The organism is Legionella quateirensis (genome assembly GCF_001467955.1).
In the GTDB taxonomy this organism is placed as follows: Bacteria; Pseudomonadota; Gammaproteobacteria; order Legionellales; family Legionellaceae; genus Legionella; species Legionella quateirensis.
In genome coordinates this window covers 245,924-303,594 of record NZ_LNYR01000006.1, presented here as the reverse complement: position 1 = coordinate 303,594, position 57,671 = coordinate 245,924, and the positions used below count along the sequence as shown (strand labels likewise).

The window sequence follows — 57,671 nt, the reverse complement described above, 5'->3', positions numbered from 1 at the left end:
ATATCATCCTGAGTCATTCTGTCACTGATATCTCGCATGATATGGTTTAAGTCATTTGTTCGTTTACCGTCTTTAAATGCCTGTAACTGCATCACTGTGTATGCTGCTTTCTGGCCAGAAAGGACTGGAAAACCAGCTTGGGCATTACCTGTGCCTTTGGGGCCATGGCAGGCAATACACGCCGTGATGTGTTTATTAAAATCACCGCCTCTATAAATTTGTTCGCCTCGCTGCAGGTATTTTTTAGGAGTAGCCCCTTCAGCAAGTGGCATTTTAGCATAGAATGATGCCAAGTCATTCATATCTTGTTCATTAAGATTGGCGATCATCGCAGTCATGGTAGGAGCGATACGCAGTGTTCCTGCTTTCATGTCTTTTAATTGTTTTACCAGATATTGTTTATGTTGACCTGCAAGATTAGGCCATTCTGGTGTAGGACTTATGCCTTGTTGACCGTGACAGGCAGCACACACTTGAGCTTTATTCTGCCCTGTTTGGGGATTTTCCTGTGCATATATAACTGCCGGGATGCACAAAATTAGAGTGAGTGCTAATTTTTTCATCGCTATCTCATAAAAAATTAATCATTTAATGGTACACTGCTTAGGTCAAAATCCCAAAATGAAATTATATCCTATGTTAGTAAATTTATATTCTAAAGCAGTATTTTTAAAAAGTGCAGCCCGAGTTGACCAATTACCTGAAGATATCGGTTATGAAGTCGCATTTGCAGGCCGATCAAATGCCGGTAAATCCAGTGCTTTAAATTGTTTAACCGGTATAAAAAGTCTTGCCAGAACCAGTAAAACACCAGGCCGTACACAATTAATCAATTTATTTTCATTGGATGAACAACGTCGACTGGTCGATTTGCCGGGTTATGGCTATGCGAAAGTAGCACTGCAAGTGAAGTTGGAGTGGCAAAAAAATCTGGCACACTATCTTGAGGTCAGAGAGAGTCTTAAAGGTTTGATTCTGTTAATGGATGTACGCCATCCCTTAAAGGATTTGGATCAAATGATGATAGACTGGGCTTTGAATCGCCAGCTTCCTGTACATATTTTATTGACTAAGTCTGATAAATTAAGTCGTAGCGATGTAAAAAATACAGTCCTTAAAGTGCGTAAGCATTATGATTTGGCTGATCATTTGATTTCTGTTCAATCCTTTTCATCTCTGAAAAAAGACGGTATTGATGAATTGGTTGCATTATTAAATTCCTGGTTTGCATTGGATTAGGCTTTGCTTCAATACACGTTGTTTTTATAGTGACTTGGATACAGTGTAAATTCAGGGCTTTTTTAACCATCTCCTTTCTTGTAAGCAATAATTCACCATTGAGTTGTCAGCATTGAGCATGGACTAATCATGATAATACCATTTTGGTTGGATAATGATTAGTTTGGTTTGTTTGCGAATCATCTGTATTGATTTGCAACTCTCATGGGTGTTATTATTTCACATGGTTCAAATGTAGTTCAATGAAGACATGAGTAGATTTAAACTTTTTAACAATTATTATACAGATCACTATAAGCCAAAATTTCAATTCATCATAAAAAGTAAACTGGGCAGGCAAAATGGCTCAGTATTATTTGATTTATTTCATAATCTATTCAGTATGCATCCCTTGGTAAAACTCAGAGGGCATTTATATAAAGTGAATGTATTGAATCAAATTAATAATAGTCCACTTGCTATGGAGCAACTTGTTGCGTTGTTTCATAAGACGAACAGGACCACATTGAGTTCAAAACTGGTGAGACTTGTATCGGCAAGCTCGTTAAAAATTGAACACTTAATTAAAATATGCAAGAGATTTCATGTTGATATTACAGACGATATTTGGGAATGGATCAATCATCAGCTGTTGAATGCTACTCCTGTATGGAGCTCTGCGTACACACATCCAATAAGAAAAGCATGGGTCCATTATCTATTTGAAAATCCAGATCGAAAACCAGAGATAGATCCGGAATTTGCCAGTATTACCATTTGTGGTATTAAACTGAATGAAACCTTACCCTATATCTTTAATACCTGTCATCCAATAGCGGTCTGGTTTAGTACCAAATCAACCGTTGCACTGCGAGAGAAGGAACAACAATGTTTGATCGATAGAAGCGATCATCCATCAACTGTGACCAATACATTGATTTATAGTTCTGCCTTATTGAATTCACAAGCCCTTAAAGAATTAAAAACATTTGCCTTAGAATATTCTATCATCTTGGTTGATATTGATCATTCTAAGTTAATTTTATCTCCGCTCTCAGCTAAGTTGCTTCAATTGGTCAGACTCGAATTACAAAACTTAGGTCACGGTGGTAATCCTGCCGCGGCTTCAGATCTGGTGCGTTGGATACCCGAATTGATGAGAGGTAAAGTTTATGCGGATATTGATCTTCCTTTGAACTATCGGAACATCGAAAAAGTACATGCTATTAAAAAAGCAGGTATTCCAGTAGTTGTAAATATGGGATCAATTGTAACACCTCCGAGTCAAAAATCAGGTACGGAGCGATGTGCGATAAATACAGACATTATTGCGTATAGCGATTGTAATGATACTGCAGTGTTTATGCGTAAAGTTGCTGTACAATTAATTAAAATATATGAGGATCCTTTTACTGCGTTAATTGAAGCTAAAGCTGAAATTTGTGAAACGGCGGCATTTAAGCAAATTCAAAAGCGAAAAGGAACTCTTTTTGACTTAAGAAAAGCAGTGGAACAATGTAAGACAATTGCAGACTTTTATAAATTTGTTGGCGAGATCTTGTTTGGCAAGATATTTCATCTATCAAAAGATCAGGTTGCTGAGTGTTATTTTTCAATTAAATATGCCAATATGAATCCCAAGTTCTTATTCAGGAATGAACGTGATCCTCAGTTGATAATAAAACAAGTATTACAAAAATACTTTAAATCACTGGTTGAGGAAATTTCTGGGCCGGGAGCTATTTATAAGGCTTTAGGTGGTGATGCGTTATTTACCAGCGGTGAATATCGTCCTGCACGAATGATTCCTTCAATACCGATTAGGGCTTTAGAAGGATACGCCTGTTCCAATGGGATGACTGATTTTATGTCAGATAACATACCACCATGGAGAACACTTGAAAATGATCTGAATCAAATGCAATTTAATTCTTCGGGATTATCCTGGGTTCCAGAATCCGTAAAATTATAAATGATGAATGGAAGCGAATGGATGATTGATTTTTATACAATAATCACACACCCATCCGCGAAATGGAATCTGCTAACACTTCAGGCACATTGTGAGCACTGAGTTCAGGAGTACAGTGCTGACGAGATTCCCGAAATTATTGAGCGGTTATTTAATTAAAATTTGTTCAGTTCAGAGAGGTCCTTCATCAGCTCTTCAACAATATGAGGGTTGGATAGAGTCGATAAGTCGCCTAATTCGGAAATGTCTTCCACCTCATGGCCGGCTATTTTTCGTAAAATCCTGCGCATTATTTTACCCGATCGGGTTTTGGGTAAATCAACAGCAAAATAGATTTCATCTGGCTTGGCTATAGCACTAATCTCATCTTTAACCTGCTCGATTAATGCCGCTTTTAATTGATCGTCGCCAACATGACCCTGTTTTAAAATGACAAATGCGAAAATCCCCTGTCCTTTTATGTCGTGTGGAATACCCACTACACCAGCCTCTGCTACACTGGGGTGGCTGACGAGGGCGCTCTCAATTTCTGCGGTACCGAGGCGATGCCCTGAAACGTTCAATACATCGTCAATACGGCCAGTAATCCAGTAATCGCCTTCTTTATCTCGTTTGGCACCATCACCGGTGATGTAATAGCCATTCATTAAATAGGTAGTACGATAACGTTGATGATCACCTGCTATAGTTCTGGCGATTGAAGGCCATGGATATTTTATAGCCAAGGATCCTTCTCCTGCTTCATGTATTTCAAGTCCTTGTTCATCTAATAATACCGGAACAATTCCTGGGACTGGGTGACTCGCTGCACCTGGTTTAATTATAGGATCATCCGATCTGGGACTAATCATGATGGCTCCTGTTTCAGTTTGCCACCAGGTATCAACAACCGGACATCTTCCTTGTCCTACTTTTTGATGATACCAATTCCATGCTTCTGGATTAATGGGTTCACCAACAGTTCCTAACAGGCGAAGGGACGCTCTGGAGCTTGTCTTTAACCATTCGTCACCGGCACGCATTAATGAACGAATTGCTGTAGGTGCTGTATAGAAGACACTCACCTGATATTTATCAATAATTTGCCAATTTCTTGCCGGGTTTGGCCAGGTAGGTATTCCTTCGTACATCAGCGTAGTGATACCGTTACATAAGGGACCATAAACCACATAGCTGTGACCAGTAATCCAGCCTACATCCGCAGTACACCAAAATACTTCGTTATTCTGGCAATTAAATATCAATTGATGTGTATATGCTGCCTGCAGCAGATATCCACCAGTGGTGTGAACTACCCCTTTAGGTTGTCCTGTACTCCCCGAGGTATATAATATAAATAGAGGGTCTTCTGCATTCATGGGTTCAGGTTCACATTGAGCAGTTACCTTCTGTTTGAGTTCATGCCACCAATGATTGGTCTTGGCATTAAATGCAACGGGGGAATTGTCTTTTTTAATGATCAAGGTTTGCAGGTTCAGATTCTCACTGGCTTCATCTGCCTGTTCCTTTAAATTGACAGTCTTCCCACCGCGTTTAAAGCTGTCAGCAGTGATTAAACATTTACACTCGGAAGCGATTAAACGTTGTCTTAGGGCATGAGGTGAAAAACCGGCAAAAACTACTGTATGGACTGCTCCAATTCGGGCACAGGCCAGCATGGCAATAGCTGCTTCGGGTATCATCGGTAAATAGATACCTACTTTATCTCCTTTTTGTACATTCAAATGTTTCAGTACATTACTCATTCGACACACTTCGTCATGTAATTGAGCAAAGGTCAGCGTTTTGTGTTCTTGTTCAATATCACCTTCCCAAATAATGGCCGGTTGATTTGCTTTTTGCGGTAAATGTCGATCAAGGCAATTGGCGCTGACATTTAACTGGCCGCCATTAAACCAGGTGACATCACCGTGTTTAAAGCCCCCCTCAAGAACAGTATCCCAGGGGCGAATCCAATCTAAGGTCTGACTTGCTATTTCAGACCAGAACTCAGTTAATGATTCCAGCGTGTTACTCAGTTTTGGATGTGATATATGTACAGGGTTCATTTTATACCTCGTCGCCTTTGGCAATCATTTTGATAATTGCCGAGAAATCGGACTCGCCGAGTCCTTGATCGATAAAGTGTTGATACAGTTTGGTTACCTGGGCTCCCAAGGGAGTTTTAACATGCGCTGACAGGGCAGTTTCCTGACTTAATTTTAAATCTTTTAACATCATTGCAGCAGCAAAACCGGGTTTGTACTCATTGTTAGCAGGAACATTATCTAATACTCCTGGAACAGGGACGTATTTGGTCATTGCCCAACATTGTCCCGATGAGTTACTTACTACTTCAAAGAGTTTTTCAGCAGTTAATCCCAGTTGTTCTGCCAGAATAAACGCTTCAGAAACAGCGACCATTGAAATACCAAGAATCATGTTATTGCATATTTTTGCGGCCTGACCACTACCAGAGCCACCAGTATGAATAATTTTTTGTCCCATATTGGCAAGAATAGGGCGGGCTGCATTAAACGCATCAAGATCACCGCCAACCATGAAGGTGAGCGTAGCGGCAGCTGCTCCAGCTACACCGCCGGATACTGGTGCGTCCACAGAGCGCATGTGGTGCTCTTTTGCCATCTGATGGAACTCGCGAGATGAGGACACATCGATGGTAGAGCAATCAATGAATAAAGTGCCTGATTTTACATTGCTGAATAAACCATCTATTCCTTTACATACACGTACCACTTGTTCCCCTGTTTGCAGCATGGTAATCAAGACATCCTGTTCGTTTGCTACTTCGTGCTGAGTGAGCGCAACCAAGCCACCAGCTTCAGCAAAATGAGTCCGGGCAGACTCTTGCAAGTCATACCCGGTGACCTTATGTCCTGCTTTGAGCAGATTAATAGCCATGGGCAAACCCATATGCCCCAATCCTATAAATCCTATTCTAGCCATATCTAACTCCATAATAATTAATAGTGTTCCGTTTAGGAGCTGTTAACAATTCTTCTTGAATAGCCTACTTCCCGCGCATAAAGAGCGCGGAACGTAGGCTCTAGAATCAATTGTCAACAGAGCCTGATTGGTCATGTTAATGAGTAGGCATAGCAAAAGCACTTCCCTTTAATTTGGTGACGGGCCATTTACTGGTTACTGTTTTACGTCGTGTATAGAAATGGATGCTTTCTTCTCCGTGCATGTTGGTATCTCCAAAGGAGGAACGTTTCCAACCTCCAAAGGGATGATTCGCAATAGGCACTGGAATGGGAATGTTCACTCCGATCATACCAACCTGTACCTTTTGGCTGTATTCACGGGCGGTAAATCCATCCCGAGTAAATATGGCAGTACCATTGCCGTATTGATGTCTGTTGACCAACGCCAGAGCTTCATCAAAATGATTAACCCTTACTATGGCGAGTACCGGTCCAAAAATTTCATTTTGATATACTGACATCTGTTCCTTCACGTGATCAAAAAGACAGGGGCCCATAAAGAAACCTTGAGGGTATTGCGGATGCTTAAATGAGCGGCCATCAATAATTAATTGAGCTCCTTCGCTGACTCCCTTGTCAATTGCTGCCAGAACATTATGACGGTGGGCGCTGCTGATTAATGGCCCCATGTCGGTGCCAGCAACATCTCCGGCATCTATGTTCATCGCACGAATTTGTGGCGCCATTTTGGCAATTAAAGCATCAGCGGTCTGATCGCCTACAACAACTGCTACAGATAATGCCATGCATCGTTCACCCGCAGAACCATATGCTGCACCTACAATCGCGCTGGCGGCTTGATCCAAATCAGCATCGGGCATGACGACACAATGATTTTTAGCACCACCAAAAGTATGAGCGCGTTTACCATAGGCTGTAGCGGTAGCATATATGGACTGCGCGACTGGTGTAGATGCTACAGCAGTAAATGCAGCTATATCAGGATGAGCCAATAAATGTTCGACAGTTACTTTATTGCCCTGCAAGCAATTGACAACTCCAGGAGGTAAGCCGGCGTCATTTAATAATTCCATTAAACGTATTGGGGCAGAGGGATCTTGTTCTGATGGTTTTAATATAAATGTATTGCCACAGGCAATGGCTGGAATCATCATCCAGATAGGAACCATCACTGGAAAGTTAAAGGGCGAAACGCCAGCGCATACACCCAGAGGTTGGCTGAAGGTATGGCAGTCTATATGACTGGCTACATCTGCAGAGAAATCACCTTTAAGCTGATTGACCAGTCCACAATGTAATTCAACCACTTCTATGCCACGTGCAACGGAACCTTTAGCATCGTCCAGAGTTTTACCATGCTCGCGGGTAACAATACGTGCCAGATCCATTTGATGCTTTTCTAATAAATCTCTGAATTTAAACAGGATACGTGCTCTTTTGATTGCAGGGGTCTGAGCCCACTCAACTCCCGCTTCTTTTGCCGTTGCTACTGCTTTATCGCAGACTGCTTTAGAGGCAAAATGAACTTGACCAATGGTCTCGCCCAAGGCCGGATTGAAAATAGGATGGGCTTCAGTATTGGTCTCATTGATCAGTTGACCACCTATAAAATGCGGTACGTTATATCCCATTGTTAAACTCCTTTTTTTTATTATGCGTATTGAGCGCCGTATGCCGGTGCTTAAATGAATCACATGGTTTATTGCTGGATTCGTTTAAACTGATGAGTGATTAAACAGACTGAAAATGTATCTGAGAGTCATCTGGTTTAAAGTGAACCGTTAACTTAACATTATAGTCTTGATTGTTTATTCAGTTATTGTTTTTAAGGTTACTTGATATTGGCGCCTGGTTTTATTGTTTTGTGAGCCGAGCGTTTCCACCACTTCATAATGCATTGGATTCCCTGCATTTTCCAGCGCATTTTGTACGGCATCATCAATACCTGACTCAGAAAACCCTACAAAATCTTCTATACTTTTCATAGACATCCCTTTATTATTTATCCAAAAAAAAATATAGTTTAGCATGAAGTAAAACTATTAAGGTACTCAACTTCCTGATATCTTATCTGAGAATATAATTTTAATGACGAAACATATGATTGTTTCATTGAATTATTTGTACAATAATGAAAACAAAAAGCAGTAAGGGAATAAGCTATGGGAAAAGGTATAATTCTACGTGTTTTGGAAGGTACTGTAATAACGCCTGAGTTATCTAGTACATTAGATACTCTCATACCCAATTATCAAATCGAATATTTTCAGGAAAAACCCAATTACAGGCGAAGTTATGAACGACGAATAAACAGTCTTCATGATGCCTTTTTGTTCATGCTGGATGCATATCCTCTGGATCCCAAATATACAACCTTGACAGCCGAAACATTAAAAGCTTATGCAAGCGAAGTTAAACAATCCTGCGATTTAACAAAAGACTCTGTTGAAGAGTTACAAAAGGAACTGGAACTCTATACTGCCAAATTGGTTGAAGTAATAGCAACTTCCTGGAGTTGGCCGAAAGGTACTGCGATTGAAGAGGGAATCGCCTGTTTGAATGAAGCAGAGCAGTATGTATTAATGAGTCGAGGACGTCCCGACCTGGCAACATTAATGCCCATGCAAATGGAGCATGGTACAGAGTATATTTTACAGTATGATGAATCTCTTCCTCCTTATTCCGACGAATTTTTAAAAGAATTAAATGATTTAAAATCAAGAAATTACCCAAAAACGCCGGTATGGTTTAAAAATACTGAAGAATTTCAAAAAGCTTATTTTACTCATCTGAAGTTAAGTCCCCTTGAACCTACGGTAATCATGCAGGATATCAATTCCTTTATTGCACGTTGGGATGAGATAAAGAAAGCATCGCTTAACATCGCTGCTGAATTAGAACAAATTTATAAAGATATTCAACCGTACCCTACCTGGTATAAAGATAAAACTGAAGATCCCAGGTCTATGGGGTTTAGTAAAGCTCAAAAGGAAATGATCAAAGTATTAGCAGCTGAGCCCGGTAAGTTTGATGCGAATTTAACTAAATTTAAAGAGTATATACTGGATAAAAAAGACAGTGTCGCATTCAAGAATTCTCTTGATAATATCGCCAATCTTCCTTTGTGGTATTGGTCGTTATCCAAGGTACAACAAAACTTTTTAGCTCACGTTCTCCAAAAAGCGGATCGGGTCGAAGATGTGGTGTCCTTTTTATCCAGTCGCCACAGGACATTACCTATTCCAGCAAACTATGCGGTACATAGTCTATTAAAAATTAATCCTCAAGTTGTCAATATAGATAATACTTTTGATGTAAAACATCTATATGGAAAACGCTTTAGATCCAGCCATATAGTAAGTCGTGATGTTTTGGATGCTCCCGAATCAGTTCAACAGCGACATAGCGATGCAAATTTTGCCAAGGTTATGGAGCATGCAAAACCGGGACAGCTGTGTTTATTGCAGACGTTAATCAGTCCAATTCACGCGGTGGACTATATTCCTTCAATGGTTTTGGAAAATCTGCCAGTTCCACCTGATCTGGAATTATTTAAATACGCGCGATCGACTGTTCAAAGAAGCGGAAAAGCGCCATCTATTTTACAACATAATCATCCTTTTAATTATGCGAAGTACTTCTATTATACTGCTTCAGATGATGCTGATAGTCTCCATTTATTAAAGACCGCGCAAACTTATGTGGCCAATACTCCCGGATTGCAGGAGCTTTTAGAGGAGTATAAACGAGTTCTTGAATCCCCGCTTGGTTCGGCGACCTTTTGGGATTATGTTGGAAGAGAGCTGTTTTTAACTTCATTAGAGCAGTTGATTACCTTGACCATAGACGGTCATAGCTACGGTTCCTGTGTAAGCGGAAAGGATAGAAAAGCCATCGAGTTAATGCATACTGACGCCATGATTTTATATAAAGAAAAATATGGAGTCTGGCCTAAATTCGGTATACCGAGCGATAAAATAGAGCGTATTAATTTTGTTAATATATTTGTAGATATCTATATGTCGCGACAGCAGCATGAGCATGCGGGACAAAACGCTCCTGGATCTGACGGTATAAAAACCCCGGATATGTATTTGCCAGCTGATATTATCGAGGCGATTAATGCTCGTTTAGGTACGAAAAAAGGTGTGAAATATGATGATGTGATGGCCACAGGCAACGAAGTTAAAAATATTAGTAAAAACCTGGAGTCATATTTTTTACCTGAGAACGTTTTGCTCTGTAAATTAACTGCCAGGCAATTAGGAGAGGATGCCTGTACCAAACTTTATGATGCATTAACCGCATTAATCAATCAAAAAAGTCTATTTCAAAAGCCTAATGAGTGGAGTTTGAGCTTGTTTAAAAATAAAAAAACTACTGATTCATTTACTGGGATCAGACAAATTCGCGGTGTGATGCAGGATAAAAATGCAGGTGACGATAATATATTACGATTGGAAAAAATATTTTTAGAAATATTAAAACGACCGGTATCGAATTCAACGCGAACAACAGAAGCTAACTCGATATATGATCGGAACAGAGATATAGTATTATCAATGTTTAACGTTGGTGATGTAGGCATTGAATCTCTCGCTGAGAAAGCAGTGGTTGAATGGACAGAATTATTTGAGGCTTCCAAACGTGCTAATAGTAGTGCTCTAGCCTATTAGCAGGTGATTAATAGCGGTACAAACACATTATTCAAAAGCTCTATGTAACGTGGCTTGGTTCTTAACGACTCTACTTTTTATACGTCATCCTCGCGAAAGCGGGGATCCATTAGGCAAACACAATCAGGTGCTAATTTGATGCATGGATTCCCGCCTGCGCGGGAATGACGCAAATTTAATCCAGAACAGATCGTCATTAACCAAGTGAGTAATTAAATGCTAGGATTCCTTAGCGCTTGGCTGCATTACTGCTTCTCAACCAAATGAAAAAAAACTTCTTTCTCTGCTAGCTGTGCGCGTTTTACAACAAATGCTCCAGGCCATAAATCAGGGTATTTAATCCCATTACTTTCTGGCAGGCAAGCAATACTCCTGGCATAAAACACCGACGGTCTATACTGTCATGAGTAATTGACAGTGTTTCTCCAAGGTTGCCGAAAATCACTTCCTGTCGGGCGAGTACCCCAGGCAGTCGTAACGAATGTATATTGATATCATGGTGAGAACCACCTCGAGCACCGGGAATTAATTCTTTTAATTCGAGCGTGTTTTTTTTATTTTTTCTTGCTGCTGCGATCAATTCCGCCGTTTTTAATGCCGTCCCTGATGGAGCATCCAGTTTTTGTTGATGATGGGTTTCTATTATCTCTACTTCAGATAAATATTCAGAAGCTTTGGCTGCAAACGTCATCATTAACACCGCGCCTATTGAAAAGTTGGGAACAATAATTCCCCCAAGATGTCGAGATTCACATTCTGCAGCTAACTCTTTGATTTGGTTTGCAAGTAATCCTGATGTACCAATAACTGGACAGGCACCATGTTGGATAATGGTCAGAGCATTATCATAGACACAATCTGCACGAGTTAAGTCAACGACAATTTGAGCATTAGTGCTGGTTATGGCTTGACCCAGATTATCTTGTTTTGTTAACTGGGCTACTAATTCAAAATCATTATGATTAGCTAGCGTTTCACAGGCAAGAGAGCCCATTTTACCATTCGCTCCATTAACAATAACACGAGTCAACATTATTTCTCCAATTGGTATGCTTGAAACATTAAAAATCTGTACTGGTTTATTCTTCTTGTTCGTCTTTGGACGCTAAGTTTGAAGGATGAACTGTACGCCAGGCCCAAATTGTTGCAAAGGGCCATCCAATGACAGTAGCCTGCATGATTAACGCGACTATAGCACCACCCGGATTATCACGAATCAGGAGGACTAGCCACGGAAAGAAAAGCGCTAGAATTGACATAATTATTCGTTTCATTATGAATCCACCATTTGTTAAATTATTAATTATAGGCTTATCTTAATGCATATTTCTAATCGGATACACATCAAGGAGTATTTAAGTCTTGATTTTAGTACCCTGAATTGCTCCATAGTACTTGCAAACACCCGTTAAACATTGTACATTGTGCGCTCATTTCTAAAGTGAATAACCGTATTATTCCATTTTCTAATTTCGGACATGAAAACCAACAATGCACGGTCAATAGACTTTATCCAATCAAATAACTTGAGTTATTTTCATCCTATAATACTTTCTACAACAAAGGTACCATAATGAGAAAACAGGAGCTGCATCCACGCACCGCTGTAATCAATAAATCCCAAAAAAATCAATCCAAACGAGCTCGATCTGAGGCTTTGATTTGGCTTGCTGCTAATTTTCCCAGTGCATTTGATAATTCTTTACGAATTCGTCCTTTGAAAACAGGTATAATGGATGATATTTTGCAGTATGCAGATAAAGCTGCAGAAGCTGGTATTTCTAAAAGTAAACTAAGAGAAGCGGTTGTGGTATTTACTCGTCGTCTTGACTACCTGGCTTGCCTGAAAGCTCGTGAAAAACGAATTGATTTGAATGGGAATACAGTCAGCGATGTTTCCGAAGAAGAGTCTGAGCATGCAGCAGCCAAAATAAAGAAACGAGTAGAAAAAAGCGTACGAAATGCGCGAAAAATTGTGGCAGCTAAATCATCTTCACAACCTGTCAGCGCAACGCATCAACAGACAAATGGATATAATAAACCAGTGAATCAGGTTGCAGCCGCCTCCAGCGAAGATTATCTGCCAACCTATCCAGTCAGATCCCCGGCTTACAGTACGCAACACGCCGCGACACAACCAGTCAGAACCGCTGCTGTAGTGGTGAAGCACAAAACCACGAGACAGTATGATCCTGATGCTGTGGCTCGTCTTAAAGAAAAACTGGGCTTATCCCGCAATGCAGAGGAAAAGAAGGAGACCGCCGAATAAATGAATATACGAACTTTATGGCTAAGTTTACTATTCGTTCAATCAACTTTCGCTGCGCCGCATTTTGTTCAATCAGCCCCGTTTTTTAATGGTACATATGATTTTAAAGGGGCTGAATTATGTGCTACTGCCAAACAAACCTTAGCTTATTTGAATAAAGGTTCGAGTTATGATCCGCAAGTGATTCATGGCGGTAAGACAGTCACCATTTCTTTGACTCGAGTAAAAGCGACACTGGAATTTATTTGCCGAAATCAGGAACAATTAAATGATCCTGCTTTTGTTAAGCAACATTTTGATTTTATCCGTTGGTATCCTGATAAAAACCATGCGAAACAATTGTCAACCAATAAGCCCTTGTTAAAAAATCTGCCTGAAGATCGCATCTTAATGACCAAATATTATGTTCATTTAGCTAAGGCCAGTCTAAATAAAACATCCAGAATGCCTTATGCTCTTTATGGCTTGCCGGCGGATGAACACGGTTTAACAATTGAAGAAGCAGAGTTGAAGCCTGGATTAATTCGCTTGAAGTATGGAAAACAGGCTATATTAGCCGGTGCACTTAAAAATCAGCCCGTGCCCGTTCTGGCTTATTTAAGTCGCGAGGATTTAGAGGCCGCTTTGTTACAAGGCACTGTAGTGGCTGATTTTGGTAATAATAAGAAGAAAATTTTTAATGTCCACAGAACCAACAACATTGCCTATGATCGAACTAAAGCGCCTTATCAACAGGAGCGTTATTGGTATTTTAAGCAGGTTGATGGAATCAAAGGTTATGGTAAAGACGCTGATCATAAAATTACGGTCAATCCCAAAGTAACCTTTGCCGCTGATTTGAAGCAATTTGGTCTGGGTAAAGTCTTATTGGTTCAGTATCGTGAACAATCAGGTCAGTTAATCTCAAGAGCAGGGATAATGGCAGATACAGGCGGCGCATTTGCAGATAATTTATATCAAGTTGATTATCTTGCAGGAAGTTATCCGGGTAAAGAAGCCTTTTATCACGAGACACACCATTTGCCAGATTACGTGGAAGCTTATATTATGATTTTAAAAGATGTGAAATCAAATTAAAGACCGGTAGTTAAAGAGAGTTAATATTGGTAACCAGGGATGATAGATATGACAAACGATAAAATAGTTCTTTCTGGATTAGTCGGATTAGTGGCCGCACTTTTGGTTGGAACAGGCGAGTTTCTACTGCACTACACTTCTGAAGGTTATGGTTCGGATATTCCTTACCAATTTATGATGCATATCTCCACGCAAAGATTGAGTTTTGGGCACTTCATTGCTGTATTATCAGCTCCGCTTTATTTAATTGGATTTTGGCATATGTATAAAATGCTGGAACCTGCTGGTGGTAAGCTCCCTGCAGCTATAGCGATTTTGGGCGGATATGGTTTTATTATGGGGATAGTCTGGATCGGTTCCCGGTCAATGATCGCGTCTATAGTGCAATTAAGTAGTGATGCAGCTAATGTAAATCTCCTCATCAATTCTTATCAGTTTTATGATGAAACGCTTTTGCAGATTATTCGTCTTACCACTTTGTTGCTGTCTTTAGGTTTCTTTTATCTGGTTCTAAAAGGAAAAACCAATTATCCAGTATGGATGAGTTTTTTGAATCCATTTTTTCTTTTAATAGCAGTTTTTTCCATCTACCTTCTGTTGCCAAGCATCGGTAAATTCATTATGCCTATAGCTATGAATGTGGCCTATGCTGTATTTTTTTCAATTTCTACCTGCATTGCCCTGAAATTAAAAAAAGTAGATGAATGATCCTATAGTGCCAAATGATTTAAATGCATCAATTAAAATTGATTGTTAATCAGTTAAAAGGGTACGCATCAATAGTTTAGACGTCCTGTGTTTTGTTCACCGGACGTCTAAATCGAGTTTTTAACACATCTTAATTAACTATCAGGGTTGTATTTATTTCAGGTTTATCAAATTGTTTATCCGTTCCATTCATGTAATGTATGGACAGAGATACAATTTTATCTATTTTGCCTAACCCAAATATGATTTGGTTTCCTTGATAGGCGCAAAGACCTTGGGTTGGTACAAAAAATCGAGTAAGAGTTTCGCCATTTTCCAGTTTTAATGTTAAAACAGCACCTAGGGCCTCAGGTTTATTCGGCATAATAACCTTTAAATAATTATTTTTACCGCCTTGATTAATAAATACTTTTAAAGGTCCATTCAGATTGGTATAGATTAAATCGGGATATCCATTACCAGTCAAATCAGTACTTAAGGGGGATATGCTGTAGAAAGGATTTTCTGCATTAGCCTGTTTTTCCACTGAAACATAGGTAAAGTCAGGAAGTTCTTTAAGTAAACGTCCTGGTAAACGAAAGAGTTTATGCAGAGGGAAGGAGATGTAGTTTTGTGCAATAACCAAATCTTGATATCCTTCATTTGTAAAATCCTGGAATAATACCCCCCAGCCAAATTCATAATTTGCAGTTTTTGTTTTCTTGGCGACATCTTCGAATTGGAAATTTCCTTTATTTTCCAAAAATATATTCTCACGTAACAACGTTTGGTCTTTGGTTAAATCGCCTCGAACAATAAGATTGGGTGGGGCAGATCCGAAATTCCACCAATAGAAGGGACCTATATTGCTAAAAAATAGATCGGGTCTGCCATCTTTGTTGTAGTCACCTACAGCAATTCCCATTGGATAGGAGTACACATCGGATGTTGGATTTGGCATGTTTTTAAATTTCAGGTCGCCCATATTTTTATAGGTTCTTACCTGGCCAGTATCATGAGCTACAACCAGATCCAGCTGATTATCATTATCCAAATCAACGAACATGCCCTGGAAGGTATTATGAATGTAATTCAGACCCGCTTCATCAGTGATGTCGGTAAACGTATTATCGCCATTATTTTTTAGAAGTAAGCTTTTGGCACCGTAATTTTTTTTGTTAAAAATTGATTGTCCTTCAACGTAGGGCGGTTTAACGTAGGTTGCTACAAAAAGATCAACTGTTCCTTTTTTTTGCAGGTCTGCTATAGCTATGGAGATAGGTGCATATCGTTCATCTATGGCCACATCCAGCTTTTTGATAGTAAACACGCCATTTTTATTTTCATAAAAATAGATGCCGCTGTCTCGTGTAACAAATAAATCAGGCTTTCCATCACCCGTAGCATCGACTGCAACAACACCATAAGTTGTATCTTGTTTTGGCTTGGTAATACCCGCTTCTTTCGTAACATCTATAAAAGCACCCTTACGATACACAAACAGTTTATCCTGCTGATTGTATCCACCTCCGACAAAAAGATACTGTTCCCCATTTCCCATTAAATCAAATAGTGCAGCTCCCATAAAGGGCAAAGAATTTTTGGAATCGAATTCATGAGTAAAATCTATATCTGCTGTTTTGAAATGAGGAATATCTGTTGGGACTTGTTGTTCTGGATAGGGATTGGTAGGCCAGGTGATTACTCTAATGATGACAGCGATAACCGCTACAACTATTACACCAAGTATTATTTGTTTAATCATTTTAAACTCGCGTGCTAGTCCGTTTATTAAAATATAGTATAAAAAATTATAAATTTCATGCTGAAACCATGAAACTTCATAGGGTGGTGAGCTATGTTAAAATGTCAAAACCTCTAATGTAACTGAAATAATATATTCATAAATCGATATGTATTAAAGTCCAGGAGCGGCTGAATCTGAAGCTTCCTCTGTCTTATCTTTCTCTTTCTCTTTTGATTGTTGATGATCATGTTTCATATGGAGTAATTTGTCTTTAATTGATTCCGCATGTTCCTTACATTCTGCTGGTCCAGGGTTTGCGTCTCTATCGAAATCCTTTTTCAAATCAGCTCTGGATGCAATATTATAAGATACATGGACCTCATTTTCTGATTTAAGAGATAAGGTCTCAGTAAAGTCCAGGACATTTTCTATGAATTGTGCTGCTTTCATGCGCCCATCTTCATCATTATTAAAGGCGCTGGAACGTTTTTCTCCAAAATTAGGATCGTAGTAAGTCAGTTTGAACTGCCCACCTTCCAGATGCGAGATTCTCATGCCTGTTGTATGGCCAGTATTTTCTTTTGGACACCTCATAAAGAACTGGATACGATCTTTTTGGGGGTTTTCTACTATATCTGTAACTATATTTTGAGCAATCTCTGATTTTGTTTTCTCAGTATAGGGTTTCCTTTTTTCATTAAATGCCTCGTTATGTCTTTCCTTTACTTCTGTATTTCTTTGCAGAAACGCGATCTGGCGTACCATGGGCATATCGCTGTAGTCCACACCACTATTTACCTCCTGGCGTAAATTGTTGTGGAATTTATCGGTAACCAACCAGGTACCCGTTAATCCCATACATTCGCCAGAGGGATCCAGTAAATTACTTTTTTTTGCAAAGGCTGTTTGAGAAAAATGAATGAAGTTAATTGATATAAAATTAAGAATACGGGTAAGTATGTTATAAGTTCCATGTTTTGATGTATCCAAAGCTTTTAAGTAATTACTTTGCGTTTCTTTATCTAACGAGAAGATAGTTTCACTCATAAAATCCTTATGAGCCTCGCTTAGTTTGACATAATCAAATGCACTCACATTTTTTAAAAACCCGGTTACTGCTTCGGGATTTTTCTTATTAAGTGAAATTAGCCCTTTAGCTATCTCCTGATATTGTTCTGCGCTCACTCCTAACCAGCCTGATTTATCCAATAGGGTTTCACTCATAAAATCGTTATGAGCCTCGCTTAGTTTGACATAATCAAATGCACTCACATTTTTTAAAAATTCGGTTACGGCTTCTGGATTTTTCTTCTTAAGTAAAATTAGTTCTTCAGCTATTAATTTATATTGTTTTTCATTGATACCTAACCAGGCTGATTTCTCCTGAAATTTGTAGAGCGGAGAGGATTTCTCAATTGTTTTTCCCATGATATGTTCTTTTGGTGGCTATTAATTTCAGTATAGTCAATCCAAAATTGTTTGCTCAAATTTTAATCTAAATAGGATTGTTAAATTAAGATAAATTGGTATGCACTCATTTTTTAATTGAATGTTCATCAGGAACTGTGAGTTTCATGATTGGCGAGAAAATTTTTCAGTCATTAATGGAGTTGTATAGCGAGATCCGATGATCTCGCATAAACACAACAGGGATTCAGAGATGATCCCACAAGGAGTTATCTTTAATTAACTAAAGCTTAAATTTCAACCGAAATTAGTTCCATACAATTAGTTCCACCAGGCGTTCCAATAGTTCTGCCTCGGGTTAGTAACACATAGCCATTTTTATCGATGAGTTGTGTTTTGACTAGCTCCTGAATAATTTGTTGATTCAAGTTTTGATGATCCAGATTATGATAATCAAGATAAATAGGATATACATTATTAACCAAACATAAGCGTCCCACGGTTCGCTTATTGGCAGATACGGCGATAATAGGGACGGTACTGTGTTGTCGGGATATCCATAGAGCGGTATCACCGGATTCTGTCAGAGTAATGATTGCCTGGATCGGAAAGTGATTAGCAGCGTGCATGGTTGCCATAGCAATGGCCTGATCAGCACGTTGATAGTGACATGACTCAGGATCTGCATGATAAAAAAAACTGGCGTGCTTTTCAGCGCTTAAGCAAATTTTATTGACCATGGTAATTACTTTTATGGGAAATTGTCCGCTTGCAGTCTCGGCAGAGAGCATGACAGCATCTGTTCCATCCAATATAGCGTTGGCTACATCTGATACTTCGGCGCGGGTAGGTTGAGGATTGGTTATCATTGATTCCATCATTTGAGTCGCAGTGATTACCACTTTATCCAAAAGACGGGTTTGCTCAATCATGTGTTTTTGAATGGCTGGAACTTCAGCTGCGCCAACTTCTACGCCCAGATCGCCTCTGGCTACCATAATGGCATCTGCTTCCTGAATAATGTCAGTTAAATGATCCAGGGCTTCAGTTCGTTCAATCTTGGCAATTATAGGCGTAATTTTAGCGCCAAATTCGGTCATTAATGCCCTTGCATTCCGAATATCCTGGGCATCTTTTACAAAGGATAAACTAATATAATCTACCTCTGCCTGAATTGCCGTGCGTAAATCGTTGACGTCCTTCTCTGTCAAGGTTCTTGCAGCGAGTCCGCCACCTTTTCTATTTAATCCTTTTAAATCGGTGAGGACGCCGCCTTCTATAACGTGGCAATGGATTTTTGAGCCAGCAATGTCGGTCACTTCCAATTCAATTAAGCCGTCATTGAGTAATAAATGATCGCCTGCATCCAGTTCATCTGCCAGATTGGGATAAGCAACTGAAACTCCATGCAGATCACCCAGTTCCCCTTTGGATTGACAATCCAGAATAAAACTCTGGCCATCAACCAAAGTAATGGACTTATCTTTGAAACGACCAATTCGAATTTTAGGGCCTTGTAAATCCGCCATAATGGCCACGGGATGATTCATTTCCTGGGCAATTTCTCGCACGAGAGCAATAAGCTGTATGGCTGAGGCATCAGCATGTGAAAAATTAATCCGAACCACATCAACCCCGGCACCAAGCATTGCACGCAAGGTGACGGGATCTTTACTGGCTGGACCAAGGGTCGCTACTATTTTAGTTCGTCGTAACATCTTTAGCCCGCTCCTGCAAAATGGCTACTGCTGGCAGAGTTTTCCCTTCCAGACACTCAAGAAATGCTCCACCTCCAGTGGAGATATAAGAAATTTGATTATTCAAATCATAGAGATCCACTGCGGCCAAAGTGTCGCCACCTCCCGCTATGGAAAACGCATCACTTTCTGCAATGGCAATGGCAAGAGCCCGGGTTCCATATGCAAACTGGGCAAACTCAAACACGCCAACCGGACCATTCCAGATGATGGTTTTTGCTTCATCAATAATATCGACATAATCACTGACCGTCATTGGGCCAATATCAAGTATCATGTCGTCTGTAGCCACATTAGCCAGTGTTTTATTAAAGGCAGGGCAGTTTTCACTGAATGTTTTGCCAACTACCACATCGGTAGGCAGAGGAATTTTGCATCCTTTTTCTTCAGCAAGTTTGAGAATCTGACGTGCTTCATCCAGCAGGTCTGGCTCATACAAAGAAACACCTATTTCAAACCCCTGTGCTTTCAGAAAAGTATTCGCTATGCCGCCACCGGGGATAAGATAATCCACCATACCTACCAATTGTTTCAATAAGCTCAGTTTGGAGGATACTTTTGCTCCTCCAACTATAGCCACAATGGGTTTTTGGGGGTTCTTGAGCACCAGTTGCAACGCTTCCAGCTCTCTTACTAATAGTGGGCCAGCAGCAGCCACTGGTGCGTATTTTGCTACACCGTAAGTAGACGCTTGGGCTCTATGTGCAGTTCCAAATGCATCCATGACAAACACATCGCAAAGATTCGCTAATTTTTTTGCCAGATGTTCATCATTGCTTTTTTCACCTGGATTAAACCGTACATTTTCACAAATGACTAATTCACCGGGTTTAATGTCAATACCGTTAAGGTAATCACTGACAAACCGCACAGGATAGTCGAGATTTTGTTCTAAATAATCAGCAACCGGCTGTAAAGAGAACCGTTTCTCATAACGACCTTCTTCTGGTCGGCCAAGGTGCGAGAGTACCATTACCGCTGCACCTGCATCCAGCGCAGATTTTAAAGTCGGTAGTGCTGCTCGCAATCTTTGGTCACTGGTGATCATTCCATCTTTAATCGGCACATTGAGATCTTCACGAATTAAAACCCGTTTACCGGCAAGGTCTATATCGCTCATTTTAATCAGATTCATTCGTTATCCTTTAACAATTCATCATTTGGTGTGCTGTATCTATCATACGATTAGAGAATCCCCACTCGTTATCATACCAGGCAACTACTTTTACCAGGTTACCCAATACTTTAGTTTGAGTTGCATCAAAAATTGATGATGCGGGATTGTGATTAAAATCACAAGAAACCAATGGGTCTTCATTGATTTGTAAAATTCGGCTTTTTGCCTGGCGTACAAGATTATTTACTTCTTCAACTGTAGTTTCACGTTTCGCTACAAACGTTAAGTCAATTACTGAAACGTTAAGAACCGGTACACGCATGGCAAAACCATCCAGTTTGCCGGCCAGTTCAGGTAAAACAAGACCTACTGCAGCAGCAGCACCAGTTTTGGTTGGTATAATAGATTGAGTAGCTGAACGTGCACGACGCAGATCTTTATGGCTGCCGTCTAACAACATTTGATCTTTAGTATACGCATGGACTGTATTAAGCAAGCCGTGTTCTATACCTAATCCATCATTTAAGGGTTTTACAACCGGAGCCAGGCAGTTAGTGGTACAGGAAGCATTGGAAACTACAGTATCACTTGCTTTAATTACCTGATGGTTTACACCGTACACTACGGTTGCATCAACGCCTTTTCCAGGTGCTGAAATCAGTACCTTTTTAGCTCCGGCAGTAATATGTTGCATGGCAGCTTCTCTATTGGTAAAGAAACCAGTACATTCAAAAACAATATCAACATTCAAATCCTTCCAGGGAAGATTTAATGGATTGCGTTCCGCGATGACCTGGATATTGTGCCCATCAACGACGAGCATATTGCCTTCGATTGATACATCAGATCCGAAATGACCATGTGTTGAATCATGACGGGTTAAATGAGCTGTGACATCAATACCTGATAAATCATTGATAGCCACGATTTCAAATTCATTCTGTCTGTTGTATTCAAAAATCGATCTTAAAATGCAACGACCAATGCGGCCATAGCCATTAATTGCGACTCGTATTGCCATGTTACTTCTCCGAGTTGAGGTGCCCTACTCATACTTGTTTGCGGCAAGTATATCCTTTTGATGTTTAAAAGGTGTGGGTTACACAAGTGTTTGTTTTGTTAATCTGTCCAATGTATTCGTTATATGTTCTATGGTAATTCCCAGAAAGTCATAAGCTTGTGCAGCTGGCGCAGAAACACCAAAACTATCAAGACCTATCACCGCTCCATCCAGACCAACAAATTGATACCAGTACGCAGTACTTGCAGCTTCAATTGCTATACGGATCCGAACCTCATTGGGTAATACCTGATTTTTATAAGCAGCATCCTGAGCTAAAAACAGCTCGCCACAAGGCATGGATACTACTCTTACTTTTAGTCCTTTGGACTTAACCTGCTCAGCAGCTTGAATGGCCAGCTGCACTTCTGAACCGGTTGCTATTAATAACGCGTCAGGCTTACCTGCGCAATCTTTAATTATGTACCCGCCTTTTTTTATTAATTCGGCAGCATTCTCACTGTGTGGCAGGGCTGGTAGATTTTGTCGAGAAAGCAGTAAAGATGCCGGTCCATTATGATGCTCTAAAGAGTGTTGCCAGGCAACAGCCGTTTCCATTAAATCTGCGGGTCGCCAAACAGTCATGCCTGGAGTCATTCGTAACATTGCGGCATGCTCTACAGGTTGATGGGTTGGACCATCCTCTCCCAGTCCTATTGAATCATGTGTAAATACGTAAATCACACGTTGTTTCATTAAGGCGCTAAGGCGAACGGCATTTCGAGCATAATCCGAAAATACCAGGAAGGTCCCTCCGTACGGTATGAATCCACCATGAACAGCAAAACCATTCATAATAGCCGCCATTGCAAATTCTCGAACTCCATAATAGAGATAGTTACCAGAATAATCCTTTGTCGTTATTGCTTTGCTTCCTGACCAATCGGTATTATTGGACCCGGTCAGATCTGCCGAGCCTCCAAACATTTCTGGTAATAAAGCGGCAAAATATTCTATGCACTGTTGTGATGCCTTTCTTGTGGCTATGGCTTTTTCATTGGTGCGGCATTGATTGACGAATGCGGCTGAGGCTTCTTGCCAGTTATCGGGTAAATCCCCATTAATACGGCGTAAAAATTCAAAGTGTTCTTCAGGATAACATTGCTGATATTCATGTTGCAGTTGCAACCATTGTTGCTCTTCCTTTTCACCTTGTTCTATATGATTCCATTGATGCGCAATAGAGTCAGGAATGACAAAAGGAGCATGAGGCCAGTTAAAAAACTTTCTTACACTGAGAATATCATCCGCACTTAGTGGAGAGCCGTGTGATTTTTCACTTCCGGCAACGGAAGACCCAAGTCCAATGATCGTTTTGCACATGATTAGAGTGGGTTGTGTTTTATTCGCTCGGGCTTCAATAATCGCCCGTTCTATGGCGTTCATATCGTGACCATCAACAGCCTCAATTACATGCCAGTTATATGCTTTAAAACGGGACGCTGTATCATCGGTAAACCAGGATTCAACTTTACCATCAATGGAAATTCCATTGTCGTCATAAAATACTATCAGTTTTCCGAGTTTCAAGGTTCCTGCTAATGAACAGGCTTCATGTGAAATACCTTCCATCAGACAGCCGTCACCAACAAAAGAATAAGTATAATGATCTACCAGTTCAAATCGCTCGCGATTAAATTGACTTGATAGTATTTTTTCAGCCAAGGCCATACCAACGGAATTAGCCAAACCTTGACCTAATGGTCCTGTTGTCGTTTCTACCCCAGGGGTATGTCCTTGTTCCGGGTGACCCGGTGTTTTAGAGTTTAATTGACGGAAATTTTTAAGTTCTTCAATGGATAAATTATACCCTGTCAGATGAAGAAGGGAGTAGAGCAGCATTGAGCCGTGACCATTGGATAATACGAAACGGTCTCTGTTAAACCATTGCGGATTCTTGGGATTATATTTTAAGAATTTTTTCCATAACACGGTTGCGATATCTGCCATACCTAATGGCATTCCAGGATGACCCGATTGAGCCTGGTTTACGGCATCAACACTTAATATGCGCACGGCATTAGCTAATTCTTTGGAAAGATTCATGCGAACTCTTATGCATTTAACTGAGGCGCTATTGTCGCTCAGAAGGCATAAATCAGCAAGAAGACCATTCATTTTTAGTTGTAACTAATGTAAATTCCATACTTTAATGTTTTTAAAATTTTACTTATTGTTTATTTATTGGCATAATGTGCCTGTTTTTGTATCCTTTCAGATATAAAACGGGATTTTTCTACATAGCACTAAATGATTCAGGCCAAAAAGAAACTAATTTGATATCCAATAGATATTTTCAGGAAATCATGACTCCAGTTATCTTGCATTTAAGAAGCAGTTTCCCAGATTTGCCTCAAATGGCAGAAAGTAATTCCCTGCAATGGTCATTTGATGAACATATCAAGCTTCTTGGCCCCGATTTTTATAAGAAAATTGTTCTTAATCATCCTCTTTTAAATATGGAATACAGCATTTTATGTCATCAGATCCGGCATAATTTTTCTTATCCAAATCAAATCAGTCAGGATCAGGTAATTGAGCAATTACAGTCTGCCTTAATGCTTGCTGAATTATTAGAGCAGGTTCATTTGCATTATCTGATTGTTCCTCGTGAAGTTGTGAGATTACGGCGCCATCAACAGGTGTATAGAACTCTGCTTGAAGAAATGGCAGGAATGAAGTTTCCCCTCAGAAATTCTATTATCGAACCCTGTCAACCTGAATTCTCCTTGACTCAATACATTCGGGATAATACAGCACAGATTAATTGGTTCAGGCTCCTTGTTACCCGTACCAAACGGGTATTGAATTTTTTAGATCTTGTAGGTACAGGGTCAGCGACATACAGAAATTTTGTCGGACTCATGGATCAATATACGAATCCTTTTTTTGCTTATCTTGCCTGGTGCTTCTTTATTCCACGTTTAACCACTAATCTTTTTTTAATCGTGAAACATACCATTTCATGGCCAGACATGGATGATAAAGAAAAAGCACTAGATTGGTATGTTCGTCTTCAGGCTCAATTACAACGCCGTTGGTTTGAGTTAGGCAACGATCTGGTCTGGGTCAGTGTGGGATTGCTTAATTGTTTTGTCTTGATAGGAACTTTAGCACCGTTATCCATATACTTCACTTTGTTTGCTTTTGCTTTTGATATTGCGAATGCGAGTTTAAGAACCTACATCGAATTAAACCGACTCTATAAATTGCAAGATGAATACAAAGAGATGTTTCGTGCAACAGATGATGAAGAACACAAAAAGGCCATTAAAGAGTATCAGAATTACATCAATCATCGGATTGAATTTGAAAAAATGCGTTTAGGTTTGAGTCTTGCGGGTACCCTGGCCATATTTTTAGCCATGTGTCTTGCTATTCCTGTTCTGGCTGTAAACCCTGTTCTTCCTTTTATTGGCGCTGTATTATTAATTGCGATTTGGGTGGCTACTTTTGTATTAACCCGCAACGTAGAACAGTACCGACCAAATGATACTGTTGAAAAGCCTTCCGGCGTTGTTCAGTTCGGAATGTTTGCCAGGAAAAATAATGAGCAGCTTAAGCCTGATGTTGCTCCGGAAGATTCACTCGAACCTCCAGAAGATGGTCATACTTTATTGAATTGTGGATAGAGTGTTAATCAATTGATATGCTATGCTTTCACGCATTAATTATCAGATCAGGGTATAACATGTCATCGCCAATTGGATTGCCACAATTTAGTCATATAGACGTTGCCGGATTCAAGACTCATCTGGAAGCATTATTAAAAGGTCATTTGGAACAAATAGATACGGTACTCAAGGAAAATCAACAGTACACCTGGGACAATCTGATGTATCCCCTGGATGATTTGGCTGATTCCCTGGAGCGATTCTGGTCGCCTATGTCCCATCTTCATGGAGTGATGGATTCCAAGGCTTTACGTGAATGTTATGATGCGTGTTTGCCCTTATTGTCTGCCTATGAAGCAGCTATAGGTCATAATCATGAGTTATATGAAGCAATTAAATCCATAGACAAACATCATTTAAATCCGGCGCAACAAAAAATTATTGAGGACAGCCTACTTGATTTTGAGTTGTCTGGTGTTGCTCTATCCAAGGAAGATAAAAAACGTTTTGAAGCGATTCAGGCACGGTTAGCAGAATTGTCAAATCAGTTTGGTAATAATGTACTGGATGCAACTCAGGCATTTACTATACACATCACTGATGCCAATCGATTGGCGGGATTGCCAGATCATGCCATGAATACCGCAAGGGAACTGGCTGTTGAAAAAGGTCTGGAAGGATATGTCCTGACTCTTGAGTATCCTTGCTTTCAAGCGGTGATTACGCATGCACAGGATAGAGCCTTACGTGAAGAGATTTATCAAGCTTATATAACGAGAGCGTCGGATCAGGGGCCGAATGCCGGATCCTTTGATAATACTGATTTGATCAACGAGCAATTGGCATTACGTCATGAAAAAGCCCAACTCCTCGGATTTAATAATTATGCAGAACTCTCCCTGGCGACTAAAATGGCTGAATCAACCAGTCAGGTTGTTGAATTTATGACCGATTTGATTGATAAAGCTCGAAAGCAGGCTCAGCATGAGTTTGCTCAATTAGAACAGTTTGCTGCGGAACAATTTGATCTGGCACCAGTGAAACCCTGGGATGTGGCTTTTTTATCTGAGAAAAGAAGACAGGATCTCTTTACTTTATCTCAAGAAGAATTACGTCCTTATTTTCCTCAACCTAAAGTGATGCAAGGTTTATTTACTATAGTCAAAAAGCTCTATGGAATGACTATAGAAGAAATTCCAGGTGTTGATGTTTGGCATAAAGACGTACAATGTTTCGGTGTAATTGATGAACACAATCAGGTACGCGGTTACGTATATACCGATTTATATGCCAGACCTAATAAGCGCGGTGGGGCGTGGATGGATTCATTGCAAAGCAGACGAAGGCTGGAAGATGGAACTGTGCAACTTCCGATTGCTACATTGACTTGTAATTTTGCAAAAACCTCAGCTAATAAACCAGCAACTTTGTCCCATGACGAAGTCATTACTCTGTTTCATGAGTTTGGTCATTGCTTGCATCATCTTTTGACTCAAGTGGATTACTTAAGTGCTTCTGGTATTAATGGCGTGGAATGGGATGCGGTTGAATTACCCAGCCAGTTTTTTGAAAATTGGTGTTGGGAGCAGAGTGCTCTCTCTTTATTAACATCCCATGCAGATACAGGTGAGCCCCTCCCGGTTTCATTATTTGAGCGCTTGTTGGCCGCAAAAAACTTTCAAACGGCTATGGCTATGTTAAGACAAATGGAATTTTCTTTGTTTGATTTTCGTATTCATCAAGAATTTAAAGCGAATACGAATACTTTGGTAGCCGATGTTCTTGCTGATGTGCGTCGCAAAACGAATATCATTCCCATTGCTCCTTATAATCGGTTTCAGCACAGCTTCAGCCATATATTCAGTGGCGGCTATGCTGCAGGTTACTACAGTTACAGTTGGGCTGAAGTATTATCCAGTGATGCGTTCTCCCGTTTTGAAGAGGAGGGGATATTCAATCCTAAAACAGGCCATGATTTCCTGAAATTTATTCTGGAAGTAGGCGGATCCAAAAAAGCTGCATCAGCCTACAAGGAATTTAGAGGACGTGCTGCAACAGTAGATGCCTTACTCAGACATAATGGCATTCAGTCTGAATAGAATTTCAGTCTTAAGAATAAAGAAAGGACGTATTTATGAATAAGAATAGAAAAAAAATAAGCTCTATTAGGTTAATTGGTCTGCTTGCTATGGGGCTTATATTTACAAGCACACACAGTTTCGCTCTTCCGTTTAACATCGTTCCCAAAGCAGGTACAGAACTTCCTCGTTCCTTTAAAAACGGACAAACAGTATTTGCTTATTATACGGTTTATAACAATACTCTTGTTGCAAGAAGTGGTAATTTTGTGAAATATTTACCGCTTAATGTCACTCAAGTGACAGGCAACGGTACTTACCCAGATATTTGCGGCTCTTCATTCAATCTTAATGGTAAAGGTCAACCGGGAAGCAGTTGTACCTTGCAACTTAGAATTTCTGGTGTAGTGAATAAAGATGACCTTGATCCTCATCACCAGCTGTTTGTTTGTTTTCCAGGAGGAAAAACCTGCGCAGGGACACAATCTCGATTAGATGTGACTCAGGATTTAACTGCCTATATTATTGGTTTCAACAGTAATAACATTACCAAATGTCCAATACAATCTAATGGCAGTTTTGGTACCTGTTCTAGTGCTGGCTCAATAGTAGAACCACCATTGGGGCTTAGTTTCATACCCAATTCTCCACAAGTCTGGTTTACTGAAGGGGGAAATAATTTTATAACGGCATGTACTGTTAAAAGCGATGGAAATCTTACGGCTTGTGGTGACATTTTAGATATTGCATTGCCTTATGGTGTTACTTTCCATCCTTCAAGGAAATATGTCTATGTAACGAATAGCAACAGCACTACAGTCACTTATTGCACCCTCTCCGACTCGAATATTCCTGGGGCATGTCAACAGACAGGTTCTGGCTTTAGCCAACCACTTTTTATCGCAGTGAATCCCTCTGGAACTTATGCCTACATTACTGACAATATTTACGGTACTTATGGTGGTGCGGTTTCTTCATGTCAAATTAACAGTAATGGCAGTTTAAGTAATTGTATCGCCAATTTAAATTCTGCACTTAGAGAGCCAGTTTCTATTGCAATTAACCCGGCTAACCCATTGATTGCCTATGTTACTAGCTCTGCAGCAAATATTATTGCTGCCTGCTCACTCAGCTCCGCCAATGGTACTATCCTCACATGTAACGAGATGTTGACAGGAATTCAAAATCCATGGTCTATTGCAGTTAATACCACTGGAACTTTTGCGTATGTTACCAGTTTTGTAAATAACTCGGTTTATTATTGTGCGTTAAACTCTAATGGCGGGTTTGGTGATTGCAAAAAAACAGGAACAGGTTTTAACTATCCCAATGGAATCGCCTTATATTGAAGTTTCATAAGAGTGTTTCCAGAATTGACTGCTTCGTGATACAGGCAATGTAAACAGCGATCACGAAGCAGGATTAATCGCAGATATTTTATATTCAGATGACTATACCTGGTGATTTTATGTTATAATTAAAGTGTACAAATTGGGGGCGACCTGGCTTCGACGTGGGTTGCAAAACCAGAGGTGCATGCCGAGAATGAGAACTCTCGTAAATCAGACTCAAATAAATATAAATGCAAACGATGCAAACTTCGCAGAAGCTAACCTTGATGACGCTATTGCAGCTTAATCAATCTTGGTAGATGCAACGTGTACCGGCCTTAACCCCGGTGCCCCGTTCGACCGAGCCCGCTTATCGGTATCGAATCAACGGTCATAAGAGATAAGCTAGTGTCCTAATCCATCCCGGGTTACGATGCGAAACTTAGGGAATCGCTGTGTACTATCCTGCCTGTCGGAGCGTCCACAGTTAAACTCAATTGACAAGGCTACGCATGTAGAGCTGAAGGCAGAGGATTTGCGGACGCGGGTTCGATTCCCGCCGCCTCCACCAATTCAAAGTTTGTTATCATCCAATAATTCCAAAAATCATTTAAAATCAACTTTATTACCTAATTACATCTATGGGGTCAGGCCTTGAATTTTGAATTTACAAGCCTCGTCATGATTTTTTGACTATTTTACTTACACTAGCGTAATGCAAACCAAAATAATCCCCAATTTCTTTTAAACTAAATTGTCCGCTTTTGTACGCAACTTGAATCCCTTTATTTCTTGTACCTGTATTTTGTTTTATTTCCTCTAACGTGTATCTTTCTGATTCGTATTGAGTTTTCGGAATATCTATTAGATTCATTTGAGGGTCAATTTTTTTCAACATCCCATTAATAAACGCATCATTCCCCAAATAAATCTTTTTTTTAAATCACTCCATGGAGACTTAATTATTATTTCATTAGTTACATACTCCCTGTATTTCCTAACGGCTGTGGAAACATCGTCACTAAATTCACAAAGAATTTTATCCACATCCAACCAATTTGGTTTCGACTCTAGGATAGTTGCTAGGTAACTACTCCATTTCCATTCATGCGGTGAAGTAACCATTTTTGCTCGTACTGGATTTAATACAATGTATCTTGATAGCTCAAGCAAATAACTATCTTTATCAATTAACATTGCTTTGAATCGTCCTTGAAAAGCGTGCCCCAGACGATTGGGTTTGAGTATAGATACCGTTAAGTAATTGCATGCCTTTACTTAAATTACCAGCTGGAATTTTTATTAACTGATGATAGTGATTATCCATGAGACAGTATGCATAACATACTCATGTACATCTTAAACATACCTCAGAAAGAGTACTTAAAAATAAATTTCGATCTTCTTCTGAAATATAGATACGCTCCTAACCATCATCCCTTGAGGTAATATGATACAAGGCTCCTGGAAATTCTATCCGTAGTGATCTTGCCATGTTGGACTTTTAACTATTTTTTCCTTGGCATGTTTTTAATCCATTTCATCCGGATCGTCAATAGATTCATCAACTTTGAATTGATAATTCACAATTCAAGGCCTGACCCTCTGGGCAATTGCAAAAGCAATGACTACCCAATCAACGATTGTCACGCATGAGCAATTTAATTTGCAATGTAAAAGAAAAATATTGCTTCCTAATATTGCTTAGAATTTTGGTGTTCCTTTTATTCGTACTTTTGAGCTGTTACATATATTAGAGGCAAAGTTTATTTTTCAATCAGCGATATAAAGTTAGCGTTCATTTGTGCATAAGCTTGTAACTATGAGTGGTCTATAAAAACTCTTCACTTTAAACCCATTGTTTTAGATTTTTCAGGGTCTGAAACAATTAGTAGTTTGTATACTTCATATCAGCCTATATTGACTAAAAGTATTCTTTATTCTAAATTCTAGAATATGGAATGAAAAGGTGATGTGAAATGATTAAATCGCAAGACATCGTAGTTCTAGCCAAGTTATTAGCTTACCAAGCAGATCAAAGCTGGTCTCAAAATAGTATTGCATTTGAATTGTGTTTGAGTCCTTCTCAAATCAATAGTGCATTTAAGCGACTAGTTGCGGTAGGATTAATTACACCATACCATCCGCCAAGCAAGCCTCAGCCTATCATTCAGGCCTGCGAAGAGTTTTTTGTTCATGGTTTAAAGTACGTTTTTCCTGCTAAATTAGGCGAGCTAGCCCGTGGTATTCCCACCAGCTATGCCGCTCCATCCTTAAGTGATCAGATTGTTACTGGTAATGATCCTATCCCTGTGTGGCCATATGGCGAAGGAGAGGAGCGTGGCCTTGCCCTAAAGCCATTATACTCTTCAGTACCTGAATCCGTAGCAAAGCATCCAGATCCGCTATTTTATGACTTATTGACACTTATTGATGCTATTCGTTCTGGGCGCGTAAGAGAAAGGCAAATTGCTTCACAAAAAATATTGGCATTATTAAAATCAAAAAAGTTGGTAGCAAATGAATAGAAGTCCAGCTCAAAGAAATATCGAATCTCTTAGTTTAATCGCACATCGGCTTGGTGATTTATGTGATGAAGTAACTTTTGTTGGGGGTTGTATCACAGGGTTATTAATAACAGATAAAGCGGCTCCTGATGTGCGTTTTACTGTGGACGTAGATTGTATAGTCAACGTTATTACTAGACCGAGTTATTATGCTATTGCTGAGAAATTACGACAAAAAGGATTTAAGGAGCTAATTTCTGGTGATCATCCTATATGCCGTTGGGATTGCGATGGCATTTTAATTGATGTCATGCCTATAGATAAAAGTGTCTTAGGTTTTTCTAATAAATGGTATAAAGATGCGCAGGAAAATTCTATCATGCATACCATTACTGACAATGTAAATATAAAAGTTATTTCTGCACCTTATTTTCTGGCAACCAAGATAGAAGCATTTAAGGATCGTGGAAACCAGGATTTTTTATTAAGTCATGACCTAGAGGATATTATTTCAGTAATTGATGGACGACCGGAAATAGCTAGTGACGTTATAGCTGCGTCAGCTAATTTAAAGCAATATCGGTCGTCTGAATTTGGACTATTAATGAGTAATGATCAGTTTCTCCAAGCGTTACCTGGGCATTTAAACTATTCACTAGAGTCCGAGAGTCGAAAAAAAATCGTTGAATCACGGATAAATGCTATTATTGATGTGGTGAAATAATGAATATTGCTTGGCTAACTGATATCCACCTCAACTTCTTAAAGGTTGAAGCAAGAAAGAAATTTTACCAACAGGTAATCGAAACTGGCGCAGATCAGATTTTGATTACTGGCGATATAGCTGAAGCAAAAGATGTATGTGAAATTCTTCAAGAATTTAGCACCTACACAAATAAGCTTATTTATTTTGTATTAGGTAACCACGACTACTACTTTAGTAGCGTTAATAATGTACGTGAAAAAGTTCGTGCTCTGTGTGCTCAGAATAAAAACCTCATTTGGCTTGGGGAGCCTAAAACTCTAACATTAGCTGAGGGTATTGTATTAGTAGGCCATGATGGCTGGGCAGATGCGCGTTATGGAGATTTTGATCATAGCTTAGTCAATTTAAATGATAGTCGTTTGATCGCTGAGTTATATCAAGCTTTTTTATTGAATAAGTCTGCCTTAAAAAGGGAAATGCAAAAATTGGCTGACACAGATGCCGCAGTCCTCCAAGAGACATTGGATGATGCGACTAAAACTGATGTTAAAAAAGTAATTATTGCTACCCATATCCCACCATTTCCTGAAAGCAGTTGGCACAAAGATAAACCTAGCGATGAAAATTGGCTACCTTATTTCGCTTCAAAAGCAACTGGCGATGTGATTATGAATTTTGTTAAAAAACATGCTGATATTCAGTTTTTAGTTTTATGTGGTCATACTCATACAGCGATAACTATAAAACTTTCTGATAATCTGATAATTAAATCAGGTAAAGCAGAATACTATAAACCTGAAGTTCAGGAATGTATTTGTATTTAAAAATAAGGGGGCTTGTGACAAATAGCCCTGTCTGAATACTTAGGTAGAGTATTAATTATGAATATATGGAAAACGACACGTGATAAATTGAATCATTATTTCTCTAAGAATAAACCATCAATTTCTTTTGTTCCCCCAGGACTTATTGAACCCCATGCTCATTTACTTAATCCTCTACCGAATAATAGATGCTTATATAAAATAACGAACATTGACTATCTCTTAAACTCAATCCTAGGAAATTATCTCTATTTCAATAATGTTTCTAGTTATAGTGACTTTCAATTAGCTGATATTAATGATGGTGCACAACTACCACTTGAGCGTCCAATTAACGCTAGTAGTTCATTCGAAACAGATCCTAAGTTTACAATGGAACATTATTACGATAATTCGCGTTCTCGAACTTATGCAAGTTGTTTTTCAATACAAAATTCAGAACACATTTGGGAAAATTATGGTAATCACAATCCTACAGCTAAAGTGGGGATTATTTTTGATTATACTAAACTTAAGACTATGCTAAATGCAGTTATGCTGTCGTCAAATACCCGATTATTAACTAATAATATTCCATGTATTCAATTTTTCTCAATTAATTATGGAATGATAAAATACGTTAATTGGCAACAAGCTATAAACGAGTCTGAATTTCTTAGAAATCCTATTGAATATGCATATATAAAGGATTTAGCATTTCAAGAAGAAAATGAATTTCGAATTACATTATCAGCGTTGGGTTTGGGTAATTTTACGCTAAATAATGGGGAAGTGTTGGATTTTACACAAAGACCTAGTCTTCATTTATACTTCAATCATTTAGCTGCCGCAGCTAATGGTACAATTATTGGTATCCAGTACTCGTATAATGGCAAAATTGAAAATTTTCAGAATCTGATTAGCGATTTTAGAATTTTTCCAACGTAGTAGGTACTTTTGTTTATAGGATAAATTTTTTAACTTAGTGACAATGGGGGTACATTTGGGGGTATATTTTTAATCGATTGAAAAATAAATATTTAAATACAACTACTTGATTAGCTAATTAAATAGCCGTTGCCCCACCATATAATTCATCGATTTTAAATATTATTAGCAGGTTGGATCTAGCCCCAATCTACTTGCTTCAGAAATTACAATTTTTAATGCCAAACAACATGCTATTTCAACAGAATCGACTACATCACAAATCATGGGGTTGTACGTAAAACGCTTTTGAGCGCGGTATTGCCCTTGAGCAATTAATTCTTGATGAAGATTTTAAAAGGGTGGAACGAAGACTGGCTTCGGAAAAGAAAAATCTTTGAAAGAGCCCTGATCTTTGTCGGCGATGTTAGAATAAATCCACTCATAACCTAGATTCAATTAACTATGTTTAAATTTAATTCGCTTAATCACAATGATTTAACTCTTATCTATCAGTGGTTTCAAGAGCCGTTTGTTAACCGATGGTACGCAAGAGGAAAACATTGGTCATTCGAAGCAATTAGAGAAAAATATGAGCCAAGAATCTTAGGCCAGGAAAATGTACCAAGCTTTATTATTTATAAGGACGAAATCCCTATTGGCTTCATTCAATACTACCAGTTTGAACATGGTTTTCCCGAAGGGATTTATGGGCGGCACAACTTACTCTTTAAACAATACAAACAAGCGGATTTGGTTGGGATTGATTTATTTATAGCTGAACAAAATATGCGTGGGAAAGGCTTTGGAGTTAAGATAATTAATCAATTTATCAAGGATTTTCTTATTGGTTTTTCTGCTGCAGTAGTTGACCCTCAGGCACTTAATAGTAACGCGATAAAGTGTTATGAACAATCTGGGTTTATGAAAACTTCATTTAGTGAAGACCCCAATTATTTAGTTATGGTTAAACAACTTATTAATCCTGAAGTTTTACGAGAAGTAAAAAATATACTGCAAACACGTTTTGAAACAGAACTAAATATTGAGTCAATAGATTTTTTAAGCGAACCTGAACGAAGAAATAGTGTTTTAAGAATAACACTTGAACGTACTAAAAATGGAGTTCCAGACAGTATTATCTTAAAACAATCTTTGCCAGAGCAATCCGATGCAGATGACAAAGAAGCTGATGCTCGATTTGCTCGTGACTGGGCTAGTCTTGAATTTCTGAGTAGTATTCCTCAACCGGCTCATAATGTTCCTAAATTTTATGGTGCAAGTAAACAACAACGTTTTATTCTTATTGAAGATTTAGGACAACAGCACGTTAGCCTTGTTGATTCTTTAACTGCTCCAGATCAAAAGAAAGCGATTGCTGCATTAACCCGGTTTATGAAGGCATTAGGCAGTTTTCATGCAACTACGTTTGGTCATACAGAACATTATGAAAAGCTCTTACACAGAATTCATGAAAATGCAGAAACCGTGCAAGAGGAACTTGATTTTATCTTAAAGGACTTGTTACCAAAACTTGAGTCAGCAAAGAAACAATTAAATGTACCTGTTACGCAGGCATTAATTGACGAAGCAAAAGATATCATTACAACCATGCTAAGCCCAAGCCCATTTACTGTTTTGACTCATGGTGATATTTGTCCTGATAATGTTTTTGACCATGAGGGCAAAGACCTTCAATTGATTGATTTTGAGTGGAGCTTTGTTCGTAATGCGTTGTTAGATGGCACTTATTTGCGCATGAGCATGCCTACCTGTTGGTGCGCTAAAGCAATCCCTCTTGATGTTATTGAATCCTTGGAGATCATTTACAGGGAAGAATTGAAACGTACCATTCCCGCGGCGAATGATGATGTGGCATATAACATCGCTTATACCAAAGCATGTGGTTTTTGGGTACTACAACAAACCTTACCTTATCTTGAAGGAATTCTACTTCAAGAAAGGATAGGACCATCAGGTCCTGTACCTGAAGGCTCCTTGTGGAAATCAGAAGATAATACCGTTAGACCACGCTTTTTATCACGTCTTCAATCTTTTGTGGATGTGGCAACCAAGAACAATACCCTCCCTCATTTAAAAGAAATGTCGAAGAATATACTCGTGGCTGTTGAAGCCAGATGGCCTGATACCATGCCGTTAGCGGTATATCCTGCATTTATGAATGAAATCCCATTGAGATAATGATGATGCATTTTAATCAAATTTTCGTAGTTAAAGAACACTTGAGAAAATGAAAAATGAACTGCTTTAACACCCCTAAATCAAGGAATTAATTTCAGTTTTCTTTGTCGGTTTCTATTGGTTCAATCATCACCTAAAACATGTCCAATGGTTTCATTAGTTATCTTGCTCTTTTTAAGTTCGATAACGTTATTTTCAATGGTTTTACAAATATCATTCAGGGGCAGATGACTCAAATTGTCAATTGAGAACGGGTTTTGTAGCTCGACTCCGATTTGATCTAATGAAAAAAGAGCATAGGCCACCAACGTCACTATGATCGGATTAATGTATACAGAGTAATTAACCAGGGCTATGGGGAGTATAAGCAGAAATAAAAGAATAAATCGGCGCGATTTGATTGCCATGACAAAAGGCATGGGTGTTTTTAATATCCGTTCGCACGCACCCTGGCAATCAAGAATCATCTCACGAATCTCCTCTGCTTTCAAAAAAGAAAACTGATTTAATTTGCCGTCTTCTTGCATTTGCGACAACAGCTCAGCGAACTTTGACGAGATGAAATTCGGTTGATGTTGCCAGCGCTGTAATTGAACATAAGTATCTTTATCCACTAGATGTTGTATTTCATCGGTCTTAGTGACTCCTCTCAGCTGATTTTTCATAAGATAGGGCATCGCTGCAATGAGGCCTAAACCATTATCTATCTCATCACGATTTGAATTTCGACTGTAATTGATGAAGATAATTGCCAAGTTTCTACTGCAATTAACCACTGTTCCCCAAAGTTTTCTTGCTTCCCACCAACGATCATACCCAGCATTAACACGAAAAACTAAAATTAAACCCATAATTACCCCAGCATACTCAAAGGGACTTATAGGAAGAGATAGGGAGGGAATAAATATACTGAGCAAAGAAATGAGACATGCATACATAAATGCGGCGAAAACCTTTTTCCATACTCTAGGCGAAACCGAACCATGAATAGCTAGTGCACAGTCTATGAAATTGGGGTATTCATATTGATTAATTGTTTTTTTATTTTCTGTCATGATACTTCTCACCTCATCTTGGTCCATAACTCCTGATTGAGGAACAGACGACAATTATTTATTTTTCTATAAGTTTCGTAATTTTATTGAAAGATCAGCAAATGGTAATTGATTTGTTGATAAGTCAGAAGCCAAATGATGTGACATTTTAGTTGATGAAATGGCTTCACTCCTCTTAATTTTAAAAAATTAAAAGATGATTAAATTTTTATAAGAGTTTTTAATAGGAAGGCCTCTTGATGAGGCCTTTTTATTCTTCAATACTAATCTCGATTTTTTTCTCAGCTGCGGCTTCTTTTTTAGGAATTCTAATTTCAAGAACCCCATGAGTATATCGAGCGGTGATTTTAGCATCATCAGCAGTTTGAGGCAGGCTAAAGCGACGATAAAACTGACCTTGAGTCCTCTCTCTTCGAGTATAACTTTGATGCTGCTCTGTTTTTTCAAATAGACGTTCGCCCTTTAAAGTGAGTACGTGTTGCTCTAAAGAAATGCTAATATCTTCTTTTTTCACACCAGGGATATCGGCAATGACTAAAAAGCAGTCTTTTTCTTCTGTAATGTCCACCAACGGTGACCAAGTGCCTGTTTCAATGTAGGATGAATCATCCTGCTTTTGAAGGTTAAAAAAATCATCAAACAATTGGCCCATATCACGGTACATGGGCATAGATCTTCTTAATGTGTTCATGCTGTCTCCTTAAAATATGTTTGTGGTTGATTTCCTAGATAAGGGTTTTTGAATAAAATTCAAGCCTGACATCTAAAAAAAATTGATGCTGATTTACTCTTAATGAATGGTTCTACGACTTTCTACTCGCTCCGAAGTCGAAGGATAAGTGGCAAACTGCTCGTCAATGATCGGTTGACGATAGAACAATATGGGCGAGCTCATGAGCAAGAAATACTGTGATTTCTTACTGAGTTAACTGTTCAAGTAAACCAGTAGTTACGGCAATGTTCGGATTGTGTAGATTTCGATCGACAGCAAAAGCATTTGGTGTTGCATTATTTTAAAAATACACTCTTGAAAATCAATTTTTTGTACCTACCTTATCAATACCATTAACTTTAGGAGGGTTTAACTTATTTTGTGATTTTTATGAACTTAGGTAACTAGAACTAAAACAGCTTAATTTTTGTTTATATTTTTTGCTTTTAATAAAAATAGAATTAAGAGGATTTAAACTATGTCAACAGTTCAAACAACAATCCGAGGTATTTCATCAACTCCAGCAATCAATTATTATGTTGATAGACAGTTCAAAAAATTGAAAAGAGCCTACAGCAAAATCAATAAATGCAAGGTGGTCGTTGATTTGGCAAAAAACAACACACACAAAGACAAACTGTATAGTGTGTGCATCGATATCACCATACCGGGTAAGGAGTTGGTGAGTAAAAAGCAAGACTCCAATTTATTTATTGCTATTCGTAATGGCTTTCTAGCTCTCGAGCAATTATTAGAGAAGCATCACAAAAAGAAATTATTCTTCAATAGAAACCAATCTGATTATTTGCGGCATTATAAAAGCGATGTCATGACTCAAGCCGTGTAAAGAATTCTTAATTGTATTTGTGTATCGAGACAGGGTCTGTAGTCATAGCCCCTGTTTCTAAAATGGTTCAATTAGTTATAGATTGATAGAGAAGGAGGATGTTATGAGAAAAGAATACGTTCTATTTTTATCGTGGGCACTTATCCTTAGCGCAATGATGTTCGTGGTAAATCCAACAGTTGCTAATCCGATACCCAAAAGTATGTATCAAAGCGCATCTCTATTGGATAACGATCCATTTTTTCAATCCGATGATGAGGTATTTAATCAATTCAAGACCATGCAACAGGCTATGGACAGGCTAATGCAGCATCAATTCAAACAATTTAATAACGCTTCATTAGGTTTTATGAACTCAAAAAGTACTTTAAATCCTTCACAAGACATTAAAATGGAGGAGCACAACAACGAACTTACTTACACGATCAAACAGCCCGAAGGCAGTGAAAGTAAAATCGATGTTTCTGTAAAAGATGGCTTAATGATTGTTAATACATTCCTCATCCAGAAAACAACACATAGTGAACATGGCAGTAAAAGCTATAGCTATTCTCAACGTAATTACACGCAGTCTTTTAAATTGCCAAGTGGTTATGATCCCAATTCAATGGATATGAAGTCCAAAAACTCGAATCTCATTGTTACCTTCAAAAAACACTATGTACCAAATTCTCTGAAGACCTAAGATCAATAGTACATCAAATGACATCGGTGCTATTAACCAGGAGAGGCACCGGTGTCTTGTCTTAAAATTTGGAAATAGCTGATTACCCCTTAACAATTATTTAAAAAATCACTCGTTATTCAATACCGATTGAGTGATTTTTTGAAAGACCTCTGCTGTTAATTTGTTCTCGTCATTACCATAAGGTTTTAGTACTTGCTCATAAGCTTTTTTACCCAATTGATTAATCACATTATTAAATTGAGCTATAGACATGTTCTCGACTTGTTTATTTTCTTTTGGCATTTTAGGTACTTGTCGTTTAGGACTATGTTGCTCATAAGCATAAGCCATTTCAATTAATGCGGATTCAGTATAGTGTTTACCAATCAGCTCGACTCCTATTGGCATGTCTTGGAAATATCCAATAATAAAAGCAATAGAAGGCATTCCTGAGTTTGATGAAACTGGAGCACGCCAGGTATTTATAGTATTGCCATCATAAGTTGCAATTCCTTGTGTTGAAATGGGTATGAGCAGGGCGTCCAACTGCTTTTCTTGCATCATTTTGTTCACATAGTCATTGTTTTTTAAAGCAATATTATGGGCAAGTTTGATTTCATGTACCGTTTGCTTTTCCATTTTTTTCATGAACTTCAAGCACTCATTAATTGTACCAAAATTACGAGTGCGGTTTGATTCGCATATATCACGGAAATTTGTTCTGGTTGCTGGGTAGCTGTTTAAGTACTTATTAATATCTTGAATTTCACCGGCTTGATTGTACTCACGATGTGTATCAAATCCATTTAACTTAATTTCAATAAAGCGTGCACCAAGATTTTGCATATCGGAGTATGCCTTTTGCATTATATTAAGAATGTGTTCAGGCATATCCTTAAATGTATCAACAGTACCAACTTGTCGCACAATACCGATTCGTTTATTTTGTAATCCATTTTTATTCAAATAAGCAGTGTAGCTTTGGGGGTGATTTATATTTTTGGCGTTCTTCTCTTCAGGATCTGGTTTGGCAATAACATCCAATAGAATTGCTAAATCTGAAACTGTTCTGGTCATCGGTCCTGCAACACCATCAATCTTTCCCATCGGAAACAAGCCTGATTGACTAATTAAACCGGTACTCGGCCGCATACCTATTAATCCATTAAATACAGCAGGAATACGTACAGAACCGCTATTATCTGATCCAATTCCTGCCATTGCAAAATTTGCACTTACTGCGGCAGCAGGGCCTCCGCTTGATCCTCCCGGATTTTTATCAGGATTATAAGCATTTCCTATTCGGCCATTACGACTACTGATACCCATCATGCCCCATGCAAATTCATCCATCCCACCTTTTCCCAGAATGATTGCACCTGCCTCTCGTAATTTTTGGCTTAAAAATGCGTCTTTTGAGGGTTGATTGCCTAGTAAAGCATAAGAGCCGGCAGTTGTTGTGGTATCAAATGAATCAATATTATCTTTTAAAATAATCGGGATGCAGTGCAATGGGCCAGATAGAGTGTTTGTTTTTTCAAAAAGATTATCCTTCTGTCGTGCGTCATCCAAAGCAGATCGATTAATTTCGGTTATAGCATTAATGGGAGGAGAATCAGTAACTGATAAATTAAATTTTTTAATTCGTTCAATGTAGGCAGTCACTAATTGCTCGCAAGTTAACTGATGTTCAGTTATTGCCTTGTGCACATCTGTAATGCTCGCTTCTTCCAGTTGAAAACCAAACACAGCGTGGGGTAATTGAAGCAGAATAAAGATCAGATGAATGAATTTCATGACTATTCCTTATGCAGTTTATTTGCATAATAATTGCAATATTTTGATAGATATAATCAGACCAGTTAAAGCTAAACTGGTCAAGAAAATTGACCCTCTCAATGACACACCATATCAAGAGTGACCATCTTTAATGAGCAAATGAAAAGACCTGAACCTATGCATCCAAAATGCAAGCTTAACAACTATATTTAAAAGCCAGGGTTGCACCTTGTAAAACTAAATCATTAGTATGGGTACCTGTGGCGTTATCAAAAACTTGAAATTGATTGAACCAATCGGAAATCTCATAACCAATTTTCATCGAGAAATTTTTATAATCAACATTGATACCAACAAGCCCTTGGAGAGCAATTGCTCCCAAATCTCGTTTTCCAACAATAACAGAGCCAATTTCTGCTGAATCATTACGGGTGAGCCTATCATAGATAGACCACTTGCCCCACATGTAGGAAGTAGCAACATGAGCAATCAGGCTGTATTGCAAATTATTCTTATTATAAAACGACCATTGACTTTCCAGTCCGATATTTGGCCCAAAGCCTGTGAAATTATTGGTTACCTGCTCTAAAACTGAGACTATACCCTGATAGCCGGTATTGATGCGTTGATTGATCGCGCCTCCTTTGAGTCCGATTAGAGGGTTCAGAACTAAGGATTCACCAACTTGAATGCTCTTATAGAGATCCAGATCAAATATATTGTAGTCAATCGTAAAATCGACTTGCGCTGATTGATAAAAAGTCTCGACAAATTTGCTCGGCATAAACGCAGAGATAACATTGTCATGAGTAGTTGATTTAGCTTGCACGTGGTATCGTGTATAAAATGCTTTGATATTCCAATCTTCTTTTTGTAGGCCTGCACCTACTCTAAATCCAGGCGCAAAATCAAAATCTATTGTTTTATAGGCGATAATTTGATTCGGCAACCTTAAGTTATTGGTCAAAGCCCAATCGACTGTTTCAGATGCTTGCCAGTATAAAGCATCAGCATAAAAATCAATTGCATAGGCAAATGAGGAAAAAAATAACCCTGTAACAATTATAAATTGATTGAAATACCGCATGTGGCACCTTGTAATGTCAAATCACCATGTATAGGAACTGCTTGGAAGATGGGTATCCTTAATTGGTTACTCCAAAATTGCATTTCATAACCCGCTTTAATTGTTACCTGGGCTTTTGCCTGGAAGGACCATTCCAGTCCCAAAAAACCGCGGGTCATAAATGAGCCCAGCATTGAGTTATTCATATTCGATGTGACCGTTTTTTCTGGAATAAAGCCTAACAGGGCTTGAGGTTGATGATAAACATCTTTTATATTCCAATGTCCCCACAAAAAGGCAGTTGCAAAATCACTACGGATATTAATGTTTTTATAAAGGTGCCATACACTGTCAATTCCAAAGCTTGGTCCAACTCCCCAAAAATTATTTTTTAAATGTTCTGTAGCGGAATATAAAGTGGTATTGAATAAGTTTTCTTGCCATGAGGAATTTATTGATTGATTAATGGTTCCACCTTTAATTCCTATAAATGGGCGCACAATTAGTGTATCAAGGGGATTAAATTTATGGCCTATTTCAGCATCGACCATATTCATGATTAATCTCCAGTTTAATTGAGCAGCATTGAAGACGTTTTGAACAGTAAATCCATTAAAAAATTCAGGTAGAATAATTTCGTTAGTATTGGCGGTTATTGCTTCACGTGCTTTATTAGAAAAGTAAGTCCAATATAATTTGGTATCAAATAATGCGGGTTGTTCGTATTGAATCCCCACTTTGACTCCAGGGCTCCAATTAAAATATACATTAGGTTCAGTATATATGTTTGATGGGCGAGGAGGAGGTGGTTCAGGGATTTGAATGGTCTGAACGTATGCCCAAGTTGATGTCGATTCTTGAGACGCATGCCAATAAAGAAGATCTTCAAAAAAAGTTAGTTCACCTGAGGCTGCGCTAAAGAAGCTTATGAAACTCAAAAAAGCGCATGTAATAATTTGTTGTTTTTTCATTATGAATCTTAATCAAAAGTGAATAAAAAATCTAAAACACCACCTTGTAGAAATAGAGAGTCATTCGTCTTCCCCATATCGAAAGTGTAATATCTCAACTGATTGAACCAAACTTGCCCTTCATAGCCCAGACGGATGTTCAAATGGGTATTATTTATTGCGCCTATCCATTCCATACCCAAATATCCTTTTGCCATTGGAGCTGCTGTTGTCAGGCTGTCATTAACGACCGTGATAGTTACCGGAGTATTATCGTAATAGACGTCTGCTAATTTCCAATGTCCGCCTAAAAACGCGCCTGAGAAATTACCAAGAAGATTTAATTGATGATTAGCTGGTTCAAATAAATGCCACGTGGTATCCAAACCGAATGATGGTCCTAATCCTTTAAAATTGTTGGTCATCTGTTCCGTTGCTGATGAGAACGTTGTTATTCGTGTAGGGTTAGGATTTGCGTTTGTGGTTGGTTCGTAGGGCTCTTGCCAGGTTGTATTAATATTCTGATTTATAACAGCTGCTTTAAGCCCAACAAATGGACGAAGATTTAGAATACTGTTAATTTTAACTGTTCGGCCAAGCTCTAGATCAAGGGTATCATACACTACATTCCACTGTATTCCTGCTTGATGATAATAGGGTCCTGAAATGCCATCGCCTGCAGCATTGTTGGCATAAAAATTACCCGCGAAGGCTGAGTGAATTTCTCCTGAATTGATGCTTGCCTGATTAACCCCTTTGGTTTTATATCCTGTGTAATAAAGCTGAATATTCCAGGGATTTTCAGTGGTGTTGTTATAGCCTATCCCTATTCTAAATCCAGTATCCCACTTGAAGGGAACATCTAAAAATTGTATTTGTTCATTAACATCCTTTGGCTTAAGAATTTGAGCCCAATTATCATCACTTACTTCCCGTATTTGCCACGTTAACAAATCTAAAAAAACAAAAGTAGAGTTAGACGATTGAGTAGAGGGAAGTGAAGCGTTATTTGTATTTTGAATACCAAAAACTTGACTCGAAGCACAAAGTAATAATAGCAAAAATCCTTTTTTCAAATACCTTCTCCAATGACAGTATTTTTTTCTTAAAAAATTTGGTGAAATTTACTGGAAATATTCATTGATGTCCAGATTTGGTTATGAGATAAAATTCATTAAAAAAGAAGTGTTTATTCTGTTAATAGGTGGGTTATGGATCTGAACCTGCGATGCTTATGAACTTTTCGCTAGCAATCTGGTTTGTTCCGGATTGCTGGCGGTCAGGAGAGCAGTTTATTTTGGTGAATAACTGGATTGTTGTTCATCGAGTAGTGTATCTATGTTATTTCTATATGAACTTTTCAGGCTTGATGATCGTTGCATTTCTTCTTGCCACTGAGTTTGCGATATAGATCCATCCTTTAACTGTTGTGATAGCAACGCCTCTTGAGCAGATAGATTCATTATGGCTTTATCTAAGTCTTGTGGTGTAATCCCATTTTTTGTGCTTTTTGAAAACATAGTGCTCTCTTTTGGTGTTGTGGGTGAGTATATTACCTTTAGTCCTTTTTAAGATCAATGTGAAAAATTCTGAATGTCTTCAGTTCGTTAAAAGATCTCATTATTCAATTGGAGTTAAAATTGATTATGATTTGTGAAGGCCCTTTGTGGTGACATCGGAATCATGGGGTACTATGAGGGGGGGCCGAGTAAAGTATCCATCACTTTAGATGCATCGGGCAAGTTATAATCAAAACAGGTTTGCATGTTTTTTTTCAGTGCGCTCGGTAAGCTATTCCCTTCAAATTGAATACCAAGACCATCTATTTTGATAAGGGTTTTTTCCATACCTATTATAGAGGATTGTGGCGTCGTTATAGTCACTTCGGTATTTATTCCTTTGAGTAACATGGTCATTACTTGAGGCAGCGGACATGCTTCATAAATCATGTTGCCAGAAAGGTCTGTTAGCAAATCATTTGGCAGAGTCATTTGCATATTAATGGGTGACTCTCCTGCGAGAGTGATAGTGGCATGCAGTGTTGCAGTGGGAAAGACAATCTGGATTGGCGCGATGCTTAATTGATGCTTTTCTGCGTTGAGAGTGGCATTTATTTGGGTAGGTAAATGCATTTTTGGTATTGATATCAATTGTGCAATTATCTCCGGGTTTTTTATTGCTATATGGGTTTGCATCTGGAAGCTGTTTGCGATGGTATTGGTCGTTAAAAAGAGTTCATTTCGAGCAAAGTTAATGTGTGCCATTAGCATGGGGTAGCTTGAATTTAACTTGAGCGTAACTGTTGCATTGATGGGTTCATCCCACCAGCTACCTGATATAGTAACAACATGCTCGGAGTTATTTGTTAAAGAATTATCGTATTGAATGCTGTTTAAATAAATTGGTTGACTCGTTTGCGAGGGCGAATAATTGATTTGCAGGTTTGTTAATTCAATTTTATCCAGTGAAAAAAAAGACGCTTCCTGAGTCGTTGTCTCCTGAGTTGTTATAATTTCTTTGCGGGGTTCGGGTTTCTTTTCTTCCGGTTCGGCCGTTTTTGTATTTTCTTTCCATTTTATCTGAGGAATATTATAAAGATTAATAAAGCCATCATTGATGGACAATTTCGATATATGCAGTTTTTTATTAAATAATTGCCAAAAAGAAATTTTAACGGATACCTCATCTATTTTGATAATGGACTTATTGTTTTGATTGAATTCAAAATTATTGATACTTAATTTTATGGACGGGAACAAACGAACATGCGCATAAAAAGTAACAGCACCCTTTTGATTATTAAATTGAGGAACAATGGTATTGGCGATAAAAAGATTGGCAAGATAGGTCAATATGTAATTAATTAAAAATATAAGGAACACGACTATGCTAATCAATATTAAAATTATTTTTCCTTTTGAGGATTGAGTATCAGTCATCAGTTCTCTAATTTTATATTGGTCATCACTTGGATAGTTTCAGAATATCTTATGGCTGCAGTGACTGCAAATGACAGATGAAAAAAACTCTATTGTTCAGGAGGATATCTTATTTTTAGGCCAATCTCACTTCATTAGAAGACCTCGGCTATTTACGCTATTGAAACATTGCTTTACGATTATTTAATACTATGCTAATTTGTCTTAAATTTATGAATTATGTAATGAAAATATAAGGAAAACGATGTTAGTTAAATTGATGCTCGGATTACTTGAATTTAAAAAAAAACCTTTTCAGGGGATGAAAGATTTATTTGAACAATTAAGTGGTCAACAGAATCCTGAAACACTATTTATAACGTGCTCTGACTCAAGAATTGTGCCGAGTCTTATTACACAAGCTGATCCTGGTGATTTATTCAGCATACGTAATATAGGTAACATTATCCCACCTTATCCATCAAGTTTTAGCGAAACCGGTGCTATTGAGTACTCTTTAAAAATATTAGATATAAAAGACATTATCATTTGTGGTCATTCAAATTGCGGTGCAATGAAAGGATTATTAACGCCACATATTGAGGAGCATTTGCCTGCCGTAGCATCTTGGCTTGGTCACTCTCAAGTTGTGTTAGAAGAAATAAAGGCAGCGCGAAAAACTGAACTGAATGACCCGGCGCGAGAGCTTGAGATTGCTACTAAAAAAAATATTGTGCAACAAATGAAACATTTAAAAACTTACCCACTGATCCATGAGAAAATGGCTCGTAAGGAGTTGACAATTCATGGTTGGTATTATGAGTTGGAAACGGGACAGGTTTTTATTTATGAACCGGAGTTAAATGAGTTTATTAATCTTGAAGATGCTTTAGAGCGGGCTCTTGAATCCAGGAAAAACAAGATAGTCTCTAGTCTTTCTATGAATTATCTGCGACAAATGCTTCCGTTAAAATCAGAAACAGAATATCACCAATTAATGCAGTTAATTATTAAACTTCAAGACGGTATTCTGCCAATTTGGGAATTTATTAAAGAACCCGTTAAACAGCAATTATGGAAGGAGCTCGGTGGATTTTATGAAACGCCTGATGATGAAAAATTCAAAGCCATGGTCGAGTCGAGTACCTCGTTCAGACTACCTGCATTAGAAGAGTTTCGCGATTCTATCTCATTTACAGATAATAATTCTTCCGAAAGCCCTTTATTAAGTTTATCAATGTTTATCAAAAGAACGAACGAGGCTAGCATGACTAATATCGTTCCAGAAAAAGCTGGCTTGACTGAAACACCTGATGAATATACTCAAAGCAATACCCTTCAAAGTACTTTTTGATGATATCGTTGTTGTTTCAGAACTATTTGGATTCGATTTGGGGTGTTAATATGAGGGCAAGAGGACGATTGAAAAACATAGGATGAGCGTTTTTGCTCGGCATAGGATTTCTTAAATTTATACCCAGTTTAGAACTACAATAAGTCGCTGTCGCTTCATTATAAAGTCTATTGTTCAGATCATGGTTTACTTCTATTGTGTGATTCAGGATTAGTGTAACAACACTATGTCATAAGAGTAATTTGTCTTCATGTGAATGGTTGTGATTGATTTATGCTTTAATTCTGTCTTTGACACAATTGTAGGCAGTAAAAACTCTTTGCAATACAGGAACACATGGATAAGATAGCACTACCTGCAGCCGAACTCTGGACCAAAATGATTTTAATGTTTGCAATACCCAATTGTGATACTGTAAAAAAAGCCCGCAAATTCCTTGAGCTTAATAAAATTGATTACGAATTTATTGATTTCAAAAAATCGCCACCCACCAAAGAACAAATAAAAGCATGGGGGGATTTCGCAGGAGAACTTCCCATAAATAAAAAGGGAATGACATACCGAAAATATAAAGATCTTTACGAAGCTTTGAGTATGTCGGAGCAAATTGACTTTATTATCGCTAATCCCTCCCTGATCAAGAGACCTGTTCTGATCCAAAATAATAATGTAATCGCATTGGGTTTTAATGAAGAACATTATAAAGAATTGGTAAGAGCACATTGAGATTAGTTGACCTGACGGTGCTCTTAAATCTTATGAACATTTTAAAATAATTTCAGGTGAAATTGTCCATTTAAATTCAAATGGACCATAATATAGATATATTGTTGGTTTATTTGTCATCCTTTGTCTTTAATTTAAGATAACTATGATTAATGAATTCGTAAGGAGAACGGTATGCACCCGAAAATAACAGCCGCACAGAGAGACATTGCTGAAGCCTTTAACATCAAGCCTAAAAATGGTATCAATATGATAAAGGACTTGTTAACCGGTGAGGAGAACGTTCAAGTTGCAGAAGAAATTGCCGAGTTCTTTATACAACAAAAACAAAATCTGGATTTAGATGCTGTTGGTGATTATCTGGGTGGTAAAGAAGCTGAGAATCAGGCTGTATTAAACTCCTTTACTCTTAATTTTGATTTTGAGGGGCAGGATTTTACTACGGCTTTCAGAACTTTTTTAACTTCATTTAAATTGCCAGGGGAAGCCCAGCAAATTGATCGGATAGTTGCAAGTTTTGGTAAGGCTTATTTTAATTCAAATCCCGGTATTTTTGCCGATTCGGATGCGGCTTATGTTTTGGCGTTCGCAGTAATGATGCTTCAGACCAGTTTGCATAGTTCCAGTGTAGCACCGAAAGATAAAATGACTCTCGAGAGCTTTGAAAATATGTTAAGAGGTTGTAATACTGAAAAAGATAGTGAAAATAAAAAAGATTATGATAAGGTTTTTTTAAAAAAAATATATGATGACATTAAAGGAAAACCTTTTGAGTTCAATTTCGTAAAAACTAACCCAGGATATGAATTTAATACCAGTATTCTAGGTACTGATCCTACTTTTAAAAAATTGGATTCATTGCTTCAATCCAATACAAAGGCTCAAGATGTATTTCCAGGAATCAGTGCAGATGTTATGGCTACTGTGGATAAGCCAAATTCATGGCTCAATATTTTGACAGGTTATCAAGGTACAATAACCTTAACAGATGATAATGCGAAAGCGGCAGTTACTGTTCAGGTATATACCCCAGGTATCTTTTCTAAATTATTATTTGGAGATCAACCCAAAGTAATCATTCAACCCGTCAATCAAGATGGGACTGATCCTAAGGCATCAATCGATTTGGCGGGAAAAATTGCAGCTGGTTTTCAAACACCAGTTAGTACTATTAAGGCCACATATGACAATGATAAAGCCGATTTAATTAAAGCTTATGATACCAGTAAATCTGCCCTCAAAACAGAAGCTTCTAAAGAATTTGCAAGTAACTGGAAAAGGGAAATTGTAGCAGAACGAGACGCAATAAATGAAGATAAAGGCGTTCGGATGCAGAACAAATAGAATTGGTAAGAACATTCAGCTGTTTATGGGAGTGGACTCTGCATTCTGAATGCTGTCTTCATAATTCGGATTATTGACCTATGAACATCAAGAACTAAGTTATCAATAAGCTGGACTGGTAGCTGCTCTAGCAACCTGTTCCTGACATGAGGGCGACAGGAACCAGGAGATCTTGTGTTAATGTATAGGTTTTATTCGGTATTAAATCGACCCAGTTTGTAAGAAAATCTGGATTTCCTGAGCTCTTTGACCAGACAAGTACTCTAAAGTACTCCGCTTGTTCAGGAATGGCTAAATTGTTCTTCCCCAGTTGTGTAAGTACGAACAGGTTATCTGGATTTAATTTTAATCCTTCTCTGACTATTTTATTATTCATTTCAACTTCTTTGGCAGAAGCGGCCCATTGAATCGCAATTGTTGATTTGTGATCATTAAATGGGCCAGATACCTGGTTGTTGATCGTGAAATGATCGGCGAATGCCGTGTTTATTACTAAAAGCGAAACCAGGAGCAGGGTGATATTTTTCATTTTTATCCGTTGCAAATTATTGAATAGTTAACCCTTCCTGTGGGACACAGACGCTATCCGCATCCATCCTGGGTGCCTTGAGTGGAAAAGTTTCGGATGCACATAGAGTGGATTTTTTACCTGCTCTTTTGAAGACTTCTTTGGGGATATGAACAGTCACATGTTTAATGACATTGACTGCCTCGGCAATCTCGAAATCACCTACCATGCTTAATAGTTGATAGCTCTCTTCCCGTGATAGCCCTTGTGTGCGGACTAAAAAGTCTACGGCATTTCTGGAGGCGAGCTTCATCGCTTCAAACAGATCCACATTTAAGCCGGTAATAATCCAGTGCGTTGAATTTTCGGTAATTGGCCAGGTAAATGCGTCCCCGCCTTTTCTTTTTGTTTTGTCAAATACTCCTTCTGCTTTAAGGTCTTTTCTTACGATAAACTGCAAAGCAATACCTTTATATGAGGTTTCGAGGGCGGTAACATCAATCTCTCCATTGCTTTGCATCGCGTGTGAATCACCAGTCCAGACGAGAGCCCCTTTCTGGAATACTGGGAGAAACAAAATTGACCCTACTTGCAGCTCCGGTTCATCCAGATTACCACCAAAAGGTCCCGGCGGAACGGAGTTAAACTCCCCCCTTACCGGTTGCGCTGCTGAGGCCTCTATATTGACAGGCCAACCTTCCGGCCAATCATTAGGTGGGGCTACAGCAATGACTCCTGGAAAAGGTTTCAGTTGCAGGCAAACACCCTGAGTAAATTCAGTCGTGTTGTTTTTTTTGTCGAATTTAAAATACTTTATTCTTGGCTTGGTAAATTCTGATAAAATCCCTTGAGTAGGGCTTAAGAAATTATATCCAAAGTCATTTAATTGAATATCAAGAATCCGAATTTCTAATACATCACCAGGCTCTGCTCCATCTACGTAAACAGGGCCTGTGAGTGAATGCATTCCTCGTCTTTTTTGAATGTCATGTTTTACATAAAATTGGGCTACCTCTGCTGGAGTTGTTTTATTGTAGACCATTTCATGAAGGCAACTATTCCAGGTTTCCATTGAAACAGTATCACCTGAGCGAACTTTTATAACGGGCGTTTTATTGAGAGTAAAAAGCCCTAGTGTCGTCGTTTTTTCTGTAGCCGGAACCTTGTATGTGTTTCCCATTGCCAAAGAAGCAAATAATGCGGCTGTAATTAAAGAAACTGTACTTATTATTTGTTTCATTCACGTTCCTTGTGACATTAATTTCTTAGCTTAACAGTTATTAAAACTTAATGTAAATCATTCAGTCAAAACAAGATAACAGTGTTATTGTTTCTGCGCAGCGATGGATCACTATAAAATGAAATACAGAAGACTCGCTAGTTGATGCGAAGTTCAGCACAACTGCTGTCGTTACGAACAATGATATCCGGTTTATTCACAGCGACTACTTGAGTAAAGAACGCTTGAGGCACTGTTTGAGTCATCTGTTTTGTAAGCCCCAAATTGTTTTGTCTTGAATCATTGGGTACTACGTCCATTTTTTTTAATGGAGTTGACGAATTAGGTACAGATAAAGAACCTTTTTTCTGTTGGATGATAACAGGTGAATTGGGAAACGTTGATTCGTGAGAGGCTGCGTACTGTTCCAAGTATATCGCTGTGGCATCCTTAACAATGTCCTCATTTGCAGATTCCAATGATAGGTGGATTGGTACCTCGCTCATTAAATGATGATTTTTAAACAATTGAGATATTGTGTCATTCAATAGAAATAAAGGGAATTTGGATCTACCCCCAAATCCCAGATTGACATCACCAGCATAATACACACTTGTGATGACGGTTTGTTGGGCGGTTACATAGGACTGAATTTTTTTTAATTGTTCAATAACAACTTCACCTATCTGATGTTCTTCAGAAGGAATATCTTCAGATATTTTAAGTGGGAGCAATGTATTTGTATCATGATATTTTTTCTTAAGATCGACAAAGGCAGCGGCAGCAGAAATTTGATTATGGTAACAACTAATTATAAGAACATTTTTGGAAGTGATTGCATACTGTATATAACATTTTTGCATAATAAATCCCAAATAAATCAAGTGAGAACAGTGAGGAAGCCCTGATTTTGTTTATTGAGCTCAAAATTATAACAAATGAATATTAAGTGATCATTAATGACCTTGAATATGATGTGTAAGAACTTGAAAATATGTGATTAATTGTTTATCGAAGAGTGTTTTATTGTGTATGACGTGACGAATTTTTTATTCCAATTGGGATTATTTTTATTAAATAATAAAACGGCTGATTCTGAGCATTTAATTCAATTCTGAAGCAGCCACTCCCTTTAAATGGGGAATGGCTCTTTATAACCAAAACAATCGACTTAATTGCGTTATGATTGAATCTGGGGCGATTATTTAGGCTTTATTTTATTTTCCGGGAATATTTCGTCAAACAACGTCGCACCACCTACCGCAATATTCGCAAGAGCATTTTCTATCTCAGTGCTCTTATCTCCAGTTTTAGCACCAAAAAAACTATTAGCGCGGTTGGTCGCATTATCTAGAGGTCTGCGATTTTTTCCTACCTCATGAGCTCCATAGAGAAACGCGGCAGTTGCTAATAGTGACGCGGAAAGCCCAAGTCGAGTATCTGCCCAATAAAGTGGCGCTAAAACTAGGTTACCCAGACTCAGTAATGTTCCTGTTTTTCCAGCATCATCTGTTGATATTTTATTTCCTGGCATAATCACTCCTTGTATTATTATTTGTACCAAAGAGTATTTGAGGGGCGACTAAATTGCAAGTTTTATCAATGCGATAAGTTTTTGAACATATCCAGAACATTATTAATCAATGCCATCCTCAGGTCATGGGTTTTCCTTACCCATGCCTGTTATGGATAGTTGCTGTGATGCTATGTTCTTCTACTCAACATCAGTGGCAGATCGTAATAAATAAGCGTTTAAGCGATCAGCAAGTTGGGTCGCTCGTTCACTGGTACTGACCCATCGTGTTTCTTGGGGTAGTTTGGAGGGCAAGTCGCTTAATTTGACTAATTCTGTCTGCACAGAAGCCTTGCCAGTGGTTGGTGCTGATGCAGGCAGATTCTGCCAACGCAGCATCATGGTGCCTTCATGTAGACCTGAAGTACTTATCCAATGATAAACTCCTGGATCTGTACGAGAGATTACAAATCGGTATTGCCCATCTGCATCCGCTATAGCCTGGGTATTGTTGAAACTGCATAAATATTTGCCTGGATCTACGGTAATAGTCCAGGGATTTGTTGCCGGAACAACAAAATATTTGGCGCCGCCTGAATTAATAGTAACAATTAATGCTTCATCATCATTCAGTTTAAAATGACCAAAAGAGCTTGCCTGAGTTACCAGAGTTCCTAAATCATCTGATTGGCTGGGCTGTTTAAATGTATTCACTTTATTCATTTTTGTTTTAATACCTAAAGCACCGGTACCATAAAAAAATGTAGATTCAGCAAGATTTTTTAATGTTTCCATATAGATACGAGTATCGCTACGTGGTTTATGAGCGGAACTATCGTCAAGTACTTCTACACTTAATTCATCGGGTTTATTGGTTTGCCAATCACCGAGAGTATTTCGTACAAAAAGCATTACCGCGCTGCTGGTGGATTGAATATGGTTTACCCGTCCATTAGCTGGTTGGTTATCAATGGTGATATCATAGGTACCATCAGCATTGATGACTAAATCATTGCTCGTCAAGACGGCCACCGTTTTCTGTGAATTAGGGTTACTGATCAATGAAAACGTGGCATCAGCTAAGCCATTGCTATCACGAATTCCATGTATAACATAATGGACCTTGTCATTGATTGGAATGGTACGATAGATAACATCAGGATTATCATAAGAATATCGGCCTCCGGGTATTGTTTCTCCGAACCAATGGCGTGGTCCGGTGTCGACCCAATACACTTTGGGGTAGTAGGGGTCACTATTAACCGCTTTTTGAATAGAACTGAATACTAGCTCATCGATCATGCCATCCATTAAAGGTTTGGCCTCGTCACTTACAAATAATCCATAAGCTACTGTATAGGTTAGTTTGGCTTTATAGCGCAATAAATGAAATGCATGATTTTTAAAAATATTAATTGCCTTTGCATCAAGATCGCGTTGTTCTTGAGTCGCTAGCGGATTGCTGCTTGCTTCTATCTGCGTTGCGATACATAACAAAGGAAGTATCACTAAACAACATGCCGTTTTTAAATGTTTTATTAATACATCCACTGTATATTCTCCATTTCGAGCGCTTATGGGGTGAGGGAAGCGGTGTAACTGGTTACCCGTTTAAGCTTTAAAAGTGATGTCTTCTTTTTTCAGAGTACATAAAATCCAATAAGAGAAGGGCTGGTACGTTCATAGTACATGCAATAACAGCTCAATAGGTTCGTAAATTATCGTCATCCCTCACTGTGTTCGGGATGACGATAGTTTACTGACTTATAGAGAAGTTACTATAAAAGAGTATAACCTATTGTTAATTAATAATTAAATTCATTTATTACTTCAATCCTGATTTAGAATATTCTCACCAGAATTAGTTAATGTGAGCCGACCATTTGAGGTACTATGTCTTGTTTACTCTCTTCAGATGTATAAGAAGATCGCTTCGTTTCCTGTGCAAATAAGGTTCCAGCTTTAGAATGTGTAAGATTGGATTCCTGTATTTGGCCTAAGTTTGCAGCAGGTTGCGATCGATATCCCAATCCATCCAGAACTTTTGCCGTTGTATTGCCAGAAGTAGCTACATCGACGGTTGTATTTTTATTATTTGTTGCTGCGGACACAACGTCCTGTTGTTTAAAACGATATAAATTGGCTAAAACAATTGTGGATTCAAGCACCATCAAGGCAACACCCAATACTGGATTTAGAGCAAAACCTATGGCAACAAATAATCCTGCTGCTACTATAGTAATCCCTGAATTATAAGCCAGGCTCACGAATAAATTCTGGAAAATATTATCTTTGGTTTTTTTAGCTACATCAAAGGCCGTAGCAATAGGGAATAACAACCCTTGGTGTACTACGATACCGGCATGTTGTTGGGTGACGGTATCACCAATACTCGATTTAACCGCAATACCAATGTCTGAATAGGCAATAGCCGTTATATCATTTGCGGCATCACCTACCATGGCCACTTTGTGGCCTTTGGATTGTAATTGTTGAATATAAATTGTTTTAGATTGTTCACCAGGTTTTGTGATAGCCCCTACTGTATTCGCGCTAATGTTCGCTTTTGGAATACCTAATAATGCGGCATACTGTTCTGCAGTCGCTCTATCAGCTCCCGTACAAATATGTACTGTTTTGCCAAGACGTTTTAATTGATCCACCGTTGCAACAGCATCTGGACGCAAAGGATCGTTTAAGGCAATTTGTCCTATTACTGTGGTTCCTCGCACAATATAAACAGAACCGTTGTCCGGATTATCATAAGGTTCATCGAACTGTGTAATTTCATTGGCAACAAGCATGTCCTTATTACCAATGATGAATGTTTCACCATTGATTATGCCTTTTATGCCTGAGTGATGGCTTTTATCAATAGAAGTTATATCTAAAGGTTCGCTTGGAACAATGCCTTTATTCTGTATATAAGACTTGATAATTTTGGCTGCCGGATGATCGGATTTATCTTCTAATAATGCGACATGGCTCAAAAAATTCTCATCTGAAATACGCAGGGACTCCACCGCAATTTGGCCTTCGGTGAGCGTTCCATTCAGATCAAAAACTATGGTGTCTATATCTGAGGCTGCCTGTAATGCCTTCCCATTATTAAAATGAATCCCTTGTTCAGATGCCTTTTTCATACCGATTTTAACTGCCATGGGGGTAATCAAACTCAAGGCGCATGGACAAGCGCTTACAAGAACAGAGATGACGCATTGGATAGCCAGTGCGGGAGTAAATAATGAGCCGATGACAATACCGGATACCAGCGCTACGCCGAGTAAACCAGGAATAAAATAGTATAATACTTGATCCGCAAACAGTTCGACTGGCGCTTTTTCATGATTCGCTTTATTAATATTTTTTGCGATTAATGAGAGATAAGAGTTTTGATATGTTTTTGTAACACGCAGTTCCAATGAAGGGATATGATCAGCCAGGCGCATACCCGATTTTACGACATCGCCAGGTTTAAACATCCTCAGGTGGGGGGAGCCATCGACCCGTGTTGTGTAAAGTAGTGTTTCTTCTGTTAATACACCATCGACAGGAATGACCTCTCCTTTGTTCACTATAATAATATCGTTTGGAATTAATTGTTTGACTGAAATGTCCTTATTGGGGTTACCTTTTAATAGAACAAATGGAGTCACGCAATCACGAACATCCAGTTTTTTATTGATTTTACCGATTAAGGTATGCTCAATTCCTTCGCCTAAATGCCAAAAACCTAAAACTAAAGGAGCCGCTTCAAACATCATCGGTAATCCGGGGACAAACATACTGACTATAGAGACACCGACTATGGTCAAAGTACTTATTGCGTATAATGTTGTGGTATCCCATTTTAAACTCTGTAAGGTATGCCATGCTGACTGATAAACAGAGCGTCCTAAATAGAATGTCATCAACGTTGTAAGCCCGGTTATAACGTAATAAGCCAGCAAAGGAATGTTAAAACTCGCAATAGAGATGATCAGTAAGCCTATTCCCCAAATTAGCCCCAATGCCGCATTTAGCCAATGATTTTCATGATGGTCATGATCATGGCTATGGCCATGGTGATGGCTGTGGTGGTGAGCATGGGAGTGAGGCTGTTTCGTATTTTTTTTGTGTTTTTTGGGGTGATTGGAATGTATCGGTTTGGATTGATGTGCGTGATCTTTATGCTTTATTTCGTTTTCATTCCAAAGTGCTTCTAACTCGACAAGTTCATTTAAGGCGATTTCTTCGGCCAATAAAAGTTGTGTAACCTGATTTTGGATGATTTTTTGGTCTTTGGATGTACACAACAAACTAATGCTTTTGTTAGTACTAGTGTCATCGATTGCAACACGCACTACCCCTAATTCTTTCGCTTCATACAAAATCTGTTCTATTTTTGCCGGTTCGAGAAGTTGAGTATCATCTGAAAGATGGAATCGATAATTGTAATAATACATTGGTTTCCTCTACTTAAAAGATTAGAGAGATGCTAAAGAAGGTTTTGTTGTGCTTGATCACTTTAATAGCATTTCATCACCTTCAAAGAAGTGTTATAATATAACACTCAATTGTTGAAGAGCAAGTAAGATTAAGTAATTTTTAGACACTATTTAAAAATTATGTGTTTATTTGTGTTCTTTATTTGATTATTTTTCATTGAAATTGAGAGTATGATAAAATTAAAAATTCTAATAACTAAACGTATAGATGGTTGATGAAACATAATTTGTTGGACAGAGCATATAAGCATTGCATGAGTCATGGCTACCGGTTTACTGAGCCAAGAGAGCGTGTCCTCAAAATATTAGTTGATGAAAGAAAACCGCTCGGGGCTTACGATATTTTACAGCGATTATCTTTGGAAATTGAGAACCCCAAGCCTCCTACAGTCTATCGTGCCATCCAGTTTTGGCATCAAGAGG

Annotated in this window: 49 protein-coding genes, 1 other RNA gene and 1 pseudogene (2 of these 51 running past the window's edge); 21 read left to right on the top strand and 30 right to left on the bottom strand. The window is 38.5% G+C overall.

Features of this window, described 5'->3' with window-relative positions:
• Window positions 1-563 carry the 5' portion of a c-type cytochrome gene (locus Lqua_RS03765; RefSeq protein WP_058472935.1) on the bottom strand. It extends 37 nt beyond the left edge of the window, so 563 of the gene's 600 nt are visible here — the first part of the coding sequence; it begins with the start codon at window positions 561-563; its stop codon lies beyond the left edge, outside the window.
• Between the two features lie 73 nt (window positions 564-636).
• Between Lqua_RS03765 and yihA the strand changes: the two genes are divergently transcribed.
• Together yihA and Lqua_RS03755 are read left to right on the top strand one after the other, a co-directional pair.
• Window positions 637-1,239, top strand: a complete 603-nt coding sequence (yihA, locus tag Lqua_RS03760; protein ID WP_058472934.1) for a ribosome biogenesis GTP-binding protein YihA/YsxC — start codon at window positions 637-639, stop codon at window positions 1,237-1,239.
• Window positions 1,240-1,489: 250 nt separating this feature from the next.
• Window positions 1,490-3,190, top strand: coding sequence for a glycosyltransferase family 88 protein (locus tag Lqua_RS03755; RefSeq protein ID WP_058472933.1), 1,701 nt, complete (start codon window positions 1,490-1,492; stop codon window positions 3,188-3,190).
• 155 nt (window positions 3,191-3,345) lie between these two features.
• Here Lqua_RS03755 and acs read toward each other — a convergent pair whose 3' ends face one another.
• From acs to Lqua_RS17820, 4 genes are all read right to left on the bottom strand, one after another.
• Complete coding sequence (acs, locus tag Lqua_RS03750; protein ID WP_058472932.1) at window positions 3,346-5,238, bottom strand: acetate--CoA ligase; 1,893 nt, start codon at window positions 5,236-5,238, stop codon at window positions 3,346-3,348.
• Between the two features lies 1 nt (window position 5,239).
• Entirely contained in the window at window positions 5,240-6,136 is an 897-nt protein-coding gene (gene mmsB / locus Lqua_RS03745; protein ID WP_058472931.1) for a 3-hydroxyisobutyrate dehydrogenase, read from the bottom strand.
• A gap of 136 nt (window positions 6,137-6,272) precedes the next feature.
• Entirely contained in the window at window positions 6,273-7,769 is a 1,497-nt protein-coding gene (locus tag Lqua_RS03740; RefSeq protein WP_058472930.1) for a CoA-acylating methylmalonate-semialdehyde dehydrogenase, read from the bottom strand.
• A gap of 177 nt (window positions 7,770-7,946) precedes the next feature.
• A complete protein-coding gene (locus Lqua_RS17820) occupies window positions 7,947-8,123 on the bottom strand; it encodes a dodecin domain-containing protein (protein WP_083501243.1) in 177 nt (58 codons plus the stop codon).
• A gap of 177 nt (window positions 8,124-8,300) precedes the next feature.
• On the opposite strand from Lqua_RS17820, the gene Lqua_RS03735 reads away from it, so the two are divergent.
• Window positions 8,301-10,814, top strand: a complete 2,514-nt coding sequence (locus tag Lqua_RS03735) for a hypothetical protein (protein ID WP_058472929.1) — start codon at window positions 8,301-8,303, stop codon at window positions 10,812-10,814.
• Between the two features lie 301 nt (window positions 10,815-11,115).
• On the opposite strand, the gene dapB is transcribed toward Lqua_RS03735, so the two are convergent.
• A complete protein-coding gene (gene dapB / locus Lqua_RS03730; protein WP_058472928.1) occupies window positions 11,116-11,847 on the bottom strand; it encodes a 4-hydroxy-tetrahydrodipicolinate reductase in 732 nt (243 codons plus the stop codon).
• A 46-nt stretch (window positions 11,848-11,893) separates the two neighbouring features.
• A complete protein-coding gene (locus tag Lqua_RS03725; RefSeq protein ID WP_058472927.1) occupies window positions 11,894-12,088 on the bottom strand; it encodes a hypothetical protein in 195 nt (64 codons plus the stop codon).
• A gap of 299 nt (window positions 12,089-12,387) precedes the next feature.
• Here Lqua_RS03725 and Lqua_RS03720 point away from each other — a divergent pair, with 299 nt between their 5' ends.
• Genes Lqua_RS03720 through Lqua_RS03710 form a run of 3 tightly spaced genes read left to right on the top strand, consistent with a single transcriptional unit; the run spans window position 12,388 to window position 14,868 of the window.
• Entirely contained in the window at window positions 12,388-13,083 is a 696-nt protein-coding gene (locus Lqua_RS03720) for a ProQ/FinO family protein (protein ID WP_058472926.1), read from the top strand.
• The gene (locus Lqua_RS03715; protein ID WP_058472925.1) at window positions 13,084-14,160 is read left to right on the top strand and encodes a hypothetical protein; all 1,077 of its coding nucleotides are present in this window, start codon (window positions 13,084-13,086) and stop codon (window positions 14,158-14,160) included.
• A 48-nt stretch (window positions 14,161-14,208) separates the two neighbouring features.
• A complete protein-coding gene (locus Lqua_RS03710; protein WP_058472924.1) occupies window positions 14,209-14,868 on the top strand; it encodes a DUF6796 family protein in 660 nt (219 codons plus the stop codon).
• A 130-nt stretch (window positions 14,869-14,998) separates the two neighbouring features.
• On the opposite strand, the gene Lqua_RS03705 is transcribed toward Lqua_RS03710, so the two are convergent.
• The 6 genes from Lqua_RS03705 to tkt all read right to left on the bottom strand — a co-directional run bounded on the left by Lqua_RS03705 (window position 14,999) and on the right by tkt (window position 23,981).
• Window positions 14,999-16,612: a CRTAC1 family protein gene (locus Lqua_RS03705; protein WP_058472923.1), complete on the bottom strand. Its 1,614-nt coding sequence runs from the start codon at window positions 16,610-16,612 to the stop codon at window positions 14,999-15,001.
• A gap of 153 nt (window positions 16,613-16,765) precedes the next feature.
• The gene (locus Lqua_RS03700; RefSeq protein ID WP_058472922.1) at window positions 16,766-18,022 is read right to left on the bottom strand and encodes a hypothetical protein; all 1,257 of its coding nucleotides are present in this window, start codon (window positions 18,020-18,022) and stop codon (window positions 16,766-16,768) included.
• A 269-nt stretch (window positions 18,023-18,291) separates the two neighbouring features.
• Window positions 18,292-19,719: a pyruvate kinase gene (gene pyk / locus Lqua_RS03695; protein WP_058472921.1), complete on the bottom strand. Its 1,428-nt coding sequence runs from the start codon at window positions 19,717-19,719 to the stop codon at window positions 18,292-18,294.
• Complete coding sequence (locus tag Lqua_RS03690; RefSeq protein ID WP_058472920.1) at window positions 19,703-20,893, bottom strand: phosphoglycerate kinase; 1,191 nt, start codon at window positions 20,891-20,893, stop codon at window positions 19,703-19,705. The genes pyk and Lqua_RS03690 overlap by 17 nt, the downstream gene beginning before the upstream one ends.
• Before the next feature lie 10 nt (window positions 20,894-20,903).
• Window positions 20,904-21,896, bottom strand: coding sequence for a type I glyceraldehyde-3-phosphate dehydrogenase (gene gap / locus Lqua_RS03685; protein WP_058472919.1), 993 nt, complete (start codon window positions 21,894-21,896; stop codon window positions 20,904-20,906).
• Window positions 21,897-21,974: 78 nt separating this feature from the next.
• On the bottom strand, window positions 21,975-23,981 hold the full coding sequence (gene tkt, locus Lqua_RS03680; protein WP_058473082.1) for a transketolase: 2,007 nt from the start codon (window positions 23,979-23,981) through the stop codon (window positions 21,975-21,977).
• A 260-nt stretch (window positions 23,982-24,241) separates the two neighbouring features.
• On the opposite strand from tkt, the gene Lqua_RS03675 reads away from it, so the two are divergent.
• The 4 genes from Lqua_RS03675 to ssrA all read left to right on the top strand — a co-directional run bounded on the left by Lqua_RS03675 (window position 24,242) and on the right by ssrA (window position 29,529).
• Entirely contained in the window at window positions 24,242-25,567 is a 1,326-nt protein-coding gene (locus Lqua_RS03675; RefSeq protein ID WP_058472918.1) for a hypothetical protein, read from the top strand.
• A 59-nt stretch (window positions 25,568-25,626) separates the two neighbouring features.
• Window positions 25,627-27,648 (top strand): M3 family metallopeptidase, encoded by a 2,022-nt coding sequence (locus Lqua_RS03670; RefSeq protein ID WP_058472917.1) that lies wholly within the window; start codon window positions 25,627-25,629, stop codon window positions 27,646-27,648.
• Window positions 27,649-27,683: 35 nt separating this feature from the next.
• Window positions 27,684-28,976, top strand: coding sequence for an NHL repeat-containing protein (locus Lqua_RS03665; RefSeq protein ID WP_058472916.1), 1,293 nt, complete (start codon window positions 27,684-27,686; stop codon window positions 28,974-28,976).
• A 144-nt stretch (window positions 28,977-29,120) separates the two neighbouring features.
• Window positions 29,121-29,529, top strand: a transfer-messenger RNA (tmRNA) gene (gene ssrA, locus Lqua_RS17710).
• A gap of 108 nt (window positions 29,530-29,637) precedes the next feature.
• Here ssrA and Lqua_RS18650 read toward each other — a convergent pair.
• Together Lqua_RS18650 and Lqua_RS18645 are read right to left on the bottom strand one after the other, a co-directional pair.
• Window positions 29,638-29,832, bottom strand: coding sequence for a hypothetical protein (locus Lqua_RS18650; protein ID WP_238585523.1), 195 nt, complete (start codon window positions 29,830-29,832; stop codon window positions 29,638-29,640).
• 17 nt (window positions 29,833-29,849) lie between these two features.
• Complete coding sequence (locus Lqua_RS18645; protein WP_238585522.1) at window positions 29,850-30,155, bottom strand: hypothetical protein; 306 nt, start codon at window positions 30,153-30,155, stop codon at window positions 29,850-29,852.
• A 782-nt stretch (window positions 30,156-30,937) separates the two neighbouring features.
• Between Lqua_RS18645 and Lqua_RS03655 the strand changes: the two genes are divergently transcribed.
• The 5 genes from Lqua_RS03655 (at window position 30,938) to Lqua_RS17705 (ending at window position 36,103) form a co-directional block, all read left to right on the top strand.
• Window positions 30,938-31,486 carry a helix-turn-helix domain-containing protein gene (locus Lqua_RS03655; RefSeq protein ID WP_058472915.1) on the top strand — a complete coding sequence of 183 codons (549 nt, stop codon included), beginning with the start codon at window positions 30,938-30,940 and terminating at the stop codon, window positions 31,484-31,486.
• Entirely contained in the window at window positions 31,479-32,189 is a 711-nt protein-coding gene (locus Lqua_RS03650; RefSeq protein WP_058472914.1) for a hypothetical protein, read from the top strand. Before Lqua_RS03655 ends, Lqua_RS03650 begins: the two co-directional genes overlap by 8 nt.
• Window positions 32,189-32,995: a metallophosphoesterase family protein gene (locus Lqua_RS03645; protein ID WP_058472913.1), complete on the top strand. Its 807-nt coding sequence runs from the start codon at window positions 32,189-32,191 to the stop codon at window positions 32,993-32,995. Before Lqua_RS03650 ends, Lqua_RS03645 begins: the two co-directional genes overlap by 1 nt.
• A 57-nt stretch (window positions 32,996-33,052) precedes the next feature.
• Window positions 33,053-33,922: a hypothetical protein gene (locus tag Lqua_RS18470; RefSeq protein WP_058472912.1), complete on the top strand. Its 870-nt coding sequence runs from the start codon at window positions 33,053-33,055 to the stop codon at window positions 33,920-33,922.
• Window positions 33,923-34,366: 444 nt separating this feature from the next.
• Entirely contained in the window at window positions 34,367-36,103 is a 1,737-nt protein-coding gene (locus tag Lqua_RS17705; RefSeq protein WP_065240144.1) for a GNAT family N-acetyltransferase, read from the top strand.
• A gap of 122 nt (window positions 36,104-36,225) precedes the next feature.
• On the opposite strand, the gene Lqua_RS03630 is transcribed toward Lqua_RS17705, so the two are convergent.
• The 3 genes and pseudogenes from Lqua_RS03630 to Lqua_RS19000 all read right to left on the bottom strand — a co-directional run.
• Window positions 36,226-37,158 carry a bestrophin family protein gene (locus Lqua_RS03630; RefSeq protein ID WP_058473081.1) on the bottom strand — a complete coding sequence of 311 codons (933 nt, stop codon included), beginning with the start codon at window positions 37,156-37,158 and terminating at the stop codon, window positions 36,226-36,228.
• A gap of 250 nt (window positions 37,159-37,408) precedes the next feature.
• Window positions 37,409-37,849 carry an Hsp20/alpha crystallin family protein gene (locus Lqua_RS03625; RefSeq protein WP_058472911.1) on the bottom strand — a complete coding sequence of 147 codons (441 nt, stop codon included), beginning with the start codon at window positions 37,847-37,849 and terminating at the stop codon, window positions 37,409-37,411.
• A 229-nt stretch (window positions 37,850-38,078) separates the two neighbouring features.
• Window positions 38,079-38,171 (bottom strand): annotated as a pseudogene (locus tag Lqua_RS19000) (protease HtpX); the annotation flags it as partial.
• Between the two features lie 177 nt (window positions 38,172-38,348).
• Between Lqua_RS19000 and hpf the strand changes: the two are divergent.
• Both hpf and Lqua_RS03615 read left to right on the top strand, forming a co-directional pair.
• Complete coding sequence (gene hpf, locus Lqua_RS03620; protein ID WP_058472910.1) at window positions 38,349-38,717, top strand: ribosome hibernation-promoting factor, HPF/YfiA family; 369 nt, start codon at window positions 38,349-38,351, stop codon at window positions 38,715-38,717.
• A 103-nt stretch (window positions 38,718-38,820) separates the two neighbouring features.
• Window positions 38,821-39,402, top strand: coding sequence for an Hsp20 family protein (locus tag Lqua_RS03615; RefSeq protein ID WP_058472909.1), 582 nt, complete (start codon window positions 38,821-38,823; stop codon window positions 39,400-39,402).
• Window positions 39,403-39,510: 108 nt separating this feature from the next.
• Here the strand turns inward: Lqua_RS03615 and Lqua_RS03610 are convergent, their stop codons facing one another.
• From Lqua_RS03610 to Lqua_RS03585, 6 genes are all read right to left on the bottom strand, one after another.
• Window positions 39,511-41,181 (bottom strand): amidase, encoded by a 1,671-nt coding sequence (locus Lqua_RS03610; RefSeq protein ID WP_058472908.1) that lies wholly within the window; start codon window positions 41,179-41,181, stop codon window positions 39,511-39,513.
• Window positions 41,182-41,359: 178 nt separating this feature from the next.
• On the bottom strand, window positions 41,360-42,250 hold the full coding sequence (locus Lqua_RS03605; protein ID WP_058472907.1) for an Lpg1974 family pore-forming outer membrane protein: 891 nt from the start codon (window positions 42,248-42,250) through the stop codon (window positions 41,360-41,362).
• Complete coding sequence (locus Lqua_RS03600) at window positions 42,226-43,200, bottom strand: Lpg1974 family pore-forming outer membrane protein (protein ID WP_058472906.1); 975 nt, start codon at window positions 43,198-43,200, stop codon at window positions 42,226-42,228. The genes Lqua_RS03605 and Lqua_RS03600 overlap by 25 nt, the downstream gene beginning before the upstream one ends.
• An 8-nt stretch (window positions 43,201-43,208) precedes the next feature.
• A complete protein-coding gene (locus tag Lqua_RS03595) occupies window positions 43,209-44,255 on the bottom strand; it encodes an Lpg1974 family pore-forming outer membrane protein (RefSeq protein WP_058472905.1) in 1,047 nt (348 codons plus the stop codon).
• Between the two features lie 216 nt (window positions 44,256-44,471).
• Window positions 44,472-44,699 carry a hypothetical protein gene (locus Lqua_RS03590; protein WP_058472904.1) on the bottom strand — a complete coding sequence of 76 codons (228 nt, stop codon included), beginning with the start codon at window positions 44,697-44,699 and terminating at the stop codon, window positions 44,472-44,474.
• 171 nt (window positions 44,700-44,870) lie between these two features.
• On the bottom strand, window positions 44,871-46,118 hold the full coding sequence (locus Lqua_RS03585; RefSeq protein ID WP_058472903.1) for an AsmA family protein: 1,248 nt from the start codon (window positions 46,116-46,118) through the stop codon (window positions 44,871-44,873).
• A gap of 244 nt (window positions 46,119-46,362) precedes the next feature.
• Between Lqua_RS03585 and Lqua_RS03580 the strand changes: the two genes are divergently transcribed.
• From Lqua_RS03580 to ralF, 3 genes are all read left to right on the top strand, one after another.
• Window positions 46,363-47,451 (top strand): carbonic anhydrase, encoded by a 1,089-nt coding sequence (locus Lqua_RS03580; RefSeq protein WP_083501242.1) that lies wholly within the window; start codon window positions 46,363-46,365, stop codon window positions 47,449-47,451.
• Between the two features lie 378 nt (window positions 47,452-47,829).
• The gene (locus Lqua_RS03575; RefSeq protein WP_058473080.1) at window positions 47,830-48,177 is read left to right on the top strand and encodes an arsenate reductase family protein; all 348 of its coding nucleotides are present in this window, start codon (window positions 47,830-47,832) and stop codon (window positions 48,175-48,177) included.
• A gap of 174 nt (window positions 48,178-48,351) precedes the next feature.
• A complete protein-coding gene (ralF, locus tag Lqua_RS03570) occupies window positions 48,352-49,521 on the top strand; it encodes a T4SS guanine nucleotide exchange effector RalF (RefSeq protein WP_058472902.1) in 1,170 nt (389 codons plus the stop codon).
• Between the two features lie 127 nt (window positions 49,522-49,648).
• Here ralF and Lqua_RS03565 read toward each other — a convergent pair whose 3' ends face one another.
• The 6 genes from Lqua_RS03565 to Lqua_RS03540 all read right to left on the bottom strand — a co-directional run bounded on the left by Lqua_RS03565 (window position 49,649) and on the right by Lqua_RS03540 (window position 57,206).
• Window positions 49,649-50,050 (bottom strand): hypothetical protein, encoded by a 402-nt coding sequence (locus tag Lqua_RS03565; RefSeq protein ID WP_058472901.1) that lies wholly within the window; start codon window positions 50,048-50,050, stop codon window positions 49,649-49,651.
• A 16-nt stretch (window positions 50,051-50,066) separates the two neighbouring features.
• Window positions 50,067-51,269, bottom strand: a complete 1,203-nt coding sequence (locus tag Lqua_RS03560) for an acetamidase/formamidase family protein (RefSeq protein WP_058472900.1) — start codon at window positions 51,267-51,269, stop codon at window positions 50,067-50,069.
• A 137-nt stretch (window positions 51,270-51,406) separates the two neighbouring features.
• On the bottom strand, window positions 51,407-52,111 hold the full coding sequence (locus Lqua_RS03555; RefSeq protein WP_058472899.1) for a hypothetical protein: 705 nt from the start codon (window positions 52,109-52,111) through the stop codon (window positions 51,407-51,409).
• 338 nt (window positions 52,112-52,449) lie between these two features.
• Window positions 52,450-52,782: a hypothetical protein gene (locus Lqua_RS03550; RefSeq protein ID WP_058472898.1), complete on the bottom strand. Its 333-nt coding sequence runs from the start codon at window positions 52,780-52,782 to the stop codon at window positions 52,450-52,452.
• Between the two features lie 180 nt (window positions 52,783-52,962).
• The gene (locus Lqua_RS03545; protein ID WP_058472897.1) at window positions 52,963-54,312 is read right to left on the bottom strand and encodes a DUF1214 domain-containing protein; all 1,350 of its coding nucleotides are present in this window, start codon (window positions 54,310-54,312) and stop codon (window positions 52,963-52,965) included.
• Window positions 54,313-54,626: 314 nt separating this feature from the next.
• Window positions 54,627-57,206: a heavy metal translocating P-type ATPase gene (locus tag Lqua_RS03540; RefSeq protein WP_058472896.1), complete on the bottom strand. Its 2,580-nt coding sequence runs from the start codon at window positions 57,204-57,206 to the stop codon at window positions 54,627-54,629.
• A gap of 257 nt (window positions 57,207-57,463) precedes the next feature.
• Between Lqua_RS03540 and Lqua_RS03535 the strand changes: the two genes are divergently transcribed.
• Window positions 57,464-57,671: the beginning of a Fur family transcriptional regulator gene (locus tag Lqua_RS03535; RefSeq protein WP_058472895.1), read on the top strand. The gene runs 239 nt beyond the window's last position; only the first 208 of its 447 coding nucleotides appear in the window; its start codon is at window positions 57,464-57,466; its stop codon lies off the right edge, out of view.

Bases quoted from the DNA above. Each gene is read 5' to 3' on its own strand.
- yihA (WP_058472934.1), top strand. From the start codon at position 637: ATGTTAGTAAATTTATATTCTAAAGCAGTATTTTTAAAAAGTGCAGCC.
- Lqua_RS03755 (WP_058472933.1), top strand. From the start codon at position 1,490: ATGAGTAGATTTAAACTTTTTAACAATTATTATACAGATCACTATAAG.
- acs (WP_058472932.1), bottom strand. From the start codon at position 5,238: ATGAACCCTGTACATATATCACATCCAAAACTGAGTAACACGCTGGAA.
- mmsB (WP_058472931.1), bottom strand. From the start codon at position 6,136: ATGGCTAGAATAGGATTTATAGGATTGGGGCATATGGGTTTGCCCATG.
- Lqua_RS03740 (WP_058472930.1), bottom strand. From the start codon at position 7,769: ATGGGATATAACGTACCGCATTTTATAGGTGGTCAACTGATCAATGAG.
- Lqua_RS17820 (WP_083501243.1), bottom strand. From the start codon at position 8,123: ATGAAAAGTATAGAAGATTTTGTAGGGTTTTCTGAGTCAGGTATTGAT.
- Lqua_RS03735 (WP_058472929.1), top strand. From the start codon at position 8,301: ATGGGAAAAGGTATAATTCTACGTGTTTTGGAAGGTACTGTAATAACG.
- dapB (WP_058472928.1), bottom strand. From the start codon at position 11,847: ATGTTGACTCGTGTTATTGTTAATGGAGCGAATGGTAAAATGGGCTCT.
- Lqua_RS03725 (WP_058472927.1), bottom strand. From the start codon at position 12,088: ATGAAACGAATAATTATGTCAATTCTAGCGCTTTTCTTTCCGTGGCTA.
- Lqua_RS03720 (WP_058472926.1), top strand. From the start codon at position 12,388: ATGAGAAAACAGGAGCTGCATCCACGCACCGCTGTAATCAATAAATCC.
- Lqua_RS03715 (WP_058472925.1), top strand. From the start codon at position 13,084: ATGAATATACGAACTTTATGGCTAAGTTTACTATTCGTTCAATCAACT.
- Lqua_RS03710 (WP_058472924.1), top strand. From the start codon at position 14,209: ATGACAAACGATAAAATAGTTCTTTCTGGATTAGTCGGATTAGTGGCC.
- Lqua_RS03705 (WP_058472923.1), bottom strand. From the start codon at position 16,612: ATGATTAAACAAATAATACTTGGTGTAATAGTTGTAGCGGTTATCGCT.
- Lqua_RS03700 (WP_058472922.1), bottom strand. From the start codon at position 18,022: ATGGGAAAAACAATTGAGAAATCCTCTCCGCTCTACAAATTTCAGGAG.
- pyk (WP_058472921.1), bottom strand. From the start codon at position 19,719: ATGTTACGACGAACTAAAATAGTAGCGACCCTTGGTCCAGCCAGTAAA.
- Lqua_RS03690 (WP_058472920.1), bottom strand. From the start codon at position 20,893: ATGAATCTGATTAAAATGAGCGATATAGACCTTGCCGGTAAACGGGTT.
- gap (WP_058472919.1), bottom strand. From the start codon at position 21,896: ATGGCAATACGAGTCGCAATTAATGGCTATGGCCGCATTGGTCGTTGC.
- tkt (WP_058473082.1), bottom strand. From the start codon at position 23,981: ATGAATCTTTCCAAAGAATTAGCTAATGCCGTGCGCATATTAAGTGTT.
- Lqua_RS03675 (WP_058472918.1), top strand. From the start codon at position 24,242: ATGACTCCAGTTATCTTGCATTTAAGAAGCAGTTTCCCAGATTTGCCT.
- Lqua_RS03670 (WP_058472917.1), top strand. From the start codon at position 25,627: ATGTCATCGCCAATTGGATTGCCACAATTTAGTCATATAGACGTTGCC.
- Lqua_RS03665 (WP_058472916.1), top strand. From the start codon at position 27,684: ATGAATAAGAATAGAAAAAAAATAAGCTCTATTAGGTTAATTGGTCTG.
- Lqua_RS18650 (WP_238585523.1), bottom strand. From the start codon at position 29,832: ATGAATCTAATAGATATTCCGAAAACTCAATACGAATCAGAAAGATAC.
- Lqua_RS18645 (WP_238585522.1), bottom strand. From the start codon at position 30,155: ATGTTAATTGATAAAGATAGTTATTTGCTTGAGCTATCAAGATACATT.
- Lqua_RS03655 (WP_058472915.1), top strand. From the start codon at position 30,938: ATGATTAAATCGCAAGACATCGTAGTTCTAGCCAAGTTATTAGCTTAC.
- Lqua_RS03650 (WP_058472914.1), top strand. From the start codon at position 31,479: ATGAATAGAAGTCCAGCTCAAAGAAATATCGAATCTCTTAGTTTAATC.
- Lqua_RS03645 (WP_058472913.1), top strand. From the start codon at position 32,189: ATGAATATTGCTTGGCTAACTGATATCCACCTCAACTTCTTAAAGGTT.
- Lqua_RS18470 (WP_058472912.1), top strand. From the start codon at position 33,053: ATGAATATATGGAAAACGACACGTGATAAATTGAATCATTATTTCTCT.
- Lqua_RS17705 (WP_065240144.1), top strand. From the start codon at position 34,367: ATGTTTAAATTTAATTCGCTTAATCACAATGATTTAACTCTTATCTAT.
- Lqua_RS03630 (WP_058473081.1), bottom strand. From the start codon at position 37,158: ATGACAGAAAATAAAAAAACAATTAATCAATATGAATACCCCAATTTC.
- Lqua_RS03625 (WP_058472911.1), bottom strand. From the start codon at position 37,849: ATGAACACATTAAGAAGATCTATGCCCATGTACCGTGATATGGGCCAA.
- hpf (WP_058472910.1), top strand. From the start codon at position 38,349: ATGTCAACAGTTCAAACAACAATCCGAGGTATTTCATCAACTCCAGCA.
- Lqua_RS03615 (WP_058472909.1), top strand. From the start codon at position 38,821: ATGAGAAAAGAATACGTTCTATTTTTATCGTGGGCACTTATCCTTAGC.
- Lqua_RS03610 (WP_058472908.1), bottom strand. From the start codon at position 41,181: ATGAAATTCATTCATCTGATCTTTATTCTGCTTCAATTACCCCACGCT.
- Lqua_RS03605 (WP_058472907.1), bottom strand. From the start codon at position 42,250: ATGCGGTATTTCAATCAATTTATAATTGTTACAGGGTTATTTTTTTCC.
- Lqua_RS03600 (WP_058472906.1), bottom strand. From the start codon at position 43,200: ATGAAAAAACAACAAATTATTACATGCGCTTTTTTGAGTTTCATAAGC.
- Lqua_RS03590 (WP_058472904.1), bottom strand. From the start codon at position 44,699: ATGTTTTCAAAAAGCACAAAAAATGGGATTACACCACAAGACTTAGAT.
- Lqua_RS03585 (WP_058472903.1), bottom strand. From the start codon at position 46,118: ATGACTGATACTCAATCCTCAAAAGGAAAAATAATTTTAATATTGATT.
- Lqua_RS03580 (WP_083501242.1), top strand. From the start codon at position 46,363: ATGTTAGTTAAATTGATGCTCGGATTACTTGAATTTAAAAAAAAACCT.
- Lqua_RS03575 (WP_058473080.1), top strand. From the start codon at position 47,830: ATGATTTTAATGTTTGCAATACCCAATTGTGATACTGTAAAAAAAGCC.
- ralF (WP_058472902.1), top strand. From the start codon at position 48,352: ATGCACCCGAAAATAACAGCCGCACAGAGAGACATTGCTGAAGCCTTT.
- Lqua_RS03565 (WP_058472901.1), bottom strand. From the start codon at position 50,050: ATGAAAAATATCACCCTGCTCCTGGTTTCGCTTTTAGTAATAAACACG.
- Lqua_RS03560 (WP_058472900.1), bottom strand. From the start codon at position 51,269: ATGAAACAAATAATAAGTACAGTTTCTTTAATTACAGCCGCATTATTT.
- Lqua_RS03555 (WP_058472899.1), bottom strand. From the start codon at position 52,111: ATGCAAAAATGTTATATACAGTATGCAATCACTTCCAAAAATGTTCTT.
- Lqua_RS03550 (WP_058472898.1), bottom strand. From the start codon at position 52,782: ATGCCAGGAAATAAAATATCAACAGATGATGCTGGAAAAACAGGAACA.
- Lqua_RS03540 (WP_058472896.1), bottom strand. From the start codon at position 57,206: ATGTATTATTACAATTATCGATTCCATCTTTCAGATGATACTCAACTT.